Genomic DNA, 54357 nt, shown 5'->3' with positions numbered 1-54357 from the left:
ACGGCATGAGGCTGATTCAAGACAGGTTGTCCGCATCTTCGTAGTTTGTGCGTGCCCGGTATCCGGGGATGTCGAAGTACAGTGGCTCATCGAGGAGGGGCCAAATGAAGCTGCGGCTTGCGCGACACGCTCTCGGCGATGCCGTGGTGGTGGCCGTTGAGGGAGAGCTCGACCTGTTCACCGCACCGTTCCTGCGGGACGAGGTGCGTGACGCCATCAAGCAGGACGGCGCCAAGCTCGTGCTCGACCTGCAGCAGTTGTCGTTCATGGATTCCAGCGGCCTGTCGGTGCTGATCGAGGCCTGGCGGCTGGCGACCGGAGAGGGTGGGGGCGTGTCGCTGGCGGCGCCCCAGGCGCCCGTGGCGCGCATTCTGCGCACGACCGGGCTCGACCGGCGCATCAAGGTCTACTCCGACGTGGACAGTGCCGTGGGCGAGATTTGACCGCACCCCGAGTAGAACTTCATTCGGTCTGCGGCTAGGGTCCGGGATATGGACGTGAACGGATCTGCAGCAATCATCTCCGGCGGCGCCAGCGGCCTCGGCGAGGCCACAGCCCGCGAGCTGGCCCGCGTGGGCGCCACCGTGGTCGTCGCTGACCTCAACGAGGAGCGCGGCAAGACCGTCGCCGACGAGATCGGCGGGGTGTTCGTCAGGACCGACGTGTCGGACGACGACCAGGTGCAGGCGGCCGTGGACGCCGCCGTGGCCACCGGCAAGCCGCTGCGCGTGGTGGTCAACAGCGCCGGCATCGGCTGGGCCGAGCGTACGGTCAACCGCGACGGCAGCCCGCACAACCCGGCGACCTACCGCAAGGTCATCGAGGTCAACCTGATCGGCACGTTCAACCTCATGCGCATCGCCGCCGCCGCGATCGCCAAGACCGAGCCGGCCGACGCCGACGGGCAGCGGGGCGTGGTGATCAACACGGCGTCCGTGGCCGCGCTCGAGGGCCAGACGGGGCAGCTCGCGTACTCGGCGTCCAAGGGCGGCATCGTGGGCATGACGGTGCCCGCGGCGCGCGACCTGTCCGCGATCGGCGTTCGGGTGAACACGATCTGCCCGGGCATCATCGACACCCCGATCTACGGCTTCTCGCCCAACTCGGAGGAGTTCAAGGCGAAGCTGGTGGCGCCGGTGGTGTTCCCCAAGCGCATGGGGCGGGCCGACGAGTTCGCGCACCTGGTGCGGTCGCTGATCGAGAACGACTACATGAACGCCGAGGTCGTCCGCTTCGACGGCGGCATCCGCTTCCAGCCCAAGTGAGGTCTCGTTGTCTGACGAAGTGCTCGTCGAGGAGTCCGAGAACGTCGCCATCATCACGATAAATCGCCCCAAAGCGCGTAATGCTGTGAATGGGGCGGTGGCGCGGGGGATCGCCGAGGCGCTGGACACGCTGGACGCGCGTCCTGACATTTCCGCTTATGTCCTGACCGGTGCCGGTGGCACCTTCTCCGCGGGCATGGACCTCAAGGGCTTCCTGGCCGGCGATTTCCCGGTGGTCGAGGGGCGCGGCTTCGGCGGGCTGACCGAGTCGCCGCCGAAGAAGCCGCTGGTGGCCGCCGTGGAAGGGTACGCGCTCGCGGGCGGGTTCGAGCTGGCGCTGTCGTGCGACGTCATCGTGGCGTCGTCGGAGGCCACGTTCGGCCTGCCGGAGCCCAAGCGCGGGCTCGTGGCGGGCGCCGGCGGCATCATGCGGCTGCCGCGCCGGATCCCGTACCACGTGGCCATGGAGATCGCCCTGACCGGCGACCACTACCCGGCCTCCCGCCTGTACGAGCTGGGGCTGGTGAACCGGGTCACGCCGCCGGGAGAGGCGCTTGAGGGGGCGCTGGAGCTGGCCCGCAAGATCGCCGGCAACGCTCCCCTGGCCCTCGCCGCCACCAAGAAGGTGATCATCGACTCCGCGGACTGGTCGCTGGAGGAGATGTTCGCCAAGCAGAGCGCGATCGTCGGGCCGGTCTTCGGCTCCAAGGACGCCATGGAGGGGGCGGCCGCCTTCGCCGAGAAGCGCCCGCCCCGGTGGAAGGGCGAATGAACCGGGGAGGGCGCCCCGCCGGTGCCCTCCCACCTCACCATCGGAGCCCGCCGCGGCCCGAACGACGTGCGGCGCGACAGGAGCGCCTTTAGCGCGCGCATAAGCCTTCCTGGCTACGGTAAAGAAAGGGAAAGCCACGTACCAGGAGAGGCGCATGAGGGACTATTCGAGTTCCAGGTTCGAGTCGGCCAAGCGCGGCGCCGGTGCTCTCCTTTCCGGTGCGTTGAGCGCCCTCGCCGTCGTGATCGCCATGCTCGCCGTCATGTGGGTCGTCGAGGGCGTCGACTACTTCCTCAACGGCGCGCTCGACCGCGAGTTCGGCATCATCGGGTGGGAGCCGGACGGCCTGATCGGCATCCTGTTCGCCCCGTTCCTGCACGGCGGATTCGGCCACCTCATGGCCAACTCGCTGCCCCTGCTGATCCTGGGCTTCCTGGCCGGGCTGCGCGACCTGCGCAAGTTCCTGTGGGCCAGCGTGCTGATCATCCTCATCGGCGGCTTCGGCACCTGGCTGACCAGTCCCGGCGTCTACACGGTCGGCGCGAGCGGCCTGGTCTTCGGCTACTTCGGCTTCATCCTGGCCCGCGGCCTGTTCGACCGCAGGCTGCTCGACATCGTGATAGCCGTCGGCGTGGGGTTCGCGTACTGGGGGATCCTGGCGGGCCTGCTCCCCAACCAGCAGGGCATCTCCTGGCAGGGCCACCTGTTCGGCCTCATCGGCGGCGTGGTGGCCGGCTGGGTGCTGCGACGCAAGCGCGAGATCCCCGCGTACTAGTCGGGGGTGCCGGCCAGGGAACGCGCCCGCGTGTGCTCCGCGGGCGAGGAGGACAGCAGCCGGTCGATGTAGGCAAGGCCGATGGCCGAGGCCACGAACGCCAGGTGCATGAGCGTCTGCCACATGATCTTGTCGTTGGGCGTTGACTGGGCCCTGATGAACGTCTGCAGCAGGTGCACCGACGAGATGCCGATGATGGCCGTGGCCAGCTTGACCTTCAGCACGTTCGCGTTGACGTGGGAGAGCCACTCCGGCTCGTCGGGGTGGTCGTCTAGCTGGATGCGGGAGACGAAGGTCTCGTAGCCGCCGATGATCACCATGATCAGCAGGTTGGAGATCATCACCACGTCGATGAGCGCGAGGACGGTGAGCATCACCACGACCTCGGAGGAGGGCGCCGCCCCGGTGGCCGCCTCGGGGTGGAGGAGCACCGTCTCGATCAGGTGCCAGAGCTCCAGGGCGAACTGCCACACGTACACCGCCTGGGCCACGATGAGGCCCAGGTAGAGCGGGACCTGGAGCCATCGGCTGGCGAACATCAGATAGCCGAGGCTCTTCGGCCGGGTGAGGCCCTGGCCGGATCTGAGCATGTCGGGCAAGAAGGTTCCTAGCTATTCGAGCCGGGCATGGCGGAAGGCCGGCAGCGGCAGGATGCCGGTGCCGGCCAGGTCCGCGCAGAGCGTCGAGGAGGAGGCGCTCACCCTTGTGGAGGAGCGCCGGACGGGTCAGCCGAGGCGCTCGACCACGTAGTCGACGCAGCCCGTGAGCGCCTCGATGTCGGCCGGGTCGATGGCCGGGAACATCGCGATGCGCAGCTGGTTGCGGCCCAGCTTGCGGTAGGGCTCGGTGTCGACGATGCCGTTGGCGCGCAGCACCTTGGCCACGGCCGCGGCGTCGACGGAGTCGGAGAAGTCGATCGTGCCGACCACCTGGGAGCGGAACTCCGGAGCGGCGAACGGCGTGGCGTACGACGACTTCTCGGCCCACGTGTAGAGGCGCTGGCTGGACTCGGCCGTGCGGGCGGTGGTCCAGGCCAGGCCGCCCTGCGAGTTCATCCAGTCGAGCTGGTCGGCCAGCAGGAACAGCGTGGCCACGGCCGGCGTGTTGTAGGTCTGGTCCTTGGCGGAGTTGTCGATCGCGACCGGCAGGCTGAAGAACTCCGGCACGTAGCGGCCGGTCGCGGCGATCTCCTCGACCCTGGCCAGGGCGCGCGGGGACATGATCGCGATCCACAGGCCGCCGTCGGAGGCGAAGCTCTTCTGCGGGGCGAAGTAGTAGACGTCGGTCTCGGTGATGTCGACGGGCAGGCCGCCGGCGCCGGAGGTGGCGTCGACCAGGACGAGCGAGTCGTCAGAACCCCTCGCTTCGATGGGCCTCTTAATAGACATCGCGACACCGGTGGAGGTCTCGTTGTGGGTGAGCGCGTACGCGTCCACGCCCTCCTCGGCCACGGCCTCGGGGTGGGTGCCGACCTCGGACTTGATGACGCTGGGCTCGCCCAGCCACGGGGCCTTCTTGGTGACCGCGGCGAACTTCGAGGAGAACTCGCCGAACGACAGGTGCTGGGACCTGTCGCGGATCAGCCCGAAGGCGGCGATGTCCCAGAACGCGGTGGTGCCGCCGTTGCCCAGCACGACCTGGTAGCCCTCGGGGAGCGAGAACAGGTCGGCGAGCCCGGACCGTACGCGGCCGACCAGGTTCTTGACCGGCTTCTGGCGGTGGGAGGTGCCCATGAGGCTCGCGCCGGAGGCGGCGAGCGCGGCCAGTTGCTCGGTGCGCACCTTCGAGGGCCCGCAGCCGAAGCGGCCGTCGGCGGGCTTGATGTCAGCGGGAATCACGATGTCAGCCACGTGACCCAGGGTACTGAGCCCGCGCGGATGGTCAGGGACCGGGGCTGGCATCCGAGAACCCCCCAACAAAGATCCCCATGCCGCAGAATGGAAAGGGCCGGGGGATCTGCCATGTTCGTGATGTGAGAGCGGCGGTGGTCCATGCCCACTGAACGGGATTCGCGCGAGGTGGTGGAGGGCCTGCTGCTCCGGCCCTTCTGGCGGGACCTCCCCCTGCCCGTGCTGGTCATCACCGGGGCGCCGGCCGGCAGGGCCGGGGAGCTGGCCGGGCGGTTCAACGGGCACCTGCCGTACGCGATGCCGCTCGAAGACGCGCACTCGCTGGCCGGCCTCGTGAACCTCCTGGCCGGCCCCAAGGGCGCCCTTGGCAGTAACAGTGTCGCGAAGACCCTCCTGCCCGCGCCGCGCTTCCCGCTGACGGAGTTCGTGCTGTGGGCCTGGGCGCAGCGGGACGAGAAGCCGGATCCGTGGCCGGGGGAGAGGTGGCCGCCGGAGGACCTCAACTCCCGCCACGCGCAGGAGGTGCTCAAAGAGCGGTACAGCGCCAGGTTCGGGGTGCGTCCCAGCCTGAAGGCCGACAGCCGCAAGCGGTGGGCGGCCGGCGACTTCCTGGTGCGGGCCGCGGTCTTCTTCGTACCGGTCGCCACCGTGCTCGCCTGGTGGCTGGACGCCGGGATCACCGACCTGATCCCGCTGGCGCCCGGCCTGCTCGCCCTGCTGCTGGGCGCCGGTGCGATCGGGCTGCAGGCCATGCGCTACATCCGCGGCTCGGCCTTCTCCCGGTGGTTCCGCCGCCACCGGTACGAGAACTTACGGCGCAAGGTCGGCGACAGCCGGCAGAAGTACGCGCTGCAGCTGATGAACGCGTCGAAGCCGGAGATCGAGCGGCTGCTCGTCTACGCGATGCTGGAGGACCTGCGTCAGGCGTACCGCAAGTGGCCGCGCATCCCGTGGCCGAGCTGGGGGCGCGGGCTGTACGCGCTGCTGGTGCTCAACGCGGCCGACCGGTGGCACGCGCGCTTCCTGGAGGTCTACGAGGAGGTCCTGCACGACACCGGCATCGTGCCCCCGCTGCTGGTGATCGCGGAGGATCCCGGGCAGCCGACGCTGGTCGGGCAGCCAGGCCGGGCGCGGGCCGGTGGGCAGCCCCCGTCCGTCGCCGATGCCGTCGCGATCTGGCGCTCACGCGTGGCGCTGCGCGGCCCGGAGCCGCGGCTGCCGCTCGCCGCCGACAAGCTGAGGCTGAGCGAGCCCTACACGCCGCGACTGGGCAAGGTCAGGGTCCGCGCGGTCGGCTACTGGCTCGCGATGCTGGCGCTGCTGCTCGCCCCGCCGCTGGCCGTCTACGGCAGCAACTGGTTCGGCTGCGGCCCCGGCATGATGCGGGCCGAGCAGCAGTGCGTCGGCCTGAGCGACGATCTCGCCGAGATCGCCCCGCACCCGGTCCTGCTCCCCATCCTCGAACGCATCAAGCAGCAGAACGAGGAGATCGACACGAGGCAGCGGGTCATCACGATCTTCTATCTCGGCCCGCTCACCACGTCGCATCCGGGCGACGACCAGGTGGGCGGCTCGGCCGGCGAGCTGTCCGGCATCGCGGCCCGCCAGGGAGCCTACAACCGGCTCGGCAGCTGGCAGATCAAGGTGGAGCTGGCCAACACGGGGCAGTCCTTCCGGTATGCCAAGTTCGCCGCCGACATGATCAGGCAGCGCGCGGCGGGCGACCCGGACGTGGCCGGAGTGATCGGGCTCGCGTGGAGCAGGACCGAGACGCAGGACGCCATTCGGGTGCTCGGCGACGCGCACATCCCGATGCTCAGCACCACGAATTCGGCCGACAAGACGCCGCTGGTCTACAACGACCGTCCCTCGCCGTACTTCTTCCGCATGGCGGCTCCCAACTCCGCGCAGGCGCGGGCGTTCGAGAAGTGGCTCGCGCACGGGCTGCCCGGCAGGAAGCCGGTCGATCCGCGACGGGTCGCGGTCCTGGTCGAGAGCGACGCGGAAGACCACGAGCTCTACAGCGAGGACCTCGCGGAAGGGCTGGCCAAGGGCCCGTACGGGTCCGCCAGGTCGTACCGGTTCGCCAACCAGGACGAACTGGCCGACAGGGTCCAGCTGGCCTGCCAGGAGCACGCCGAGGTGCTGCTCTACACCGGCAGGGCCACCTTCCTGAACACCGTCGCCGACACCCGCGAGCACCAGTGCCCGGACAACGTGCAGATCCTCGCGGGCGACGACGTCACCGAGAAACTGGTGCAGCTGCTGGGCAGGGAGGACTTCACCAACAAGCCGGCGATCTCGTTCGTCGCGCTCAGCGACATGCGGCAGGGGCAGGGCGCCAACCGCACCCAGACGGAGATCGAGAGCTGGATCGAGAGCGCCAAGGCGAAGGGCGTCTCGCGCGTGCACGCCTGGCTGGGCTACGACGCGCTGCTGGCCGTCACCTCGGCGCTCAACAAGATCAAGGCATCGGACGTCGACGAGTCGGTCAACATCGCGGAGAGCGTCGCGTACAACCTGCGCGGGCTCGGTGTGGACGGCCTCATCCAGGGCGCGAGCGGGAAGTTCTACTTCTCGGAGGACGCGGAGTCGCACGCCGCGCTGCCTCGCGCGCTCTGGCTGTTCTCCACGGACCCCGCCGCGGGCCCGTCCGCGAACGGCGTGGTGCCGCAGGGCGGCTGCACGGTCGACGAAAAGGCCCCGGGCACCGCCGAACTCGAGGTGAAGTGCTCGTTCGGCTGACGCGCCGGGGCCGATCCCGTCAGAACTTCCCGGCGACCTCGGCGGCGCCGGGCACGTCGCTCAGGGGACGCGAGGCGGGGCCGACGTAGTTGGCGCTGGGGCGGACGAGCCTGCCCGTGCGCTTCTGCTCCAGGATGTGCGCGGCCCAACCGGCCGTGCGGGCGCAGGTGAACATCGAGGTGAACATGTGCGACGGCACCTCGGCGAAGTCGAGCACCACGGCCGCCCAGTACTCCACGTTGGTGGCCAGCACCCGGTCGGGCTTGCGCGCGTGCAGCTCCTCCAGCGCGGCCTGCTCCAGCGCCGCGGCGACCTCGTAGCGGGGCGCGTCGAGCTCCTTGGCGGTGCGGCGGAGCACGCGGGCGCGCGGGTCCTCGGCGCGGTAGACGCGGTGCCCGAAGCCCATGAGCCGGTTGCCCTTGTCGAGCTCGCTCTGGACGTACTTCTTGGCGTCGCCGAGCTGCTCGACGCCCTCGATCATGTGCAGGACGCGGGCCGGGGCGCCGCCGTGCAGCGGGCCCGACATGGCGCCGACGGCGCCGGAGAGCGCGGCGGCCACGTCGGCGCCGGTGGAGGCGATGACGCGGGCGGTGAACGTCGAGGCGTTCATGCCGTGCTCGGCCGCGGAGGTCCAGTAGGCGTCGATGGCCTTGACATGCCTCGGGTCGGGCTCACCGCGCCAGCGGATCATGAAGCGCTCGACGATGGTCTTGGCCTCGTCGACCCGGCTCTGCGGCACCATGGGCAGGCCGAGGCCGCGCGCGGACTGCGCGACGAACGAGAGAGCCATGACGGAGGCGCGGGCGAGCTGGTCGCGGGCCTCCTCGTCGCTGATGTCGAGCAGGGGCTTGAAGCCGTAGGCGGGAGCGAGCATGGCCAGCGCGCTCTGCACGTCTACGCGGATGTCACCGGAGTGGACAGGGATGGGGTACGGCTCCGCCGGGGGCAGGCCCGGCTGGAACGTGTTGTCGACCAGCAGGCCCCAGACAGCCCCGAACGGGACACGGCCGACCAGTTCCTCAATGTCGACGCCCCGGTATCGAAGGGCGCCCCCTTCTTTGTCCGGTTCCGCGATCTCGGTCTCGAAAGCTACGACGCCTTCGAGTCCGGGTTTGAAGTCGGACATACTCGGCCGCCTCCCTTTCCCTTGCCATGTTTCGGCAATGCGATGCCTTGATGTCGAGATACCGGCGGGTCAATTTAACCCCTTCCCAGGTGGTGCTCGGTCTCCGGACCCGGTGTAAGGCCAAACCCGCTGGTGAGGGGGGTGCATGGGATCTACCACACAAGCGCGCAAGAATACCGTCTCGTGGATGCCACCCCGCGCCCGCCCGTGCTGGCGGGGCTTCGCCGTACGTACGAGGGCGAGCCGCTGCTCGAATCCGACCTCGCGTCCGACCCGATAGAGCAATTCACCATGTGGTTCCAGGACGCGCTCGACGCCGGCCTGCCCGAACCCAACGCCATGGTCCTGGCCACCGCCTCCGCCGGCGGCCGGCCCAGCGCCAGGACGGTCCTGCTGAAGGGCTATGACGAACGCGGCTTCGTCTTCTACACCAACTACGAGTCGCGCAAGGGCCGCGATCTGGGGGAGAACGCCCGCGCGTCGCTGCTCTTCCCCTGGCACCCGATCCGCCGCCAGATACGCATCGAGGGAACTGTGACGCGGATCTCCCAGGAGGAGTCGGCCGCGTACTACAACTCCCGCCCGTACGGGTCGCGCATCGGGGCCTGGGCGTCGCGCCAGTCGGCGGTCGTGCGCTCCAGGGAGGAGCTGGACGCCCGCTATGCGGAGCTGGCGGCGCGCTGGCCGGAGAATCCGCCCGTGCCCGACTTCTGGGGCGGTTTCCGGGTCCATCCGATCGAGGTGGAGTTCTGGCAGGGACAGCTCGACCGGATGCACGACCGGCTCCGTTATCGGCGTACGAGACCCGGCTGGGCCCTGGAAAGGCTTGCGCCTTAATGTTCCTCGAGTGGCAATTGCGGAGCTGGTCAAGCGTCATCTGGTAGACACCCGGCCGCTGCGTGTGCCGGATTATCGGCGGCTCTGGCTTGGCCAGTCCGTTTCGCACGTGGGCGTCGCGGCGACCGTCGTCGCGGTCGGGCAGCAGGTCTGGCAGCTCACCCACTCGTCGTTCTACGTCGGGCTGCTGGGCATGGCCAACCTGATCCCGCTGATCGTCTTCGGCCTGTGGGGCGGGGCGGTCGCCGACGCGGTGGACCGGCGCAAGCTGCTCATCATCGGCTCGTTCATCGCCTGGGCGGCGACGCTGCTCATCTTCGCCCAGGCGCTGCTCGACCTGGAGAACCTCTACCTGATCTTCGCCGCGGTCGCCGTGAACGCCACCGGCTTCGCGATCACCAGCCCGACCAGGGGCGCCATCATCCCCAGGATCCTGGAGAAGGAGCTGGTGCCCGCGGCCAACGCGCTCAACTCGCTGGTCTTCAGCATGGGCGCGGTGGTGGGTCCGATGATCGGCGCGGTCGCGCTGACCACCGGCGGGTACGCGGCGGCGTACGCGCTGGACGCCCTGCTCTTCACCGGCAGCCTCTACGCGGCGCTCAGATTGCCCTCACTGCCCCCGCTGGGCGAGGTGACACGTCCGGGTGCCCGGGCGGTGCTCGAGGGCCTCAGCTTCATCGTCAGCAGCCCGGTGCTGCTGATGTCGTTCGTGGTGGACATCATCGCGATGGTCTTCGCCATGCCTCGCGCGCTCTACCCCGAGCTGACCGCCGAGCGGTTCGGCGGCTCCAGCCTGGCGCTCGGCCTGATGACCTCCGCCATGGCCATCGGCTCGGTCGTCGGGGCGCTGTTCTCCGGCTGGGTGGGCCGGGTCTCGCGGCAGGGCGTGGCGCTCGTCGTGGTCATCGCCGTCTGGGGCCTGGCCGTGGCCGCCGCGGGGCTCGCGCGCGAGCTCTGGCTGGTGGTGGCGTTCATGGCCGTGGGCGGCGTGGCGGACGTGATCTCGTCGGTGTGGCGGCAGTCGATCCTGCAGCTGTATGCGCCCGACGAGATGCGGGGGCGGCTGCAGGGGGCGTTCATGGTGGTCGTGGCGGGCGGGCCGCGCCTCGGCGACCTGCGGGCGGGGGCCACGGCGACCGCGCTGGGGCTGACCGGGGCCTGGGCGGGAGGCGGCATCGCCTGCGCCGTCGTGGTGCTGGCCGTCGGCCTCTCGGTGGCCGGCTTCCGCAACTACCGGGCCCGTTAGCGGTACGCGCCACCGGCTCGCCGGCGTCACGCGAGTGCGGCCGCCACCCTCGTCGGCGTCACGCGAGTGCGGCCGCCACCCTCGTCGGCGTCAGGCGAGTGCGGCCGCGACCCTCAGGTCGGTCAGGAAGCCCTTGTACGCCAGCTCCCTGTCGGGCGCGCGCAGCACGGCCGACGGGTGCACGGTGGCCACGGCGAGCGCGTCCCCGAGCGGCACCGGCTCGCCCCGCTGCTGGGTCACCCGGAACTCCCGCCCCAGCAGCGCCCTGGCCGCCGTCGCCCCGAGCACCACGATCACCTCGGGCCGCACCACGGACAGCTCGGCGTCGAGCCACGGGTGGCAGGCGGTGATCTCGGCGGCCGTCGGCTTCTGGTGGATGCGCCGCTTGCCGCGCAGCGTGAAGGAGAAATGCTTGACCGCGTTGGTGACGTACACGTCGTCGCGCTCGATGCCCGCCTCCTCCAGCCCCTTGTCCAGCAGGCGTCCCGCCGGGCCCACGAACGGGTGTCCCTGCCGGTCCTCCTGGTCCCCGGGCACCTCGCCCACCAGCATGAACCTGGCCTCCTTCGGGCCCTCGCCGAACACGGTCTGCGTGGCGTTCCGGTAAAGGCCGCAGCCCTCGCAGCCGGCCGCCGCGTGGCGCAGAGAGTCGAGATCGAGCCGGTCGGGAAGGAACTCGGCCGCCCCTTTGTTGCCGTCCTTATCCATCGTCGGTCGTTCTCCCAATAGGGTTCCTGTGACTCCTGTGCCCGCTGCGGACGGGCTCAGTCCCATGCCGACCGGCGTACCATTTACTTGGGAGGACTGCCTTGACCGCACACGGCCTGATCGACACCACGGAGATGTACCTCCGCACGATTTACGAGCTCGAAGAGGAGGGCATCGTCCCCCTGCGCGCCCGCATCGCGGAGCGCCTGCAGCAGAGCGGGCCCACCGTCAGCCAGACCGTCGCCCGCATGGAGCGCGACGGCCTCGTCCGCGTCGAGGGCGACCGGCACCTGTCGATGACCGACCTGGGCCGCACGCTGGCCACGCGCGTGATGCGCAAGCACCGGCTCGCCGAGTGCCTGTTGACCCAGGTGATCGGCCTTCCGTGGGAAGAAGTGCACATCGAGGCGTGCCGCTGGGAGCACGTCATGTCGGAGTCGGTCGAGTCGCGCCTGGTGACGCTGCTCGACAACCCCACGGTCTGCCCCCACGGCAACCCCATCCCGGGGCTGGCCGAGCTGGGCGCCAAGGAGGTCGCCGAGGGCGGCGCCAACGTGCTGACCTCGATGTCGGAGCTGGCAGGCCCGAGAGACACGCCCGTCGTCGTGCGGCGAATTAGCGAACAAGTGCAAAGCGATCCTGCTGTGATGCTTAAACTCAAGCAAGTTGGGATACAACCCGGACGCGAGGTGACGCTCGCGGCGAGCGACGACGGTGTGCGGGTGACAGGTGACGGTGACGCGAACGACACTCCCGCGGAGCTTCCGCGCGATGTCGCCGCGCACGTATTTGTCTCCAAGCGCTGACGCGCGCGCGGCTGCTTGGTTGAATCCCTCCTGGGAGGCCCTCCACTCTCCCCTGGCCAAGACTGTTGCAGGAGCGCCCGTGGTCCGCTTTGCGTGCATGCCACCCCGAGGAGTGGTCGCCGGATGAACCGTTGGGGGGATCTGTCACAGGAAACGGCTGACCACCTTGATGCCGGATCTGTGCTTGACCACACCGAGATGGCCGTGGTCGTCACCGACCGTTTCAGCAATCTCCTCTACTGGAACCCGTTCGCCGAGAAGCTCTTCGGCCGTAAGTCGCCCTCGCGTGACACCTCCCTGCTGTCCCTCGGGATTCTGGAGAAGGACCACCCGCTCGCCGTCGACCTGGCCAAGCACGTGCTCAAGGGCGGCGTGTGGGAGGGCACGTTCGACGTCCGGCGCGGCGACGGCACCATCGTCTACGTACGCGCCCAGGCCGTGCCGCTGCGCCACCCCTCGGGCTCGGTGACCGGCATCGTGATCATGGCCCGCGAGGCGCTGCGCAGCAACGAGCGGGAGAAAGACCGGTTCGGCCTGCTCGAGCGCATCGGCGAGCGGCTGGCGGGCTCCCTCTACGTCGAGGAGACGCTCAAGCGGGTCGCCGAGATGCTGGTCCCGCAGTTCGCCGACCACTGCTTCATCGAGCTGATGGAGGGCGACCGGCTCGTCCGCCGGGTCTCGCAGCACGTGCAGGGGTGGACGCCGCCGTCGGGCACATGGAAGCCGGTGGGTGCGGAGATCCGCTACCCCGCCGGCCACTACGCGGACACGGCGCTGCGCCGCCAGGAGACGATCCTGGTCGAGAGCTTCGCCTCCAACAGCTACCCCGCACCCAGCGAGGGCAGCGCGCGGCTGTGCGGCGAGATCGGCATGACCTCCGCCATCGTCGCCCCGCTGCTGGTGCGCGGCGAGACGCTCGGGCTGATGTACCTCGGCCTGTCCAACCTCACCGACCGGCGCAGCCCCCACTACGACGCCTTCGACCGTGACTTCGTGGGCGCCATCGCCACCAGGGTCGCGCTCGCCATCGACAACGCGCTGCTGTTCGAGGAGGAGCGCCACACGGCGGAGTCGTTCCAGAAATACCTGCTGCCCCGGGCGCTGCCTCAGCTCGACGGCCTGGACATCGCGGTGCGCTACTACCCGGCGGCCCCGCTCGCCTCCCACGGGCAGGGCATCCAGACCCAGGTCGGCGGCGACTGGTACGACGTGATCCCGCTCTCGGCCGGCCGGGTCGGCATCGTGATCGGCGACGTCGAGGGCAGGGGTGCCAAGGCGGCGGCCATCATGGGCCAGCTCAGGGCGGCGCTGCGGGCCTTCGCCCAGGACGACAAGTCGCCGGCCGACATCCTGGCCAGGCTCGACGAGTGGACCCGCATCATCGCCACCCCCGAGCACGACGACAACGGCGCCGAGGTCAGCATCCCGCCCATCGTGACCTGCCAATACCTGGTCTATGACGCCTGGTCGCGCCAGCTGTCGTTCGCCAACGCGGGCCACGCCCCGCCGCTGCTGCTGGTCGACGGCCAGTGCGTCGAGCTCGACATCGAGGAGGTCGGCCAGCCGCTCGGCGTCCGCGCCAAGGGCCTGCACGCCGACCTGGTCTACAAGGAGGAGACGCGCACCCTCCCGCCGGGGGCCGCGCTGCTGCTCTACACCGACGGGCTGGTCGACCGCCGCCCCGGCCGCGACGGCCGGCCCCCGAGCGAGGAGGAGACGCTCGGCGTGCTCTGCGAAGAGCTCGCCAAGATGTCCGGCGCCGAGGTCGAGCGCATCGCCGACGCCGCCACGGTGGCCGTGCCGGGCGAGATCGACGACGACATGGCGATCCTGGTCGTCCGCTCCAGCGACGTCGACCTCGCCGTCGAGGAGCGCACGTTCCCCGCCCAGCCGATCATGGTGGGCGAGGCGCGCCGCATGGCGTCGGAGGCGTTCTCGAGCTGGAACGTCCCCGAGGAACGGGCTGAGCTGGCCTGCCTGCTCGTCTCCGAGGTCGTGACCAACGTCGTGCTCCACGCCGCCACCGCCAGCATCCCGCGCAGGGAGCTGGTCGTGGAGGGGCCGCCGCTGCCGTTCGAGGAGTCCTGGGACGTGCCGGGCTTCGAGGACGAGGTGGTCGGCGACAAGGAGTTCACGCTGAGGCTGCGCAGGGGCGAGGAGTCGGTCTGGGTCGAGGTGTTCGACCAGGACCTGCGCCTGCCGCGCATCCGCAGCGCGGGGGAGAACGACGAGGGCGGGCGCGGCCTCTACCTCGTCGACCAGCTGGCCAGACGCTGGGGATCGCGTCCTACCAGGGAAGGCAAAGCCGTCTGGTTCGAGATTCCCACGCGCGGCAGGTGAATGATTAGCTGGCCCTATGGAGCTGGCGTTCGAGCGACGAGGCACCGGTGCGCCGCTGATCCTCATTCACGGGATCGGTCACCACTGGCAGGCCTGGCTGCCGGTGATGGACCGGCTCGCCGCCTCGCACACGGTGATCGCGATCGACCTGCCCGGTTTTGGCGTCTCGCCGGGGCTGCCTGAGGGCATCCCCTACACCGCGGAGTCGCTGGCCGACGCGGTCGAGTCGTTCTGCGAGCGGCTCGGCGTCCGCGAGCCGCACGTGGCGGGCAACTCGCTCGGCGGCTACATCGCGCTCGAGCTGGCCTCGCGTGGCGTCCTGCGTTCGGCGACGGCGCTGTCGCCCGCCGGCTTCTGGTCCCGCGCCGAGCTGCTCTACGCCCAGGCCGTGCTGCGCACCCTGAAGGCGGGGAGCAGGTTCGGCGCCACTCCGCTCCTGAGCGGCGCGTCCGCCGGGCTCCTCGTCGCCCACCCGTCCAGGCTGGCGCCGCAGGCGCTGTCGGCGGCCGCGCAGGCGCTGAGCGGGGCGAGCGGCTTCGACGAGACGCTCGAGTCGTTCGCCGGACTGATGCCGCCCGCGCCGCCCAAGTCGCCCATCACGATCGCGTGGGGCGAGCACGACCGGCTCCTGCTGCGCCGCCAGGCCGTACGCGCGGCCCGGTGGTCGGGGCAGCGGGTCAAGCTGCTGAAGGGCTGCGGTCACGTGCCGATGAGCGATGAGCCCGAGCTCGTGGCCCGGGTCATCCTGGAATCCAGCGCTATTTCGTGAGATTGGCGGACATGCGGCGGAGCACGTCGACGGTGGCCAGATACTCCTGCGAGCTCACGCCGACGAGCACCTGCTGCCTGAAATGCCCGACTTTCTCGGAAATTTGCTCATGTGCGGCTCGGCCCGCGTCGGTGAGCTTGCCGTCCGCCAGCCAGCCCTTGGCGGTGAGCCGCTCCACGGCTTCGTCAACGCCGCTGAACGGCATGGTGTAAGTGCTTTCCTGGGCCGCCCGGTTGAGCACCTGCCACTCCCGGCGGGTGGTGGTCTGGAGCGCCTGCTCCATGGCGTCTTCCAACAGGTTGTCGAGATGCTTCAGCCAGTGGCCGATCGGTTTGTCCATGAATGTAGGATAGCAACTATATGTATAAAGACAAGGAAATTGCCGCGATCGAGCGGGCGATGGTCGCGATCCGGCGGCGGCAGAGCAGGCGGGTGCTGGCGCGGCAGCAGGGCGCCACGGGGCCGGAGTTCGAGGTGCTCGACGTGATCGAGGGCGCCGACGAGGCCGTCACCGTCTCCACGGTCGCGCAGGCGCTCAACGTCGATCAGCCGAGGGCCAGCCGGCTCGTGGCGGCGGCCGTGACGGCGGGCCTGGTCAGGCGGGAGGCCGATCAGGCTGACGGGCGCAGGGCGTGGCTCGTGCTGACCGAGGCGGGCCGGGCGGCGATGGAGCAGGCCCACCGTGGCAGGCAGGCGGCGTTCGCGGCGGCCACGGAGGGATGGACGGCGGAGGAGCGGGCGGAGTTCGCCAGGCTGCTCACGCGCTTCGTCGAGGGCATGCCCGGCTAGATCTTGGTCTGGCCCCAGACGAGCAGCATGGCGATGACGAAAACGATCATCACGCCGGCATAGCCGACCGGCCCCAAACGGAACGCCCGGCGCACGCGGTTGAGGCCCCAGGCGAACAGCAACGCCAGGAAAACCAGGAGGATCAGGCCGCTGTCCATGGTGTCCAGTATGAGGTGCGGGCCGCCTTCCCGCGCGGTCAGAACCCGAACGACCGGCCGATGATCTCCTTCATGATCTCGGTGGTGCCGCCGTAGATCGTTTGGACCCGGCTGTCGAGCCACGCCTTGGCGACCGGGTACTCCATCATGTAGCCGTACCCGCCGTGGAGCTGGAGGCAGCGGTCGATGACCTTGTTCTGCAGCTCGGTGGTCCACCACTTGGCCTTGGCCGCGTCCACCGCGGTGAGCTCGCCGGCGTTGAGCGCCAGGACGCACTTGTCCACGTAGTGGCGGGCGATCTCGGTCTCGGTGGTCAGCTCCGCCAGCACGAACCGGGTGTTCTGGAACGAACCGATGCTCCGCCCGAACGCCTTGCGCGTCCTGCAGTACTCGATGGTCTCCTCCAGGACGGCCTCCGCCGCGGCCACCGCCCCCACGGCGATCGACAGGCGCTCCTGCGGCAGGTTGTTCATGAGCTGGAAGAAGCCCTCGCCGTCGCGCGGGCCGAGGCGGTTGGCGACGGGCACCCGTACGTTCTCGAAGAAGAGCTCGGCCGTGTCCTGCGCCTTCATCCCGATCTTCTCGAGGTTCCGCCCGCGCTCGAAGCCCTCCATGCCGCGCTCGACCACGACCAGGGTCGTCCCCCTGGCGCCCGCCTCGGGGTCGGTCTTGGCCACGACGACGACGAGGTCGGCGTTGACGCCGTTCGTGATGAACGTCTTCTGGCCGTTCACCAGATAGTGGTCGCCCTCGCGGACGGCCGTGGTCCTGATCCCCTGCAGGTCGCTCCCGGCCCCCGGCTCGCTCATGGCGATCGCCGTGATCAGCTCGCCGCTGACGAAGCCGGGCAGCCACCGCTGCTTCTGCTCGTCGTTCGTCAGATCCACCAGGTACGGCGCCATGACGTCGTTGTGCAGCGAGAACCCGAGCCCGGATGCGCCATGCCGGATGATCTCCTCGAGGATGACCGCGTTGTACCGGAAGTCCTTGACCCCCGCACCGCCGTACTCCTCCGGCACCGAGAACCCGAACATCCCCAGCTCCCCGGCCTTCTTCCAGACCTCGCGCGGGACGATGCCGTCCTTCTCCCACTCAGCGTGGTGCGGCACGACCTCGCGGGCCATGAACTCGCGCACGGTCTCGCGGAAGAGCAGGTGCTCCTCGTCGTAGAGGTCTCGCCGCATCGGTCGCCTCGCCTCCCGAATAGAGTTCTGTTACTGGGAGGTATACCCGTTTTCCCGGTACGGCGGGAGTCTGTGGACACGGGTTCATCACAAGTGCCGGTGGTTGCCGTGTTCGGTATGTGTTGCGGGTGTTTTCGACTCTAAGATCTACCCTCGGTCTATTTTGTGGCGTGATCGGAGTCTCCCGTGAGTCGCTGGCGCATGGCGTTGATCGCCGCATCGGTCGGATCGGTGGCGGCTTTAGGACTGGCGGTGGTTTCCGGCGTACCCGCGGCCGCGGCGCCCGCCGACCTTGTCGTGGATTACGACTGCAGGCCGTCGACTCCCAACAGCGTCGTCAGGAACGGTCCTGTACGGCTGACCACCAACCTCACCTTCGCCACCGACCTGGTGGTCGGCGACCCGTTGAACTTCACCTGGAAGCTGCACTACGCCGACGACTCCCGCCTGCAGTCGCCCGGCTACTTCCCCGCCGGCGGCCAGGTGCACGCCACCGGCAACGTGCAGCTCGTCAGCAGCTGGCAGGGCATCCTGCAGCCCAAGGGCAGCGCCGACCCGGAGGGCCCGCTCCGGCCGGACGACTACCTCAAGCTTCCCGAGACCATGAACGACCCCGGCTTGACCAACAAGCCCGGCACCATCACCGTCACGCCCAAGGACATCGAGCTGGACTTCACCCCGCCGGACGGCAGCGTCATCGTCAACGACGGGAACGACGCCGACAACCCCAGTGACATGGGCATCGTCTACGGGCCGGGCTGGGCGTCGGTGGACGACCGTCCCACCTCCGAGCACCACGTGCACGAAGACCTGCACGAGACGACCCAGAGCGGCGCCTACGCCGAGCTGAAGTTCATCGGGACCGGCGTGGAGTACATCGGGCCGTACGACAAGGACGCGGGCCCCGTCGACATCTACATCGACGACACCAAGCGGGCCACGGTGAACCCTTCACGGGCCGGCAACGACGTGCCCCGCAACGACGACCTCAACGGCGGCCAAACCTTGTGGACATCGGCGCCGCTGAAGTACGGCGAGCACACCGTCAGGATCGTGAACGCCTCCTCCAACTCGGCCTGGCTGGACGCCTTCCGGGTGACGACCAGCACGGCCAAGACCCCTACCGGCTACCACCACGCGGTCTGCAAGCTGGTCGGTTCTCCGGCGTCGGTCGTGGTGACCGTACGAGACAAGACGAGCCCCACCAACACGGGATCGCCGAGTCCGACGGTCAGCCCCACGGCCACCCCCACCACCGACAACACCCCGACGAACACCCCGACCAGCACCCCGACATCGACGCCCACCGCGACCAACACCACACCGAACGGCCGCTCCGACGGCGGCCTCGGGCACGTGATCGTGATGCCCAGCGCCACCGGCACCAACTCCGCCTCGGCCACGCCCAAGACCACCGGGCCGACCGCGACCAAGTACTACAAGGCGCAGGTGGCCAAGACCCCCAAGGGCGGCGTGGACAGCGGCGAGGCGCCGGATCCTGAGACCCGGCCGTACGGGCTGATGGCGGCACTCGTGATGGGAGGCGCGGGCGGCGGGCTGCTGCTGCGCCGGCGCAGGGCCGCGCACGCGGGAGGAGTTCACTGATGACCGAACAGCAGAAGACACCGATGCAGCGGGCGCAGCCCGGGCTGCTGATCGCGGGGTCGCTGGGCGGCGTCGGCATGGTCATGGTGACCCTGCTCTCGCTGGTGCCCAGCATGGACGACGGCTCGGGCGCGCTGCCCGCAGCGGCGCAGGACACGCCGACGCCGGTGCAGGAGATGGCGAACGCGGGCGCGTTCGTGCTCCCGCCCACCGTGGGCCCCGGCGGCAAGAACGTCCCCCTCACCCCGGCCCGTCCGGACGCCCCGCCACCCCTCGCGGCCGTCCCGGTCGTGGCCCCGATCCCCACGGCCAAGGCCAAGACCGCCCGCGCCAGGCCGACCCGCATCAAGATCCCCAAAATCAAGGTCAACGCACCCATCGGCGCCGTCACCCTGGACAAGGCCGGCAAGCTCGGCACCCCGCCCTTGACCAAGCCCAACCAGACCGGCTGGTACCGCGACTCGCCGGTGCCCGGCGAGGTCGGCCCCGCGATCATCAACGGCCACGTGAGCACCCGCAGGGGCCCCGCCGTCTTCGACCGCCTACGCGAACTGGCCAAGGGCGACCAGATCTACGTGTATCGGTCGGACGGCAAGGTCACCCGGTTCACGGTCAGCGGGATCGAGCAGGCGAGCAAGACGGCGTTCCCGACATCCCGCGTGTACGGGAACACCAAGGACTCTCAGCTGAGGCTGATCACATGTGGTGGGGTCTTCAACCAGGCGGCGCACAGTTACACGGACAACATTGTTGTGTACGCGACGTTGTCGAAGAAGAAGGTGTGAGGGTTTCGGTTGCGACGGATTTGACGGTTTACGTGAACTTGACAGGATCAGTTCGTAGGATCTCAACCTAACCGTGACCAACGGCTGGAATTCTGGCACGACTGTTGATACTGGCTTGAAACGGAGTTGGACCCGTGCTTATGTCCCAGGCGTGGCGCCGCCTCGCCCGTAAGACGTCCGCGTTGGGATTGATGGGTACGCTCGTCGTCTTCGTCGGCTCGATCTTCTTAGTCTCGACCCCAACGGCTGCTTCGGCCGCTGTGACCAAGCAGTTCAGTTACACCTGTCAAGGAACGCTGCTCAGCGCCACCTCGCAAACGATCAGCGTCGGGCTGAGCGCTCCAGACACGGTGACGGCCGGGGCCAGCTTCGACCTGACGGTGAATATCCCGGCGTTGACCCTCGCGGCCGCTCCCACTGCGGCAACGACATTGCAGGTGAGCGCCACCCTTACGCCCTCGACGGGCACGGTGGACACCGGCCAGAAGACCGGTGCCAGCGTCACCACCAGTACCTCTGTGCCGGCGAAAGAGGTGACCTACAAGGTCACTGTGCCTACTGGCACGACCAGCAACGTCACCGTGAAGCCCGGACAGCTGATGCTCAGCCTTGCTTCGAGTGTGAACACGTCGGCGACTTGCACCACGACCTCCACCGAGAGCCTGTCAGTCCCGATCGGCACAGGGGGCGGCAATGGGAGCGGCGAAGAGATCGTCAAGTATGACTGCGGTGTCGATTCCTTCACCGGGCAGGACGTCGAGATCAAGGTGGAGTTGACGATGCCGACCTCCGCCAAGGTGGGCGAGCAGTTCATTATCAAGTGGAAGGGCACCTACACCCAGGGCAAGGAGCTGAAGGCTCCCACCACGGGCCAGACGATCAGCCCGAAGATCTTCCCCTACGCGTCGCTGACGGGCATTAGCGGCCTGACTTCCGCCACAGGTGAGGGCAGCACCGGCACGATCACCGCCGGCGGGATCATCACGCTGCCTACGACGCAGATCGACCTCAAAACGACTGCCAACACCGCCGGCACCGCGACGGTGAAGCCCGGGAAGATCAACTTCGGCTCGAACGCCTCTACCGGCAACCAGCCGGCCATCGAGTGCACCGTGGAGAACGAGAGCGCGCTCAAGACCTACACGCTCACGGTGAGCAGCTCCACTGCCAGCCCGACCCCCACCCCCACCCCCACCCCCACCACCACCTCGCCCAAGCCCACCAAGACCAGCACCCACACGGTGACCATCACCCCTTCCAGCAAGAAGACCACCAAGTCCAAGACCCCCAAGGCCGGTGCCGACACGGGTGGTGGCGGGGAGATGGGGCCTGATGGGCGGTTGTTCATCCTGACCGGCACCGCGCTGATCGCGGCCGCCGCCGTAGGTGGGCTCATCATGCGTCGTCGTTCTATCCGGAGTTGACGGATATGTCGGGGCACTATCCCTATGGCGGCGGCCCGCCGCCTCATGACAAGGGGAGCACGGCGCTCAGGACCGTGCTGATCGTGGCCGCCATCGCCGGTGTCGTCACCGTCGTGGCCGGGCTGCTCATCGTGCTCAAGTCCCCCGACGAATACGGCCTGGCCGCCAACCGTGACGCCCTCAACCTGCAGACGCAGCCGAGCGGGAAGGCCAGTGGGCAGCCGGAGCAGGCGCTCTTTCAGGCCGCTCCCGACGTGCCGCCGCCGCTGCCGCAGATCAATCCGGCGCCCCCCATGATGCCCTCCACGCCCGTGCGGATCGTGATCAAGCGGCTGGGGATCAATGCGCCGGTCAAGTCGGTCGGGCTGGCCAAGGACGGGACGATCGAGGTGCCCCCGGCGAACGATCCCAACCTGGTCGGCTGGTACCGGAACATGTCCACGCCGGGCGAGGCGGGCCCGGCGGTGATGCTGGGGCACAAGGACACCAGGACGCGCAGCGCCGTGTTCAGCCGGTTGTACGAGATCAAGAACGGCGACACCATCGAGGTCAAGCGCCAGGACAAGACCACCGCGGTGTTCACCGTCGGTGGGGTCGAGCAGGCGAGCAAGAAGACGTTCCCGACCCAGCGCGTCTACGGGCCGCAGGAGAACGCCCAACTGCACCTGATCACCTGCGGTGGCACCTACGATCGGTCCATCGGGCACTATGTGGACAACATCATCGTCTACGCGACGATGACGAGCTCCTATCGAAGCTGAGATAGCTGAGATAGCTGAGAAAGCTGAAGCGCGGAGGCGGGCTATGGGCTGGATGGCGAAGCGGAGACTGCGTACTGGCCCGACGGCGGCCCTGCCGGCGAAACCGGACCTGGCCGAGCTGCTGCGCGTCGTGCGACTCGCGGACCCGGGCGCGCGGCAGGACGGTGACGACATCGTGGCCACCGACGTGCGGGTGTGCGCGCCCGTGGAGGCCGACACCGAGCTGACCGGCGGCGAGCTGGAGACGGTGTGGGCGGTCCGGGTGGCCGCCGAGGGCCCGCTGCCGCTGGACTACTTCGACCGCTTCCTCGCCGAGGGCCTGGCCTTCCGGCTCAAGGGGCTCGCGGTGTGCCGGGGCGAGGTGACCGATCCGGCCGACGGGCAGGAGAGCGGTCCCGCCGTCATCCTCCCGGTACGTCCCACCGCCGAGGAGCTGGCACCCCTGCTGGAGCCGGACGAGGACGGCGAGTTCACCTTCACGGCGGGCGACATCCGGGCCGTGCTCGTACCGCAGAAGGGGCAGCCGCCGGCCGTGCAGGAGCTGCTGCCGTTCGCCACCGAGCTGACCGCGATCGAGCTGCGCGGCGACGAGCCCGCCAAGCTCGGCGCGCTGGCCCTCGAGCTGGCCGAGGCGCTGAACGGGCTCGTCGTGGACCGGTGGCGGTTCCGGGTGGACGCCGCGGAGGACCTGGTTCCGCCCGCCTGAGGCCCTCGCCCTGAGGCCCTCGCCCTGAGGCCCTCGCCCTTTGGCCCTCGCCCTGAGGCCCGTCCGCCTGAGCCCCCGCCCAGATGAGTAGAACGTCGTTCTGTTGTAGTCTGCCCTTAGTAACCGAATAATGCTCGGTTTCAGGAGGCACTGTGGCAGAGGCGTACATCGTCGGGGCGGTCCGTACCCCGGTCGGCAAGAAGAAGGGCGGCCTGTCCACCGTCCACCCCACTGACCTGGCAGCTCACACCCTGAAGGCGCTGATCGACCGTACCGGCGTCGACCCCGCGGCGGTGGAGGACGTCATCCTGGGGTGCGTGATGCAGTTCGGCCCCCAGAGCATGGACATCGCGCGAAATGCCTGGCTGTCGGCCGGGCTGCCCGAGACCACCGCCGGTGTCACGATCGACCGGCAGTGCGGCTCCTCGCAGCAGGCGATCCACTTCGCCGCCCAGGGCGTCATGTCCGGCACCCAGGACCTGGTGGTGGCGGGCGGCGTCGAGTCGATGAGCATCGTCCCCATGGGCTCCTCGATCACGGCCGCGCTGGAGAAGGGCATGCCGTTCCCGTTCGGGGAGAAGTGGGTCGAGCGGTACGGCAAGCAGGAGATCTCCCAGTTCCGCGGCGCGGAGCTGATGTGCGAGAAGTGGGGCTACACCAGGGAGGTGCTGGAGCAGTACGCGCTCGAGTCCCACCAGCGGGCCGCCAAGGCCATCGCGAACGGCCACTTCAAGGAGCAGATCGCGCCCGTCAACGGCGTCGAGGACGACGAGGGCCCGAGGGCCGACACCACGCTGGAGAAGATGGCCTCGCTGAAGACGCTGAAGGAGGGCGGCCGGATCACCGCCGCCACCTCATCGCAGATCTCCGACGGCTCCGGCGCGCTGCTGATCGCCTCCGAGCAGGCGGTCAGGGAGCACGGCCTGACGCCGCGAGCGCGCATCCACCAGCTCGCCCTCAAGGGCGACGACCCGGTCTACATGCTGACCGCGCCGATCCCCGCCACGAGGCGGGCGCTGGAGAAGGCCGGTATGTCGATCGACGACATCGACGTCGTGGAGATCAACGAGGCGTTCGCCCCGGTCCCGCTGGCCTGGACGCAGGAGCTCGGCGCCGACCCCGCCAAGGTCAACCCGAACGGCGGAGCCATCGCGCTCGGACACCCGCTCGGCGGCACGGGCGCCATCCTCATGACCAAGCTGCTGCACGAGCTGGAGCGCACGGGCGGCCGGTACGGGCTGCAGACGATGTGCGAGGGCGGCGGCCAGGCCAACGTCACCATCATCGAGCGCCTCTGAGCCGACGGCCATGGCGCCCCGGCCGCCGGGGCGCCACGGCGGTCAGAACTGGCCGTAGGCGGTCGGCTGCGGCGGCTCTTCGTCCTGCACGTAGTCGTAGTAGACCGTCACGTACGGCCAGGGATTGCCCTCGTCGTCGGTGTCGTCGTGCAGGACCAGATCGCGGATCTCGATCCTGCCCATCTCCTCCAGCGTGCTGGCGAGCCTGCGCAGCAGGTTGGGCACGTCGTCCTGGCCCTCGCCCTGGGGGTTGTTCAGCGAGAAGTGCCGGGTCTGGAATCCAAGCTGGTCGGACATCTACTTCCTCTTGTTGTTCGCCCGCTTCTGGGCGTTCCTGATCCCGGAGAACTTCTCCGCCTTCTTCTGTTTGGACTCGGCGGCGTTGGCGGCCTTCCGGTCGTAAGGCTGCCCGTTCTTCTTGGCCTCCAGCGCCGCCTGCTCCGCCTGGTTGAGGTTGGCGTCGCCCTCGGTGCTCCCGCCGCGGCCGCCGCCGCGCCCGCCTCTGCCGCCGCGCTGCAGGATCCCGGGGGACCGGTCGAAGGCGTTCTTGCCGGTGGAGAGGGGCATCCGCCCAGGACCATGGCCGACGCCCGCGAGAGCCGTGCCGCCGGGGCCGCCGGGCGGCCGGAGCCGCTCCATGATCTCGTGCAGGCGGCGCGTGGCCAGTGTCCGCAACCCGGTGGCCAGCGTACGGCCGCTGCCCTCGGACGCCTGCCGGAAGACCTTCGTGCCGGCGCGCCGGACGGCCAGCAGGACGAGACTCTGCGCGAGCCCCGCCGTCGGTCCGGCCGCCAGGGCGCTGTAGGCCAGGCGGACGGTGCCGACGGCCGCGATCGTGCCCACCGCGACCTTGGTGGCCGTCACCACGGTGCCCAGGCCGTCCAGCGCCACGGGGGCGACCTTCATCGCGGCCGAGGCCTGCGCCAGGTGGCCGGAGTCGTTGTCGTTGGACTGCCAGGCGCGCTGCATCTCGGTGGCGGATTCGCCCCGGTACACGGCAGAGGTGCCGCGGACCGTGGCGTCGGCCTCGGCGCCCGCCAGCGTGGTGCCGGCCTGCACGACGCGCGCGGCTTGGGCGTCGGCGTGGATCTCGTCCTCGTTGATGTTGGGGAACCAGAGGCCGGCCAGCTCCAGCGTCGTGTCCAGCATCGGCGGCAGCATTATTGCCATGCGGCGCTCTCCGGCAGCGTGCTGGCGGCGTCGGCCGCGTCGATGTTCGCGGGTGCGGCGTGCATGCCGTGGCCCATGCCGCCGATCATGCCGCCCAGGCTCGGAACGGCGGCGAGCACGGTCTGGCGGCACTCGATCCAGGCCATCTCGATCTCCGCGAAGAGGCCGTCATCGCCCCACCGCCCGTTCCGCTCCCGCAGCCGCTGCGCAGCCGCCTCGTAGTCGTCCCCGTGACCCCGCATGCGAGACGCCTCGAGCCTCAGCGTCTCCTTCGCGATCTCGAACCCCGAATTCATACGGAGACCTTAGCGCCCTGATGAGGAGATGATCTCAGCCGAGGAGGCGGTCCACGTGCTGCTGGAGCGCGACGGGGTCGATGCCGGCATCCGGGACGGCCTGCTGGAACTGCTCCCGCAGCAGGGCCTCCACCTGACGCCGGGCGTCGTCCTGGGCCCGGCTCACGGCCGCGAGAATCTGCTCCGAGAGCTCCTTGCTGCCCTGGCGTACCGCCTGCTGTCCGATGAGGACCCGCAGGATCCGGCCCTCGGCGGTCGCGCTCGCCTTGACGTGGCCGCCGTCGGCCTCGCCCGCCCCGCTGATCTCCGCCAGCAGTTCGTCCACGTCCCCCAGCACGGCCTCGGCCTGCTGCACCTGCCGCGTGGTCCGGTCGATGTCCTGCGAGCGGATGTTCCTCGGGTCGATCCCGTAGCCGGACATCACAGTCCTGCCGAGTACAGGTCGCGGGCCGCGGCCTCGACGCGATGCTGCACGAACGTCTCGTCCAGCGGTTCGGGCAGCAGTCCGACCTGGCCCGCGACACCGTCCACGATCTCCTTGGCCTGCCGGGCGGACGCCTCCTGCGCGGCCTGGATCGCCCGGGTCACCTCACGGCTGAGGGTGGCCGTGTCGAGGCGGAGCGCGCGGGGGTTGATGTCGATGCGCCGCATGGAGCCGCCCGCGTCGGCTGTCGCGAGGATCATCCCGTCCGCGGCCTCGCCCCTGCCTTCGATCTCGCCGATCAGGCGCTTGGCCTCGCGGAGGTGGCGCATCGCGTTCGTCGTCTGCTGGAGAACCTGCTCGAGATATTCTTGATCTTGGTCGGGGGCCGGCCAGGACACGTGCGATCTCCTTGTCGGTGGTCTTCGGAGATCCCATGGATACCAGAGCGGGCGTGATCGTTCAGCCGGAGTTCACCCCGGCGCCGTGCGGCCGGTCATCCTGCGGCACCGGCGAGCCGGCGCTCGAAGCCGGTCACCATGGCGGCCAGTCCCGCGTCGAACCACTGGTCGTAGAAGGCCGCGGCCGTCTCGTCGGCGGGCGCGGGCGTGCCGCCGGGCGGCGTGCCCACCTGGGCCAGCGCGTGGCCCAGCACGTACACGGCGACCGACTGCACGGCCGTGATCGCGTGTTCCTGGGGGATCCCGCCGGCCTCGAAGCGGGCCAGCAGCCCGGTGAGCAGCCGCTTCCCGAGATCGACGTCCACGGGGTGGGTGGCGAGCAGCGGCACGGCGTGCGGGTGCGCGAGCAGGACCCGCCGGTACGCCACCGCGAACCCCGCCAGCGCCTCGGGCCAGGCCGCCGCGGGCGCGTAGCCGGCCACGGCCTCCGCGAACAGCCGGTTGACGATCTCCGCGAGCAGCGCATCACGGTTGGGAACGTGGCGGTAGAGCGACATGGCGGCGACCCCGAGCCGCGCGCCGAGGCGGCGCATGGTCAGCGCGTCCAGGCCCTCGGCGTCCAGGACCTCGACGGCCGCGGTCACGACGCGGCCGGTGGTGAGCACCGCGGGCCGTCCCGCGCGTCTCCTGCCTTCGTTCACCCGGCCAGCGTAACGACGAGCGTGGTCGCCATCATGATCAGGGACAGGAGGCCCACCACCATGTGCTGGACGTCGATCACGACGTCGTGGCCCTCGGTGGGCAGGAGCTTCAGCGTGCGGGCGTAGTCCCGCCGGTAGGTCGCTCGCTGCTCGGCGGTGCTGACGCCGAAGTACGGCAGCCACCAGCTGGTGACGTGCCCGATCAGGATCAGCGCGCAGAGCGCGGTGGCGGTGACGAGCGACCAGGTCCGGCCCAGCGCGATGCCGGCCGCGATCAGCAGCGGGAACGGATAGTTGATCGCGGCCGCCAGGACCCGGTGGCGGACGTTGTCGCCGGTGAGGTCGTTGAGCGGGAACATCGGCACCCATTCGGTGACGACGAGCCAGGCCAGCCATAAGAAGGGGACGACGAGCGCGATCGTGTGCACGGCTGCTCCTCTAGTTTGTGTACTTCGTAAGCTTACACAGTACGCAAATGCGGGCCACCGCCGCAACCAGCCCAGCGAGCGCCGCCACGAGCAGCATGATCGACAGAGGCGCGGCGAAGTAGGTGAGCTGGGCCCACGTCACCGCCCGCCCGTTCATGAGGAACGAGACCAGATCCGGGTAGGTCGCCAGCACCGCCGCGGGCAGCAGCAGCGGCACCAGCCGCAGCCACGGCAGGCGCGGTCGCCGCGCCGCCCAGCGCCGGGCGCGCAGCACGCCCATGGTGCCCAGCCCCGCCGCGACCACCGCGATCGCGGCCAGCACCAGCTCGTAGAGCTGCCGGTCGCCGCCGGGCGTCTCGGGGGTCCGGCCCTCGCTCAGCGCGGCCAGACCCTCCATGATCGCGTACGTGTCGTCGGTCAGGGCGGCGCCGTTGGCCATGACGGCGAAGCCGTACCCGGTCTTGGGGGAGATGGCCTCGACGGCGTTGTACGTGAACAGGTTCCCCGAATGCGTGAGCAGCCCGGTCTCCCGCTCCACGCCCCAGCCCATGCCGTAGTCCCTGTTCTTGATGGGCGTGTGCATGGCGTCGAGGCTCTGCCGCTTGACCAGCGGGCGGCCGTCGCCCGTCTGGGCGATCAGCCACTTGCCCATGTCGGCGGCGGTGGTGATGACCCCGCCTGAGCCGCTGCCGTTGAGGAACTGGTCCAGTTCGGGGCGGGGCAGCCAGGCGCCGAAGATCGAGTTGTAGCCGTCGGCCGGCTTGACGACCTGGTCGCTGACGGCGCTGGTCTTCATGCCCAGCGGGCCGAACACCCGGTCCCGCAGGTAGTCGCCGAACCGCTGCCCGGAGGCCACCTCCACCAGCCTGGCGGCGAGGTCGTAGTTGACGTTGCAGTACTCCCAGCGGGTGCCCGGGTCGGCACGGAGCTGGGAGCCGGACAGCCGGGAGGTGTAGTCGGCGAGCGAGGTGGCCTCCTCCACCGCGGCGATGTCGACCGTGGTGTCCGAAAGGCCGGAGGTCTGGTTCAGCAGCTGCCGTACGGTGATCTTCGCCGCGCGCGGGTCCGCCATCCGGAAACCGGGCAGCTGCGCGGCCACCGGCCCGTCAAGGTCGATCTTGCCGCGCTCCACGAGCGTCATCACGGCCATCGCGGTGAACGACTTGCTCACCGAGGCCACCCGCATCGGGGTGTTCGGGGTGACCGCGTGGCCCTCGGAGTCGTGGCCGTACCCGGCGGCGTGCACCACCTTGCCGTTGTGGGTGACGACCACGGACACGCCGGGCAATCCAGTGGATTCGACGGCGCCGCGCACGTAGGCGTCGATGGTGGCAGGGGTCATGGAGGGCGTCGGGGCGCTGAGGGTCGCCGCCGCGAAAAGGCTGATCAGGAAGGTGTTCACGGGAGAAACCTAGAAAGAGGCCACCCCCTGGCGGATCCGCCGACCGTCCAGTACCGACCCTGACGAAAGTCAGGTCAGCCGCTCCGGGACGGTGTTGTGCACCTGCTGGAAGATCACCGACGTGCGGAAGCCGACGATCTCCTTGCGCTTGCTCAGCCGGTCGAGCAGGAACGCGTGCAGGTGGTCCAGGTCCTGCACCGCCACGTGCAGCAGGAAGTCGTCACCGCCCGCCAGCACGAACACGCTGAGCACCTCCGGCATCGCCGCGGCCGACGACTTGAAGGCGTTGATCACCGCCCGGCTCAGCGGCCGTACCTGGACCATGATCATGGCCTGGACGCTCCGGTTGAGCGCGGCCGGGTCGATGTCGGCGTGGTAGCCGCGGATGACGCCGCGCCGGGTGAGCGCCCTGACCCGCTCCAGACAGGTCGAGGGCGCGATGCCGAGCTGACGCGCGAGCTCCCTGTTGGACTGCCGCGCATCCGTTTGGAGGAGCCGTACGATCTCCGAATCAAGTTCGTCCATGGGTGGATCCTCGCATGATCCTCCGGCCATGCGTTCGGCTGACACCTATGAAGACCGAATGGATGGGCTAATTTCGCCCTTATGACGGAACATCGCATTGGAGCGGGGCAGGGCACGGCGCTGCTGGTGGGGGCGGTGCTGGGGCCGGGGATGCTGGTGCTGCCGCACCTCGCCGCCTCCGCCGCGGGGCCGGCGTCCGTGCTGGCCTGGGCGGGGCTGCTGGCGCTCAGCGTGCCCGTCGCGCTCACCTTCGCCACGCTCGGCGCCAGGTACCCCGACGGCGGCGGAGTGGCGAGCTTCGCCGGGCTGGCGTTCGGCCGGCACGCCGCCGCCGTGGTCGGCTGGTGGTTCTACGGGGCCGTCCCCATCGGCACCGTCGCGGGCGCGCTGATCGGCGGCCGGTACGTCGAGGCCACCCTGGGCCTGAACGCCACCCTGGTCGCCTGCCTGGTCCTGGCCGCGGCCTTCGCCGCCAACGCCGCCGGGCTGCGGACCTCGGGGCGGCTGCAGATCGGCTTCGTCGCCCTGCTCGTCGCGCTGCTGGCGACGGCCGTGATCACCGCCGCGCCGCACGCCGACCCGGCCGCCTTCACCCCTTTCGCCCCGTACGGCGCCGCGGGCGTGGTCAGTGCGGTCGGCGTGCTCATGTTCGCCTTCGTCGGCTGGGAGGCGGCCAGCGCATCTGTCCGCGGAGTTCGCCGGAGGCAAGAACGGCCTGGTCAGGGCCACCGTGGTGACCCTCGTCGTGATCGCCCTGCTGTACATGGGCGTCTCCGTCGTCTCCGTGGGCGTGCTCGGCGCCCGCATGCCCGGCGTGCCGCTCACCGCCATGCTGGAGATCGGCATCGGCCCGGCGGCGCGGCCGGTCACCGGGGTGGTGGCGGTGCTGCTGACCTTCGGGGCCGTCAACACCTACATCGCCGGGGCCGCTCGGCTGGGCGCCGCCCTGGCCAGGGACGGGGCGCTGCCGGGCTGGTTCGCCAGGGGCGGGTCGCCGGGCATGACGCCGTACCGGAGCCTGGGGCTGCTCGCCGTGCTGAGCGTGCCCGTGCTGGTGTGGGCGGTGGATCTCGACCTGCTCATGCGGGCCACCTCGGCGTGCCTGGCCGCCGTCACGCTCGCGGGCGTGGCGGCGGCCGTGCGGATGCTGCCCGCCGGGCGGCACAGGAGCACCGCCGTCGTGGGCGCCGGGCTGTCGCTCGTGGCGCTCGCGTTCTGCGGGGTCTATCTCGTGCTGCCCGCCGCGCTGGCCGTGGTGGCGCTCGGGGCGCTGAAAGCGAATGCTCGCCGTTCGTACAAATTCCGGCTATGAACAGCGCAGGACGCTGTCAGGCGGGGCAGTACTCATAGCACAGACGGCGCATCGTCGGGAGGTGCCATGACCGAGCACGCCAAGTACGCGGAGTCCAGAGAGGTCGGCGAGCAGGCCCGCGAGAAGGAGTGGACGCGGCCCAGCTTCGCCAAGCAGCTCTTCCTCGGCGACTTCCGGCTGGACCTGGTGTACCCCGTGCCGTCCCTGTCCGACGAGGCGGCCAAGCGAGGCGAGGAGTTCGTCAGGGCGGTACGGCGCTACCTCGACGCGGACGTCGATCCGGCGCTCATCGAGCGGACCGCCCAGGTGTCCGACGAGGTGGTGAAGGGCCTGGCAGCGCTCGGCGCGTTCGGGATCACGATCGGCGAGGAGTACGGCGGGCTCGGCCTTCCCTACCTGTACTACTGCCGCGCGCTCATGCTGGTCGGCTCGTACTGCCCGGCGCTCGCCACGCTGCTGTCGGCGCACCAGTCGATCGGGGTGCCGCAGCCGCTCAAGCTGTTCGGCACCGAGGAGCAGAAGCGGGAGTTCCTGCCGAGGTGCGCGCGGGGCGAGATCTCCGCCTTCCTGCTGACCGAGCCCGACGTCGGCTCCGACCCGGCCCGCCTGTCCACCACCGCGGTCCGCGACGGCGACGACTACGTGATCGACGGCGTCAAGCTGTGGACGACGAACGGCGTCGTCGCCGAGCTGCTCGTGGTCATGGCCAGGACCGGCACGAGGATCAGTGCGTTCGTGGTCGAGGCCGACTCTCCCGGCATCACGGTCAAGCGGCGCAACGCCTTCATGGGGTTGCGCGGGATCGAGAACGGGGTCACCGAGTTCAACCAGGTCAGGGTGCCCGCCAAGAACCTGATCGGGCGCGAGGGCCAGGGGCTGAAGATCGCCCTCACCACGCTCAACACCGGCCGCCTGTCGCTCCCGGCCACCTGCGCGGGCAACGCCAAGTGGGCCGTCAAGATCGCCCGTGAGTGGGGCAACGAGCGCGTGCAGTGGGGGCGCAAGGTCGGCCGGCACGAGGCCGTGGCCACGAAGATCTCCTTCATCGCGGCCACCGCCTACGCGCTCGAAGCCGTCAGCGAGCTCACCAGCCGCCTGGCCGACGACCAGCGCAATGACATCAGGATCGAGGCGGCGCTGGCCAAGCTCTATGCGTCGGAGATGTCGTACCGGGCGCTCGACGAGGTGGTCCAGATGAGGGGCGGGCGCGGCTACGAGACCGCCGAGTCGCTCGTGGCGCGCGGCGAGCGCGGCGTGCCCGCCGAGCAGATGCTGCGCGACTCCCGCATCAACCGCATCTTCGAGGGCTCCTCGGAGATCATGCGCCTGATGATCACGCGCGAGGCGGTGGACGCGCACCTCTCGGCCGCGGGGGAGCTGGTCAACCCGGAGGCGTCGCGCCAGGAGCGCGCCCAGGCCCTGCGCAGGGCCAGCCGCTTCTACGCCAGGTGGCTGCCCACGCTGGTGGCCGGCACCGGCAACCTGCCCACGTCGTACGGCGACTTCGGCCCGCTGGCCCAGCACCTGCGCTTCGTGGAGCGGACCAGCAGGAAGCTGGCCAGGTCCACCTTCTACGGCATGTCCCGCTGGCAGGGCAGGCTGGAGCACAAGCAGTCGTTCCTCGGCCGGATCGTGGACATCGGGGCCGAGCTGTTCGCCATGACGGCCGCCTGCGTCAAGGCGGAGGAGGACTCCGCGGACCTGGGCCGCCGGCCGTACGAGCTGGCCGACACCTTCTGCCACCAGGCAAGACAGCGCGTGGAGTCGCTGTTCGACCGGCTCTGGGACAACACCGACGCGGGCGACGTGCGGCTGGCCGAGTACGTGCTCGAAGGCCGTTACAGCTTCCTCGAGGAGGGCATCCTGGACCCGTCCATCGAGGGCCCGTGGATCGGCACGCCGGAGGGCGGGGAGAGCGTGCGGAGAAAGATCCTCTGACGCCCGGTCTAGACCGGTTGTGAGGTTTCTGGGTCCCTGATGTTTTCAAACCGATACGAGCCGGTATAGACCGGCTCCGCGAGCCAGGCTTACGCTGGCGCAAACGCGTCGGGCCGCGTGCTCGCGCGCCAAATCCCCAGGGCGGGGTCGCCGGCTGGTACGGACCAGCGACCCGCCCGACGAGAAGGCGGTATCTCCAGTGAACATGAAGCTTGTGGGCGGCGCCGCTCTCGGCCTTGCCACGACGCTGGTCCTGGCCGGCTGCGGATCGGGCGGCTCCGGCGGCTCGGGCGGTTCCGGTGTCGACGACAAGGCGTCGGGCGGCGGGCAGGTCACGCTGAAGATGGTCGCCGCCGACTACGGCGACGGCCCCGGCAAGCCGAACTCCGGCGAGACGTTCTGGAAGGGCGTCACCGACGAGTTCACCAAGGCCAACCCGAACATCAAGGTCGACGTCCAGGTCATCAACTGGAACGACATCGACAAGCAGGTCGCCACCATGGTCCAGAACGGCCAGGTGCCCGACATCCTGCAGACCGGCGACTACTCCGGCTTCGTCAAGGACGGGCTGCTCTACAAGGTGGACGAGGTGCTGTCGCCGAACGTCTCCGGCGACATGCTGCAGAAGTTCGCCGAGTTCGGCAAGGTCGACGGCACCGCGTACGGCATCCCGTTCGTCTCCTCCGCCCGCGCCCTGTTCTACAACAAGGACCTGTTCGCCAAGGCCGGCATCGCCGAGCCGCCGAAGACGTGGGACGAGCTCAAGGCCGACGCCGAGAAGCTGAAGAAGGCCGGCGTCACGCAGCCGTTCGGCCTGCCGCTGGGCCAGGAGGAGGCCCAGGGCGAGTCGTTCCTGTGGATGCTCGGCAACGGCGGCGGCTACAAGGACGCCTCCGGCAAGTGGGCGATCAACTCGCCGCAGAACGTCGAGACGTTCACGTACATGAAGGGCCTGGTCGACGCCGGCCTGACCACCCCCAACCCGGGCACCAAGGACCGTAAGACGGTCTGGGAGGACTTCGGCGCGGGCAAGGTCGGCATGGTGAACGGCGGCCCCATGTCCATCCCGATCTTCGACGCGGCCGGGCTGAAGAACTACGGCGTCGCGCCCATCCCCGGCAAGGCGGGCCCGCTCGACACCACGCTCGGCGTCATGGACTGGATCATGGCGTTCAACAAGAACGGCCACGCCGCCGAGATCAAGAAGTTCTTCGACTTCTTCTACACCGGCGATGCCGCGACGAAGATCTCCGACACCTACAAGCTGCTGCCCGTCACCAACGGCGGCATCAAGAAGCTGGAGAGCGACGAGAAGCTCAAGCCGTTCCTCGACGCGCTGCCGAACGCCAGCTTCTACCCCTTCCAGGACCCCAAGTGGGCCGAGGTGAACCCGGCGATCAAGCAGACCATCGGCGGGGCCGTCAAGGACGACCCGGCCAAGGTCCTCGGTGAGCTCCAGAAGACCGCCGAATCGGCCGGCTGATCGATCGGGGGCCTGTGCGGCCGGCGCCCCTCCCGGTGCCGGCCGCACCGTCTTGGAAGGTTGCTCATGAGAAGGTTGCGCGTCCTCGAGCCACTCGCGTGGGTCGGGCCCGCCGTGGTGCTGATCGCGCTGGTCGTGCTCTGGCCTGTGATCGAGATGATCCGGTCGTCATTCCTCAAGATCAGCCGGTTCGGGGTGGTCCAGGGAAGCAACGGGCTCGCCAACTACGACAAGCTCTTCGGCGAGAAGGACTTCGCCGACATCATGGTCCGCAGCGTGATCTGGGTGGTCGCGGTCGTCGCGCTCACCGTGCTGGTCTCGCTGGCCCTCGCCCAGCTGTTCAACCAGCGCTTCCCGCTGCGCAAGGTGGCCCGGTGGGCGCTGATCGCGCCGTGGGCCGCGTCCGTGCTGATGACGGCGATCATCTTCAAGTGGATGCTCGACCCCGAGGTCGGCGTGATCAACCAGATCCGGCTGAAGCTGGGGCTGATCGACGCGATGGGCGGGGCCTCGGCCGACCAGCTCGGCGACGCCTCCACCGCGATGCCGTGGCTGGTGTTCGTGGCGGTCTTCGTGTCGGTGCCGTTCACCACGTACGCGCTGCTGGCCGGGCTGGCGACGATCCCCGCCGACGTCTATGAGGCGGCCAAGATGGACGGAGCCGGACGGTTCCGTACGTACTGGTCGATCACGCTGCCGCTGCTGCGCCCCGCGCTCACCGTGGCGGCCCTCATCAACGTCATGAACGTCTTCAACAGCTTCCCGATCATCTGGGCCATGACCCACGGCCAGCCGGGCTACTCCACCGCCACCTCGACGATCCTCATGTTCATCCTCAAGGGGTCGAACATCGGCGAGTCGGCGGCCATGTCCGTGGTCAACTTCGGCATGGTGATCATCCTGACCGCGATCTTCCTCAAGGTCTCACGCTGGAACAAGGAGGTGGCGTGATGGCCGTGGACACCGCGCACCCGGCAGCCACCACATCGCACCAGCACGTCAGGCCGGTCGCGCCGCGCAGGATGCCGCGTCTCAAAACGGTGTTCGTCGCGGCGACCGCGTACGTCATCGCACTGATCTTCCTGTTCCCGTACGTGGTGATGCTGCTCACCTCGCTGCGCGCCCAGGACTCCCTGCGTGAGGTGACGTTCTGGCCCAAGGAGTGGGTCTGGTCCAACCTCGCCAACTTCTGGACCAGCGGCCTGGCGGGGAACCTGTGGGTGACGCTCAAGGTCGCGGGCGGCTCCACGCTGCTGGTGCTGCTGGTGGCGCTGCCCGCCGCGTACTACTCGGCCAGGCATCACTTCAGAGGGCGTACGGCGTTCCTGATCCTGGTGCTGATCACCCAGATGTTCCAGCCCACGGCCATGCTGGTCGGCATCTACCGCGAGTTTTACCAGTTCGGGCTGGTGGACTCGGTCTGGTCGCTGATCCTGGTCAACGCCGGGTTCAACCTGGCCTTCGCGGTGTGGATCCTGAACGCGTACTTCGCCTCGATCCCGCGCGAGCTGGAGGAGGCCGCCTTCATCGACGGGAACGGGCGGTTCGGCGCGCTCTTCCGGATCACGCTGCCGCTGGCCATGCCCGGCGTCATCACCGCGCTGATCTTCACGTTCATCGCCGCGTGGAACGAGTTCGTGGTCGCGCTGACGCTGACCACGACGCCGGAGAACCAGCCGCTCACGGTGGCTCTCAACTCGTTCATCGGCCAGTATCAGGTCGACTGGCAGAACCTCTTCGCCGGCTCGGTGATCGCCACCGTCCCCGTGATCATCCTCTTCGCGCTGATCGAGCGGAAGGTGGTCGGCGGCCTGACGGCCGGCTCCATCAAGTGAGCGGCTTGGGGACCCGCGCCACGCAGAAGACGGTCTGGCCGAACGGTGGCCTGATGAACCGCTCGATGAAGCGGGTCGTCGGGACCACCGTGCGGTCGTAGATCTTGACCAGGCGCGGGTCGGGGTAGCCGACGCCGCCCCGGCGCACGGCCGCCCACCAGGCGATGCCGCCCAGGAAGTTGATCGGCTTGAGCACCTCGATGTCGAGGCCCGCCCTGGCGACCGTGGCACCCAGGGTCTTGGGCGTGTAGCGCTGGACGTGGCCGACCTTGCGGTCGAAGTCTCCGTAGAGCTGCATGTAGCCGGGCACCCAGATGATGATCCGCCCGCCCGGCAGCGTGACGCGGGCCAGGGAGCGCAGCGCCTCCGCGTCGTCCTCGATGTGCTCCAGGACGTTCATCATGACGACGGTGTCGACCTTGTCCTCGAGCGGGATCTCGGTGGGCAGGCCGAACTGCAGGACGCTGATGTCGTCGCGGTCCGCGAAGCGCTTCTCCAGCTGCTCGACGCAGTAGGGGTCGAAGTCGCTCACGACGAGCCTGTCGAGGCGTGGCAGGAACTGCTCCGCGAAGTGGCCGAGGCCCGAGCCGATCTCCAGCATCGAACGGCCGACATGCGGGGCGACCATGTCGAACTCGTACTGCCGATAGTTCTTGGCCTCGTCGCCACCCAGGTGGTTCTCCAAGGCCTCGTCACCGGCGGCCGGTTGCACTACACGGTCATACCCAGAAGACATTGTCCAGTTCCTTCGAGGGAGCTCATGGATTGCCCGAGTCTAATGCCCCGATCACCGGTGAGGTTCACCTGATGCGCGAAAGACCCTTCCGCAAGGGGCCCCGGATGGGGTGGAATCTGACTCGCCATGGACGACGACGAGGCGATCGAGCGCTCGCTCGCCGGTGACCTAGCCGCCTATGAGGCGCTGGTCGCCCGCTACAGCGCGCTCGCCCACCGTACCGCTTCCATGCTCGGGGCGGGGGACGAAGCCGAGGACGTCGTGCAGGAGGCGTTCGTCAAGGCGTTCCGGCACCTGGCGAGTTTCCGCAGGGACGCGCCCTTCCGCCCGTGGCTGCTGCGGATCGTGGCCAACGAGACCCACAACCTGACCCGGTCGCGGGGCCGCCGCTCCGAGCTGACGCTGCGGCTGGGCGCCACGGCGTCCGTGGCCGCGCCCGACGACCCGGAGGGCGCGGCGGTGGCCACCGACCGGCGCTCCCGCCTGCTGGAGGCGGTACGGCGACTGCCCGATCGGGAACGCCAGGCCGTCGTGTGCCGGTACTTCTTACAGCTGAGCGAGGCGGAGACGGCGCAGGTGCTCGACTGGCCCGTCGGCACCGTCAAGTCCAGTACGCATCGGGGGCTGGCCCGGCTCAGGGAGGAGGTGGGCAATGAACTCGCGTGAGCCTTTCGACGACCTGGAGGCCGAGCTCCTGGCGCTCGGGGACCTCCTGGACGTCCCCAGCCCACCGCCTGCCGACGTGGCCGCCTCCGTCCGCGCCCGCCTCGAGGCGGAGGCCCACGACGCCTCCGACTCCCCACCCACGGGGGCCACTGCCCCCACAGACGCCACCCTGCCGACGGGCCGCGCTCCGTCGACGGGTGCTGCTCCGCCAGACGCCGCGCCCACGGACGCCGCCGCGCCTTCACCCGCTGACGGCACGTCCACCGTTGATGGCGCGCTGCGCAGCGGCGCCGTGCCTTCGACCGGCGCCCCGCCTCCGACTGGCGCCGTGCCTCCTGTCGGCGGCGGGCGCGCCGGCGGCGATGCCGGTGAGGGCGGCGAGCCTGGTGAAGGTCCCGATCCCGCGCATGACGCCCTCCGGCCGCACCCCCCGGCGCCGGGTCGGCGGGACGACGGGCGGCGGCCTCCGGCACGACGTGGCCGGCGGGCGAGGTGGAAGATCATCACGGCCGTCGTCCTCGTCGTCGTCGCCATCACGGCGGCCACCCCCCAGGGCAGGGCGGCCGTGGTGCGGATCCTGCGTTTCGCCGGGATCGAGCTCCGGATCGGCGAGACCATCCCGCCGCCGGTCACCACCACGGCGCCCATGCCGGGCGAGCACACCGTGCCGCCGGACCAGGCCAGGGGCCAGGTGAAGTTCCAGGTCAAGACGGTGAAGGCGCTCGGCGACCCCAAGAGCGTCACGGTCGCCGACAACGGCAGGGTCGTGTCGATGTTCTGGCCGAACGGCGTCCGGCTCGACCAGTTCGACGGCAGCCTGGACCCGGTGTTCTTCAAGAAGCTCGGCCCACCGTGGCCCGACTACGCCAAGGTGGGCCCGTACGAAGCCTGGTGGGTCCCGGGAAAGCACCCCCTCGGCTACATCCTGCGCCAGGACGGCACCGAGGTCCCCCTGCGCCAGGCCGGGCCCACCCTCATCTGGCAGCAGCACGCGGTGAACTACCGCCTGGAGGGCCTCAAAACCAAGGAAGAGGCCATCCGCATCGCCACGTCACTCCGGTGAGCCCGTCAGCCAGTCGTCCACGCCCTTGAGCAGCTCCTTGCGTACCGGATCGGGGGCCGCGGACGACCGGATGGACTGGCGGGCCAGCTCGGCCAGCTCCGCGTCGCTGAAGCCGTAGACCTCCCGAGCCAGCTCGTACTGCCGCAACAGCCGCGCGCCGAAGAGCAGCGGGTCGTCGGACCCCAGAGCGAGCGGCACCCCCGCGTCGAACAGCCGCCGCACCGGCACGTCGGCGGGTTCCTCGGCCACCCCAAGGCCGACGTTGGAGGTGGGGCAGACCTCGCAGCAGATCTGCCGGTCGGCCAGCCGCTCCATCAGCCACTCGTCCTCCGCCGCCCGCACGCCGTGCCCGACGCGGTCGGCTCCCAGGTCGTCCACGCACTGCGCCACGCTCCGCGGCCCCAGCAGCTCGCCGCCGTGCGGCAGGGCCAGCAGCCCGCCGCGCTTGGCGATCCGGAACGCCCGCTCGAAGTCCCTGGCCGCGCCCCGCCGCTCGTCGTTGGAGAGCCCGAACCCCACCACGCCCTTGCCGACGTACTGGGTGGCGAGCCTGGCCAGGGTGTTGGCGTCGAGCGGATGGCGGGTCCTGTTGGCCGCCACGATCACCGCGATCCCGATCCCCGCGTGCTCGGCCGCCTGGCGCGCCGCGTCCAGCGTCAGCTCGAGCGTGGCCGTCAGCCCGCCGAAGCGCTGCGCGTACCCCGACGGGTCCACCTGGATCTCCAGCCACCGCGACCCGGCCGCCGCCTCGTCCTCGGCCGTCTCGCGCAGCAGCCGGTAGACATGCTCGGGCCGGGTCAGCACGGACCTGGCGATGTCGTACAGCCGCTGGAACCTGAACCACCCGCGCTCGTCGGTGGCCCGCAACTTGGGCGGCCAGTCCACCTCCAGCGCGTCGGGCAGGTGCAGCCCCTGGTCCCTGGCCAGCTCGATCAGCGTGGAATGCCGCATCGATCCGGTGAAGTGCAGGTGAAGGTGGGCCTTGGGTAGCGCGATCAGGGGCCTTGCCATTTGCATATCTTGCCACTCAACCCGGGGCGGGGCTCGCGCGTTGGGGAGGGCGAAAGGGGACCCTCACTCATGACAGATGACGAGGAAGCGGCGTTCGACGAGTTTCTCGCCGCTCGGAGCACGTCGCTGCTGCGTACCGCGATCCTGGTGTGCGGAGCGACGAGGCATGACGCCGAGGACCTGGTCCAGCACGCGCTGGAGAAGGTCTACCGGCACTGGCCGCGGATCAGGGGCGACAACCCCGAGGCGTACGCCAGGAAGGTCGTCATCAACGCGGCGATCAGCCGGGCGCGGCGGCGCAGGATCGTCCAGGAGATCACCTTCGCCCGGCCGCCGGAGACCGCCGCCGACTCTCCCGACCTCGACCTGCGCGACACGCTCATGCAAGAGCTGCGCAGGCTGCCGCCACGGATGAGGGCCGTCCTCGTCCTGCGCTACTGGGAGGACCAGAGCGAGGAGAGCACCGCGGCCCTGCTCGGCTGCTCGGTCGGAACCGTGAAGAGCCAGGCTGCACGGGGGCTCGCCAGGATCCGCGAAAACCTGAATCTCGCCAAGGAAGTGATCGGATGATGATCGAAGAAGACCTCGCGGAGGCCATGGAGGCGCACGTCGCCGACGTGCAGGCCCCGCCGGATCTGGGCAGGTCCGTACGGCGCCGGCACCGCTCCCGCGTGGCCCGGTTCCGCGTGGCGGGCGCCGCGCTCGCCACGGCGGCGCTCGCGGTGACCGTGCCGGTGACGCTGAACTCCTCGGAGCCCGCCGTCACCGCGAACCCCGCGAGCGGCTCGGACCGGGTCGTGGTGCAGGCGAGCGTGACCGTGCCCGACGTGACGGGCAAGACCGCGGCGGAGGCGGAGCGGACATTGCGCGATGCCGGCCTGGACATCGACTATTCCCCGCTGAAGAGACGCGAGGGATTCGACGGCTACCTGGTTCGGAAGCAGGAGCCGGCCGCGGGCCGGGAAGTGGCCCCGGGCACACGTGCCACCCTCTTCGTCGAGTCGCCCGCCACGTCGCCGCAGGACCTGGGCGACCTGGGCGACGGGCGGGAGTTCGGCGGCATCCGCCTGAGCTATCTGCCGGACGGGTTCCGATGGGGCAAGTTGTCGAGCAAGGACCAGTTCGGCGTGCACAGCTACTCGACGAGCTTCGAGAAGCCGTCGGATGACCAGCGGATGCACTACTCGGTCGAGGTGATCGTGTACGAGGGCGAGGCCGTCAAGAAGATCTACGCCGATTTCCCCAGGAAGGGGGCCGAGATCGTGGACGTCAACGGCAATGAGGCGCGACTGGCCAATCTCAGCGAAGCGGGTGAGGTCGTACCGTTCTTCACGGACAAGAGCACGCTCACGATGGCCTGGAAGCTCCGCGACGACCTGGCCGTCAAGCTGCGCGTCAGCCCCGCGTACGAGATGTCGATCGGCAACCGTGTCCATGGCGAGTTGAAGAAGATCGCGAGGGGCATCCGGGCGATCAGCTGAACCCGGTGGTACGGACGGGGCCGAACGGGGGATCAACGATGCATGATCCCTGTGGCTCCCGGCGGCATCGGGGAGGGGCGGCGTGCGGTGCTCGCGGCGCTGGCGTTCGGGGTGGCGGCCGGCATCATCTACCTGCTCTTCTCCTCGGGCTTCGGGCGCCCGCGGCCCGCCGCCGTGGCCGCCGCCGTCCCCGTGCGGACCCCGCCGGAGGCCGGTCTCGCCGTGGTGTCCCACGATTTCTGGCTCACCTACCTGCCCGCCGGGCTGACGCGCAGCGGCGGGGGAGCGATCGGGGCGGCGGGGGCGTGGGCCAGGTTCGGCTCGGGCGACCGGTTCGTGGAGGCCAGGATCGAGCCCGTACCCGACTGGGCGAGTTACCGCGGCCAGGTCGCGGACGCCCGCGCCACCATCGTGCGCGGCAGGCCCGCCGTGGCGGGCAGGCATCCGGGAGGTGGCCTGGCGATCGTCTGGCTGGAACGCGCGGGCACCGGCGCGTGGGTCCGGGTCAGCGAGTCGCTCGGCCGCGAACTGGTCGCGATTGCCGCTTCCGCCAGAGGTCCTGTAGGAGACTAGGAGCCTTTCCGTGCGTTTCTTGGGGGGTCCGATGCGGCGTCTGGCAGCGGTGCTCCTCGTGTTCGCGCTGGCGGGGTGCGGCAGCGGCGACCCGCCCGTCTCCGAGCCCGGGTCCCACGCCAAACCGCCGCCCACGCCTGTGACGCACGAGGGCCACACGCTGGCCTGCGGGCCGACCGACGTGCGGCTGCCCGCCATGCGGGAGGGGCTGACCAGGAGGGGATCGTTCGCCCGCCTGGAGTCGCTCACCCGGCGGCTGGACGTCGACGGCCTGATCTGGCGGGAGAACGACGAGGAGCTGTACGTCGGCGTCGTCTGCGGGGTGCGGACGGCCGAGCAGTTCGCCACGCTGGTCGCCAGGTCGACCCTGACGGTCTACAAGGGCAGGCCGGCGCTGCGCTGGACCACGCGTACCGGCCTGCGTAACTTCATGTGGCTGGAGCGGCCGGGCACCGCGGTCTACATCGGCGCGACGCCCGGCCTGACAGGCGAGATCAGGCGGATCGCCGCCAGGGTCGCCCTCAGCCCCGCGCCCTGACGCCCTCAGCCCCGCCCCCTGACGCCCTCAGCCCCGCCCCCTGACGCCCTCAGCCCCGCCCCCTGACGGCCGCGGGCCTCAGCGGGCCTCCGACAGGAGCTTGCCCATGCGGCTGACGCCCTCCACCAGGTCGTCGTCGCCCAGCGCGTACGACAGCCGGAAGTAACCAGGCGTGCCGAACGCCTCGCCCGGCACCACCGCCACCTCGGCCTCCTCGAGGATCAGCTCGGCCAGCTCGCCCGACGACCCCGGCCGCCTGCCACGCAGCTCCTTGCCGATCAGCTCCTTGACCGAGGGATACGCGTAGAACGCCCCCTTCGGCTCCGGGCAGAACACGCCCGGGATCTCGTTGAGCATCCTGACGATCGTCTGGCGGCGCCGGTCGAACGCCGTACGCATCTCCGCCACCGCCGACAGGTCGCCGGACACGGCGGCCAGCGCGGCCATCTGGGAGACGTTCGAGACGTTGGAGGTGGCGTGGGACTGCAGGTTGGTGGCGGCCTTGACCACGTCGGACGGGCCGATCAGCCAGCCCACGCGCCAGCCGGTCATCGCGTACGTCTTGGCCACGCCGTTGAGGATCACGACCCGGTCGGCCAGTTCGGGGACGGCCGTGGCGATGCTGGTGAACTCGGCGCCGCCGTACACGAGGTGCTCGTAGATCTCGTCGGTGACCACCCAGAGGCCGTGCTCGGCGGCCCAGCGGCCGATGGCCTCCGTCTCCTCGCGGGAGTAGACGGCGCCCGTCGGGTTGGAGGGCGAGACGAACAGCAGGACCTTGGTGCGCTCGGTGCGCGCGGCCTCGAGCTGCTCGACGCTCGCCAGGTAGCCGGTGGACTCGTCGGCCACGACGTCGACCTGCACCCCGCCGGCCAGCTTGATCGCCTCGGGGTAGGTGGTCCAGTACGGGGCCACGACCAGGACCTCGTCGCCCGGGTCGAGCAACGTCGCGAACACCTCGTAGACCGCCTGCTTGCCGCCGTTGGTGACCAGCACCTGCGACGCCTCGACCGCGTACCCGGAGTCGCGCCGCGTCTTGTCGGCGATGGCCTGCTTGAGCTCGGGCAGGCCGCCCGCCGGGGTGTACTTGTGGAAGCGGGGCTCGCGCGCCGCCTGGATCGCCGCCTCGACGATGTAGCCGGGCGTCGGGAAGTCGGGCTCGCCCGCGCCGAAGCCGATGACGGGACGGCCCGCCGCCTTCATCGCCTTGGCCTTGGCGTCCACGGCGAGCGTGGCGGACTCGGAAATCGCGGAGATTCTTGCGGAAATACGAGGTCGGGTGGACATGTGTCCATGCTCCCACGCGACCGTTGCGCGGTCGTGACCTGGGCGATCGGTATTCGGTTCGACGTGCCGCGCAATCACCCGTATGCTTTCGGCTGGTCCTTCCGCACAGCATGTCGGCGAGCGGTTCGGTCCGGGCAGTGGGTCGATCAGGGTAGTCTGGTCTAACGACATAGGGCACTGGCGCAATTGGTAGCGCACCGGTCTCCAAAACCGGCGGTTGGGGGTTCGAGTCCCTCGTGCCCTGCGAGTGCGGTCCGCGCAATAATGGGCGTGTAAGCGCGCCGCAAAACTGCGTTGGATACGACAGATTTCGGGTGAGGACTGTGGCGATCGACACGCGCGGCGAGACCGCAGGCAAGCCGAGTGGCGAGAAGAAGACACGCACTTCACCTGCCCTTTTCTACCGGCAGGTCGTCAACGAGCTTCGCAAGGTCATCTGGCCGACACGCAAGGACCTCATCACCTATACCACGGTCGTCCTGGTATTCGTTCTGATCATGGTCGGGATCGTGTACGGGTTTGACACCGCTCTGGGATGGGTGATCCTCAAGGTCTTCGGCGGCGGCTGATCCAGCCGTCAGCCATTGTCGCTTGACGGGATCGCCATTCGATACGAGCCGAATCGCGAAGAGACGAAAGAGGAAGAGTCACCGTGTCCGATCCTTCAGTTCCGGCGGACGAGTCCCGCGAGGAGTGGGGCGACGAGCTGGAAGAGGCCACTGAGGAGGCCGCCGAGTCGGCGCTCCAGGAGGCCGAGGTCGCGGAGAGCGACGAGGCAGCCGACGCCGAGGCTTCCGCCGTCGAAGACGGTGAGGTTCTTCCCGACGTCGACCCCGTCGAGGAGTTCAAGAGCTCGCTGCGCGGCCTTCCCGGCGAGTGGTACGTCATTCACTCCTACGCCGGTTACGAGAACCGCGTGAAGTCCAACATCGAGAGCCGCAACGTCTCGCTCAACATGGAGGACTACATCTACCAGGTCGAGGTGCCGACGCACACCGTCCAGGAGTTCAAGAGCGGCAAGAAGGTGCCGGTCAAGGAGCGCGTGCTGCCCGGCTACGTGCTGGTGCGCATGGAGCTCACCGACGAGTCCTGGGCCGCCGTGCGTAACACGCCCGGCGTGACCGGCTTCGTCGGCCTGTCCAACAAGCCGAGCCCGCTCAGCCTCGACGAGGTCGCCAAGCTGCTGGCGCCCGAGCCGACCGAGGAGACCAAGAAGGCCGCGGCCAAGACCGCCACGGGCCCGGCGGTCGAGTTCGAGATCGGCGAGTCCGTCACGGTCATGGACGGCCCGTTCGCGACGCTGCCCGCCTCGGTGAGTGAGATCAGCCCCGAGTCGCAGAAGCTCAAGGTGCTCGTCTCGATCTTCGGTCGCGAGACTCCGGTCGAGCTCTCGTTCAACCAGGTCTCGAAGATCTAAGACGATCACATACACTTAGACGTTCGGTCGGCCGCCTGTCGCTTCTTGGCTGGGCGGCCTCCGACATGTCAGGGCCGCAATCCGCGGCCCATGACAGGCATCGCAATCAGGACCCGGAGAAGGACAAATGCCTCCGAAGAAGAAGATCGCCGCGTTGGTGAAGGTCCAGCTCCCCGCTGGCCAGGCCACCCCGGCGCCGCCGGTGGGTACCGCGCTCGGTCCCCACGGCGTCAACATCATGGACTTCGTCAAGCAGTACAACGCTGCGACGGAGGCCCAGCGGGGCAACATCATCCCCGTTGAGATCACCATTTTCGAGGACCGCAGCTTCACCTTCATCACGAAGACGCCGCCGGCGCCGGAGCTGATCAAGAAGGCCCTCGGTCTCGACAAGGGCAGCGCGGTCCCGCACCGCGACAAGGTGGGCAAGCTCAGCCGCGAGCAGCTGCGCAGCATCGCCGAGACGAAGATGCCCGACCTCAACGCCAACGACATCGAGGCGGCCGAGAAGATCATCGCCGGCACCGCCCGGTCGATGGGCATCACCGTCGCCGACTAAGTTCTTCGCATCCGTGGGAGGGCCCGTTCGCGCGGGCTCGCCGTACCACTCAGGAGTCAAAAGCAATGAAGCGCAGCAAGGCGCACAAGGACGCGGCCGCCAAGGTCGACCGCGACAAGCTCTACTCGCCCGTCGAGGCCGCGAAGCTGGCCAAGGAGACGTCGACCACCAAGTTCGACGCCACCGTGGAGGTCGCGCTGCGGCTGGGCGTCGACCCTCGCAAGGCCGACCAGATCGTGCGCGGCACGGTCAACCTCCCGCACGGCACCGGCAAGACCGCCCGGGTCCTGGTCTTCGCGACCGGTGAGCGTGCCGAGGCAGCCCGCGAGGCGGGCGCCGACATCGTCGGCGCCGACGAGCTGATCGACGACATCTCCAAGGGCAACCGGCTCAACGAGTTCGACGCCGTGGTGGCCACGCCCGACCTGATGGGCAAGGTGGGTCGCCTGGGCCGCGTGCTCGGTCCGCGCGGTCTCATGCCCAACCCCAAGACAGGCACGGTGACGCCCGACGTCGCCAAGGCCGTGACGGAGATCAAGGGCGGCAAGATCGAGTTCCGCACCGACCGCCAGGCCAACCTGCACTTCATCATCGGCAAGACGTCGTTCGACGATCGCCAGCTCATCGAGAACTACGCCGCCGCCCTTGACGAGGTGCTGCGTCTCAAGCCGTCCGCGGCCAAGGGGCGTTACCTGAAGAAGGTCACGTTCTCCACGACGATGGGCCCGGGTGTCCCGGTCGACCCCAACGTCACCCGCGGCCTCACCGCTGAGCTCGAGGCCTGACCTCTCTCGGCGCATCTGCGAGAAGCCCCGCCCGGTTCCCGGGCGGGGCTTTTTTCTGTGCCGTCGTGTCCTGGGCTTCCGCGGCGTCGAGCCGGGTTGTTAAGGGAATGTGTGAAGTGTGTGGGGGATAACCCTGGGTTTTCCCCTAATTGTGCGGGGAAGTCGCTACAGCGGCGAAACCTAAAAGTAGGGTCAAGACATGCTGAAGCGCACGCTAAGTCTCACCGCGGCCGGAGCCGCGCTCGTCGTGGCGGCGGTTGCCGGTTGTGGAACGAACGCACAGCCCATCCAGGTCAACCTGGCCGCCTCAGAGGTGCTCGCGCAGGCGGCGCAGAAGACCGCAGAGGTCTCCAGCTACACCGTCGACGCCGTCGTCAACCTCACGCAGCCTCAGGAGGGCACCGGCAAGGTGCAGGGGCGCATGCTCTACCAGAGCAAGCCCCAGCTCGCCGTGGACCTCACCCTGGACACCGTGGACATGGGCGGGAAGAGCCTGCCGGGCGGCGTACGCGCCGTGCTGCAGGGCGACACCGTCTACGTCAAGGTCGAGGCGCTCAAGGACCTCCTCGGCGCCACCAAGCCGTGGATCAAGGTGCCGCTCAGCGAGATGGGCGACTCCGGCCAGGTGAACCAGTACCTGAGCCAGATCCAGCAGTTCGACCTCGGCAACGTGACCAAGCTGGTCACGGCCTCCAAGGACGTCAAGTCGGCCGGCAACGAGAGCGTCAACGGCGAGGACACCACGCACTACAGCGGCACGTTCCCGGTCGACGCGGCCGTGCAGCTGCTGCCCGCCGACAAGCAGGAGCAGGCTCGTACGAACCTGGCCGAGCTCAAGGACGTCAAGTTCGACATCTGGGTGGCCGCCGACGGCCTGCCGCGCAAGCTCGTCCTGAACGGCTCCAAGGAAGGCGCCACGCTCGACGCCACCCTGCTCTTCAAGGGCTTCAACGAGCCGGTCACGATCCAGGCCCCGCCCGCCGACCAGGTGGGAGAGCTGCCCAAGGGCACGACCAACTGAGAGCGATTTGGAAACTCGGCGGCCAGCACGTACTCTGGTCGTTGCCGAAGACCGCCGGTCGTCGTCAGGTGCCTCAAATGCCTGGCGACCGAAGGATCCACGCCATGTGGACGGCCTGCGCAGGTGTGATGCGAGTTTCCCATATGGTCTGATCCATGTGTGAGCCCCGTGCGCCCTGCGCCGGGGCTGTTCTCATTTCTGGGCCTTCGCCGGTGGCACATCTGGAAGGAGGCCCATGGCGAGGGCGGATAAGGCGACAGCGGTTGCCGAGCTCAAGAGCGAGTTCGAAGGCAGCAGCGCCGCCGTTCTGACCGAGTACCGCGGTCTCACCGTTGCGCAGCTCAAGGAGCTGCGCACCTCTCTCGGTGAGAATGCGAAGTTCGCCGTGGCGAAGAACACCCTGACCAAGATCGCCGCCAACCAGGCAGGCGTGACGGGTCTGGACGACCTGCTGCTCGGCCCGACCGCCGTCGCCTTCGTCAAGGGCGACGTCGTCGAGGCGGCCAAGGGTCTGCGTGACTTCGCCAAGGCCAATCCCCTTCTGGTGATCAAGGGCGGTGTCCTCGAGGGCAAGACGCTCGACGCCACCGAGATCACCAAGCTCGCCGACCTCGAGTCCCGCGAGGTCCTCCTCGCGAAGCTTGCTGGCGCGCTCAAGGCGAAGCAGAGCGCAGCTGCCGCTATGTTCGCCGCGCTGCCCACGCAGATGGCTCAGCTGGCCGACGCCCTCCGCGCGAAGCGCGAAGAGGCGGGCGAGTAACACGGGGGTTGCCGCAGCACACCGCGGTCCCGTTCCTAGTTTTCTGCAAGTCCTAAACGTAAGGAAAAGATCATGGCGAAGCTCAGCACCGAAGAGCTGCTCGACACGTTCAAGGAGATGACCCTCCTCGAGCTGTCCGAGTTCGTGAAGCAGTTCGAAGAGGTCTTCGACGTCAAGGCCGCCGCCCCCGTCGCGGTTGCCGCCGCCCCCGCCGCCGCTGGTGGTGGCGAGGCCGCCGCCGTTGAGGAGCAGGACGAGTTCGACGTCATCCTCGAGGCCGCCGGCGACAAGAAGATCCAGGTCATCAAGGAGATCCGCGCCCTCACGTCCCTGGGCCTCAAGGAGGCCAAGGACCTGGTGGACGGCGCTCCCAAGCCCGTCTTCGACGGCAAGGTCAACAAGGAGCAGGCGGAGAAGGCCAAGGCTGCCCTCGAGGGCGCCGGCGCCACCGTGACCGTGAAGTAACTTTCCCCTTCACGCGTAGCTCTTCGGGAAGAGGCGGATACACCCTGGTGCCGGGTGTGCCGCCTCTTTTCGCGTTTCCGGGGCCTGCGCGCGGGCTCAGGAGGTTCTCATGTTCGTCTCATCGCCTTGCCAACCAGCCTGCCTAGCGTGCGAGGTGTGGTTAGCGAAGCCAAGTCTCGATGGGCGCCGGCCGCCCTCCTCATAGGCACCGCGGTGCTCTACGTCTGGGGCCTGGGCGCCTCCGGATGGGCCAACTCCTTCTACGCGGCGGCCGTACAGGCGGGCAGCCAGAGCTGGAAGGCGTTCTTCTTCGGATCCTCCGACGCCGCCAACGCCATCACCGTCGACAAGACCCCGGCCTCCTTGTGGCCGATGGTGCTCAGCGTGCGGCTGTTCGGGCTCAACTCCTGGGCCATGCTCATTCCCCAGGCGCTCATGGGCGTCGGTGCGGTGGCGCTGGTGTACGCGTCGGTGCGCAGGTTGTTCACCGTCTGGGCCGGGGTGCTGGCCGGGGCCGTGATGGCGCTCACTCCGGTGGCCGTGTTGATGTTCAGGTTCAACAACCCCGACGCGCTGCTCGTCCTGCTGCTGACGGCCGCCGGGTACTGCGTGGTGCGGGCGCAGGAACGCGGGGCCACCCGGTGGCTGGTGCTGGCGGGGAGCGCGATCGGGTTCGCGTTCCTGGCGAAGATGCTGCAGGCGTTCCTGGTCCTGCCTGGTTTCGCGCTGGTCTACCTGATCACCGCGCCGGTGGCGCTCCGGCGGCGGGCGTGGCAGTTGCTGCTGGCCGGTGCCGCCATGGTGGTCTCGGCCGGGTGGTGGCTCCTGGCGGTGGCGCTGGTGCCCGCGTCGGAGCGGCCGTACATCGGGGGCTCGCAGACCAACAGCGTGCTGGAGCTGGCGCTCGGCTACAACGGGATCGGGCGGCTCAACGGCGCCGACTACGGCGGGCTGGGCAATCTCAACCAGCAGGCCGGATGGCTGCGGCTGTTCGACACCGAGGCGGGCGGGCAGATCTCGTGGCTGCTCCCGGCGGCGCTGGCGCTCCTGGCCGCGGCCACCTGGCTCACCCGGCGGGCGCCGCGGGTCGATCCGGTCCGTGCGGCCTTCTGGGTGTGGGGGAGCTGGCTGGTCGTGACCGGGCTGGTCTTCAGCCTGATGCAGGGGATCTTCCACGCGTACTACACCGTGGCGCTGGCGCCGGCCATCGCGGTGCTGGTGGGCATGGGAGCGGCCCTGCTCTGGGAGCGGCGGTCGCTCCGGCTCGCGGCCATGGTGACGGCGGGGACGGCGGTGTGGTCGTACGTGCTGCTGTCGCGCAGCGCGGACTGGAACCCCTGGCTGGGCGTGGTCGTGCTGGTGGCGGGGCTGGGGGCGGCGCTGGCGATGCCGTTCACGCGCCGGACCCTGGCCGTGGTGGCCGTCGCCTCGGTGGCGTGCCTGGCGGCTCTGGCGGGTCCGGCGGCCTATGCCGTCGACACGGCCGCATCCCCGCACGCCGGGGCGATCCCGACCGCCGGGCCCTCCACCGGCGGCTTCGGCGGCGGGTTCCCGCAGCCCGGCGGGGGAGGCGGCCAGCGGTTCCGCCGGCTGCCTGGAGGCGGCCAGGCGCTGCGGCAACCGCCGGGCGGCGCGCAGGGGCAGGGCGGTGCCCAGGGGCAGGACGGCGGCGGGTTCGGCGGCGGTGGCATGGGGCGCGGCGGAGCGGGCATGGGCGGGCTGCTCAACGCGGGGACCCCGGCCGCCGAGCTGACCGCGCTGCTGAAGACCGGGGCCTCCGCCTACACGTGGGCGGCGGCGACGGTGGGCTCCAACAACGCGGCCGGATACCAGCTGGCCAGTGGTCAGCCGGTGATGGCGGTGGGCGGGTTCAACGGCACCGATCCCGCGCCCACGCTCGATCAGTTCAAGCGGTACGTCGCCGAGAAGAAGATCCACTACTTCATCGGCACCGGTATGGACGGGGGCCGTCGCAGCACGGGTGGCAGCGACGACGCGGCCCGGATCGCGGCCTGGGTCCAGGAGACGTTCACCGGCACCACCGTCGGCGGTACGACCATCTTCGACCTCAGCCAACCCTGACCATCCCCTCTCCGCCTGCCGCCCGGACGCATGGCCTCAGTCACGGCGGAGGCCATGACCCGGCCGCAGCCGGCGCCGGGCAAGGTGGCGCGGCGGAGATCAGGAAGCGGCGGCGGCTCGGACCTGGGCGACGGCGCTGCTGTCCATGTAGTCCCTGGCGTGGACGATCCGGCCGTCCCTGATCCGCAGCACCAGCAGGCCGGGGACGGTGATCCGCTGGTCGCCGACCACGACAAATGTGTTCTGCTCCACCACCACGACCTCCGGATCCGTCGTCCGGTGGAGCGCCAGGCGACGCACCTCCTGGACCTCGGCCGCGGTCGCGCCCCACGACGCGCGGTAGCCCGCGCGGATCTCCTCCCTCCCCTTGTACGGCGCCAGCCCCCCGAACGGGAACTCGTGCAGCCCGTCCTCCGCGTAGAGGTCGGCCAGCTCGTCGGCGGACTTGTGCAGCATGGCCGCGTGATAGGCGGTGACGATCTCTTCGATGGACATGGGAGTATCCCCTTTCGCTCAACGAGTGTTGACTCAACGAGCGTAGAGCGAAAGTCGAGCTTCGGTCAACGCGTGTAGAGTCGGCGGCGTGGGCGAGAGAGTGCTTCCGCGGGCCGAGAGGCGGCGCCGTACCGAAGGAAAGATCCTGGACGCCGCCCGTGCGCTCTTCGCCGAGCTGGGCTTCGAGCGGACCACCATCAGGGCCGTCGCCAAGGCGGCCGAGGTCGACCCCGCCCTCGTGATGCAGTACTTCGGCAGCAAGCAGCAGCTCTTCCAGCAGGCCGTACGGGTGACGCCGGCCGGGGACGGCGAGCTGACCGCCGAGGAGCTCGTCGAAGAGCTGCTCGGCACCCTCAACGTGAAGATGGGCGCGCTGCCGCAGAGCTCGCTGGCGATGATGCGGTCCATGCTCACCCACCCCGAGGCGGCCGCGTCGGCGCGGCAGGTGCTGGGGAGCCAGATCGACCGGCTGGCGGAGGCCATTCCCGCGGACGATGCGCGGCTGCGCGCGGCGCTGATGACGACGATCATGCTCGGCATCGCCGTCGGCCACCAGCTGCTGGAGCTCGAAGAGCTGCGCGAAGTGTCGCAGGACGAGATCGCGCGGCTCCTGCGCCCCAGCCTGCGGGCGCTGACCGGCGGCCCGGAGGGCTGACCGCGGGCGAGCGGTTTCATAACCGCGCAGTAACAAGTTATTGGAACGGGTTCCAATGCCGCCGAACCCCATTACGGTGAGGACGTCACGTTATCCGGCGGATACTCACTGCGATCGGAAGGTGTCCAGTGGGAGTCGAAGTCGTGGTCGACGGGTTGACCAAGTCGTTCGGCCGGCAGGTCATCTGGGAGGACGTCTCCCTCACGCTGCCCGCGGGCGAGATCTCCGTCCTGCTCGGCCCTTCCGGCACCGGGAAGTCGGTCTTTCTCAAGACGCTGGTCGGCCTGCTGCGGCCTGATCGCGGTCACATCTGGATCGACGGCTACGACCTGGCCAACTGCAACGAGAACAAGCTGTACGAGCTGCGCCGGCTGTTCGGCGTGCTCTTCCAGGACGGCGCGCTCTTCGGCTCGCTCAACCTCTACGACAACATCGCCTTCCCCCTGCGGGAGCACACCAAGAAGTCCGAGTCGCAGATCCGTCAGATCGTGATGGAGAAGGTCGAGCTGGTCGGCCTGCTCGGCTCCGAGTCCAAGCTGCCCGGGGAGATCTCCGGTGGCATGCGCAAGCGTGCGGGGCTGGCCAGGGCGCTCGTGCTGGATCCGGAGATCATCCTGTTCGACGAGCCCGACTCCGGCCTCGACCCGGTGCGCACCGCGCTGCTCAACCAGACCATCGTCGACCTCAACGCGGAGATCGAGGCGACATTCCTGATCGTGACGCACGACATCAACACCGCCCGTACGGTCCCCGACAGCATCGGGATGCTGTTCAGGCGCGAGCTGGTCATGTTCGGCCCGCGCGAGATGCTGCTGTCGAGCGAGGAGCCCGTGGTGCGGCAGTTCCTCAACGCCAGGAGGCACGGCCCGATCGGGATGTCGGAGGAGAAGGACCTCTCCGAGCTGGAGGCCGAGGCTCAGCTGGGGCTCGACCCCGGCGTGCTGCCGCCGATCCCGCCGCAGCTCATGCCGACCGGCAACCGGATCCGCCGCTCCCAGCAGCCACCGGGCACGTGGCTGGCGGCGAACGGGGTGATCCCGCCGCCGGGGTCGTTCGTGGACGAACGCGGTCGTAACTGGCTGGAGGAGTACCCCCGGCTCGTCAACGCGTACCTCCACGGCACCCGCTGAGCCTTTTGAGTGCCCTGTCCGGCCTTTCGCCCCTCCGAGGCCGCGCCGGACGCTCAGCGGGCCTCTGAGGGCCGTCTGAAGGCATTTGCCGATATCTGGGCGCCTTGACCGATTCACCCAGAGTTCTCTACCGCCTCGGTTGATTCGGGGACTCCAGGGCCGGACAGCGCGTTATGATCCGGCGGACCGGCCGAGGGAGGGGTGAGCAGACGTGGCAGGACTTGCCGCCCGCCCCGCCCGCATCCTGATCGCCGCGCTCAGCGGAGTGCTCGCGGTGCTGGTCGGCTCGGGCGTGTGGATCGCCGCGCAGGCGCGCGAGGAGCAGGGCAGGGCAGGCGACAGGCAGGCAGCGCTCCTGGCCGCGGGGACCCACGCGAAGAACCTGGTCTCGCTCGACTACAAGACCGTCGACGCCGACGTGAAGCGCATCCTCGACACCTCGACCGGGACGGCCAGGGCGGAGTACGAGGCCAACGAGTCCAGGCTCAAGTCCACCACGGTCCAGAACAAGGTGGTCCAGCACGGCGTGCTCCGCGCGACGGGGCTGGTCTCCATGGCGGGCGCCACGGCGAAGGTGCTGGTGGTGGCCGATGTGGAGATCCGCTGGGACGGCTCCAAGAGCCCGCCGCAGGAGCGGTACTACCGGTGGTCGATGGAGGTGACCAAGGTCGGCGGCGTCTGGCTGGTGTCGAAGGCGGTGCAGGTGAAGTGAGGATGTTCGCGATCGTGCTGCTGGGCGTCCTCGTGGTCGCGGCGGGCGTGCTGGTGCCGACGATGTGGTTCAACCTGCGCGACCTGCGCGCGGCCGACGCGGCCGGGGCGGAGGCGATGGCGGCGGCCAAGGAGGTGGCGCCCGATCTGCTCTCGTACGACTACCGGACGGTGGAGGCGGACCTGGCGCGGGCCGGCACGCACACGACCGGCGAGCTGACCAAGCACTACAAGGAGCTCACCACGTCCCTGGTGTCCAGGGCCAAGGCGCAGAAGATCGTGCAGACCGTGACCGTGGCGGGTGCCGGGGTCGAGCGGGCCGAGCCCGACCGGGTAGAGGTTCTGCTCTTCGTGAACACGGGTACGGTCAAGGAGGACGCGGGCAAGACCGGGCTTGAGCAACAGTTCACCCAGAACCGCGCCAGGTTCGTCATGGTCCGGCAAGATTCGCGCTGGCTGGTGGCCGACATGTCGACCCTCCTCGGTACCGCTTGACCCCTCAGCGCGCCGCTTCCTTCAATTGTTACCAAAAAAAGGGTTTAGCGAAGCCTTGGGAACGGGTACCTCAGTCACTGCTACACCGGTTGTCGGCATCGGTTCGACCCCCGGTGTGACGGAGCGTTAACCGCCCCCGTTCGCGGGTATCGTCTTGGGCCTGGCGGTAGGCGACCTGTCACACAGGGGAGAAAACCCAGCGTCCGGCCCCCTAGTCGGCTAAAAGTCGGGGTTGTGGGCTTGACGTTTCCGCCTGAACGGGCGATGCTGCGACCAACGTGGAGCATGCAGCGAGAGCGAAGTGGACAGGCGTGTGCCGTTCGGCTACACTGCCCCTTTGCGCTGCCCTTTGACGACCCGCTCCGCTTGCTCACGTTGCGAGGTTGTCTGGCGTGCGTGTAGTCAGTCCGCCGCGAGCCCTCGGAAGGACATCTGTTGGCAGCCTCGCGCAACGCCTCCGCCGTACCCGCTGGTCCCCGTCGCGTCTCTTTCGCGCGCATCCAGGAGCCCCTCGAAGTTCCTGACCTTCTGGCCCTGCAGACCGAGTCTTTCGACTGGCTGCTCGG

61 protein-coding genes, 1 tRNA gene and 1 pseudogene (1 of these 63 only partly in view) are annotated in these 54357 nt (G+C 69.4%); 43 read left to right on the top strand and 20 right to left on the bottom strand.

The genetic code is table 11. The features are described from left to right. From AB0H84_RS00315 to AB0H84_RS00295, 5 genes are all read left to right on the top strand, one after another. Positions 1-9, top strand: partial view of an ABC transporter ATP-binding protein gene (locus AB0H84_RS00315; RefSeq protein WP_357595800.1) — the final stretch only. The gene continues 741 nt to the left of window position 1, outside the view; the window shows 9 of its 750 coding nt (coding positions 742-750); its start codon lies beyond the left edge, outside the window; the stop codon is at positions 7-9. Positions 10-104: 95 nt separating this feature from the next. Then, positions 105-443, top strand: coding sequence for an STAS domain-containing protein (locus tag AB0H84_RS00310; RefSeq protein WP_051112646.1), 339 nt, complete (start codon positions 105-107; stop codon positions 441-443). Between the two features lie 48 nt (positions 444-491). Then, entirely contained in the window at positions 492-1265 is a 774-nt protein-coding gene (locus AB0H84_RS00305) for an SDR family NAD(P)-dependent oxidoreductase (protein ID WP_357595797.1), read from the top strand. 7 nt (positions 1266-1272) lie between these two features. After that, complete coding sequence (locus AB0H84_RS00300) at positions 1273-2037, top strand: crotonase/enoyl-CoA hydratase family protein (RefSeq protein WP_357595794.1); 765 nt, start codon at positions 1273-1275, stop codon at positions 2035-2037. A 154-nt stretch (positions 2038-2191) separates the two neighbouring features. Next, positions 2192-2812, top strand: coding sequence for a rhomboid family intramembrane serine protease (locus AB0H84_RS00295; RefSeq protein ID WP_357595791.1), 621 nt, complete (start codon positions 2192-2194; stop codon positions 2810-2812). On the opposite strand, the gene AB0H84_RS00290 is transcribed toward AB0H84_RS00295, so the two are convergent. After that, positions 2809-3402 (bottom strand): TIGR00645 family protein, encoded by a 594-nt coding sequence (locus AB0H84_RS00290; protein WP_357597873.1) that lies wholly within the window; start codon positions 3400-3402, stop codon positions 2809-2811. The two genes, AB0H84_RS00295 and AB0H84_RS00290, sit on opposite strands and share 4 nt — an antisense overlap. Positions 3403-3537: 135 nt before the next feature. Beyond that, a complete protein-coding gene (gene serC / locus AB0H84_RS00285; protein WP_357595788.1) occupies positions 3538-4662 on the bottom strand; it encodes a phosphoserine transaminase in 1125 nt (374 codons plus the stop codon). 141 nt (positions 4663-4803) lie between these two features. On the opposite strand from serC, the gene AB0H84_RS00280 reads away from it, so the two are divergent. Further along, positions 4804-7407: an ABC transporter substrate-binding protein gene (locus AB0H84_RS00280; RefSeq protein WP_357595785.1), complete on the top strand. Its 2604-nt coding sequence runs from the start codon at positions 4804-4806 to the stop codon at positions 7405-7407. 19 nt (positions 7408-7426) lie between these two features. Here AB0H84_RS00280 and AB0H84_RS00275 read toward each other — a convergent pair whose 3' ends face one another. Next, positions 7427-8533: a citrate synthase 2 gene (locus AB0H84_RS00275; RefSeq protein ID WP_357595782.1), complete on the bottom strand. Its 1107-nt coding sequence runs from the start codon at positions 8531-8533 to the stop codon at positions 7427-7429. 183 nt (positions 8534-8716) lie between these two features. Here AB0H84_RS00275 and pdxH point away from each other — a divergent pair, with 183 nt between their 5' ends. Together pdxH and AB0H84_RS00265 are read left to right on the top strand one after the other, a co-directional pair. After that, a complete protein-coding gene (gene pdxH / locus AB0H84_RS00270; protein ID WP_357595779.1) occupies positions 8717-9370 on the top strand; it encodes a pyridoxamine 5'-phosphate oxidase in 654 nt (217 codons plus the stop codon). Positions 9371-9380: 10 nt separating this feature from the next. Further along, positions 9381-10616, top strand: a complete 1236-nt coding sequence (locus tag AB0H84_RS00265; protein ID WP_357595776.1) for an MFS transporter — start codon at positions 9381-9383, stop codon at positions 10614-10616. Between the two features lie 90 nt (positions 10617-10706). On the opposite strand, the gene AB0H84_RS00260 is transcribed toward AB0H84_RS00265, so the two are convergent. Beyond that, positions 10707-11324: a UdgX family uracil-DNA binding protein gene (locus tag AB0H84_RS00260; RefSeq protein ID WP_357595773.1), complete on the bottom strand. Its 618-nt coding sequence runs from the start codon at positions 11322-11324 to the stop codon at positions 10707-10709. A gap of 101 nt (positions 11325-11425) precedes the next feature. On the opposite strand from AB0H84_RS00260, the gene AB0H84_RS00255 reads away from it, so the two are divergent. The 3 genes from AB0H84_RS00255 to AB0H84_RS00245 all read left to right on the top strand — a co-directional run bounded on the left by AB0H84_RS00255 (position 11426) and on the right by AB0H84_RS00245 (position 15239). Further along, on the top strand, positions 11426-12130 hold the full coding sequence (locus AB0H84_RS00255; RefSeq protein WP_357595770.1) for a metal-dependent transcriptional regulator: 705 nt from the start codon (positions 11426-11428) through the stop codon (positions 12128-12130). A 123-nt stretch (positions 12131-12253) separates the two neighbouring features. After that, on the top strand, positions 12254-14470 hold the full coding sequence (locus tag AB0H84_RS00250) for a SpoIIE family protein phosphatase (RefSeq protein WP_357595767.1): 2217 nt from the start codon (positions 12254-12256) through the stop codon (positions 14468-14470). Between the two features lie 16 nt (positions 14471-14486). After that, on the top strand, positions 14487-15239 hold the full coding sequence (locus AB0H84_RS00245) for an alpha/beta fold hydrolase (RefSeq protein ID WP_357595764.1): 753 nt from the start codon (positions 14487-14489) through the stop codon (positions 15237-15239). Here AB0H84_RS00245 and AB0H84_RS00240 read toward each other — a convergent pair. Next, positions 15229-15579 carry a MarR family transcriptional regulator gene (locus tag AB0H84_RS00240; protein WP_357595761.1) on the bottom strand — a complete coding sequence of 117 codons (351 nt, stop codon included), beginning with the start codon at positions 15577-15579 and terminating at the stop codon, positions 15229-15231. The genes AB0H84_RS00245 and AB0H84_RS00240 overlap by 11 nt on opposite strands. 20 nt (positions 15580-15599) lie before the next feature. On the opposite strand from AB0H84_RS00240, the gene AB0H84_RS00235 reads away from it, so the two are divergent. Further along, on the top strand, positions 15600-16028 hold the full coding sequence (locus tag AB0H84_RS00235) for a MarR family transcriptional regulator (protein ID WP_357595758.1): 429 nt from the start codon (positions 15600-15602) through the stop codon (positions 16026-16028). Here the strand turns inward: AB0H84_RS00235 and AB0H84_RS00230 are convergent. Then, complete coding sequence (locus AB0H84_RS00230) at positions 16025-16186, bottom strand: hypothetical protein (RefSeq protein WP_357595755.1); 162 nt, start codon at positions 16184-16186, stop codon at positions 16025-16027. The two genes, AB0H84_RS00235 and AB0H84_RS00230, sit on opposite strands and share 4 nt — an antisense overlap. Positions 16187-16224: 38 nt before the next feature. Next, positions 16225-17370: an acyl-CoA dehydrogenase family protein gene (locus tag AB0H84_RS00225; RefSeq protein ID WP_357595752.1), complete on the bottom strand. Its 1146-nt coding sequence runs from the start codon at positions 17368-17370 to the stop codon at positions 16225-16227. 186 nt (positions 17371-17556) lie between these two features. Between AB0H84_RS00225 and AB0H84_RS00220 the strand changes: the two genes are divergently transcribed. From AB0H84_RS00220 to AB0H84_RS00195, 6 genes are all read left to right on the top strand, one after another. Continuing rightward, positions 17557-18975 (top strand): hypothetical protein, encoded by a 1419-nt coding sequence (locus AB0H84_RS00220; protein ID WP_357595749.1) that lies wholly within the window; start codon positions 17557-17559, stop codon positions 18973-18975. Further along, complete coding sequence (locus tag AB0H84_RS00215; RefSeq protein ID WP_357595746.1) at positions 18975-19760, top strand: class F sortase; 786 nt, start codon at positions 18975-18977, stop codon at positions 19758-19760. Before AB0H84_RS00220 ends, AB0H84_RS00215 begins: the two co-directional genes overlap by 1 nt. Before the next feature lie 191 nt (positions 19761-19951). Beyond that, on the top strand, positions 19952-21184 hold the full coding sequence (locus AB0H84_RS00210; protein ID WP_357595743.1) for a hypothetical protein: 1233 nt from the start codon (positions 19952-19954) through the stop codon (positions 21182-21184). Between the two features lie 5 nt (positions 21185-21189). Beyond that, entirely contained in the window at positions 21190-21945 is a 756-nt protein-coding gene (locus AB0H84_RS00205) for a class F sortase (protein ID WP_357595740.1), read from the top strand. Between the two features lie 52 nt (positions 21946-21997). Next, positions 21998-22651 (top strand): hypothetical protein, encoded by a 654-nt coding sequence (locus AB0H84_RS00200; RefSeq protein WP_357595737.1) that lies wholly within the window; start codon positions 21998-22000, stop codon positions 22649-22651. Between the two features lie 152 nt (positions 22652-22803). After that, positions 22804-23949 (top strand): acetyl-CoA C-acetyltransferase, encoded by a 1146-nt coding sequence (locus tag AB0H84_RS00195; protein ID WP_357595734.1) that lies wholly within the window; start codon positions 22804-22806, stop codon positions 23947-23949. A 42-nt stretch (positions 23950-23991) separates the two neighbouring features. Here AB0H84_RS00195 and AB0H84_RS00190 read toward each other — a convergent pair whose 3' ends face one another. The 9 genes from AB0H84_RS00190 to AB0H84_RS00150 all read right to left on the bottom strand — a co-directional run bounded on the left by AB0H84_RS00190 (position 23992) and on the right by AB0H84_RS00150 (position 29293). Continuing rightward, positions 23992-24246, bottom strand: coding sequence for a hypothetical protein (locus AB0H84_RS00190; protein WP_357595731.1), 255 nt, complete (start codon positions 24244-24246; stop codon positions 23992-23994). After that, positions 24247-25119 (bottom strand): hypothetical protein, encoded by an 873-nt coding sequence (locus AB0H84_RS00185; RefSeq protein WP_357595728.1) that lies wholly within the window; start codon positions 25117-25119, stop codon positions 24247-24249. Next, positions 25110-25415, bottom strand: coding sequence for a hypothetical protein (locus tag AB0H84_RS00180; protein WP_357595725.1), 306 nt, complete (start codon positions 25413-25415; stop codon positions 25110-25112). Before AB0H84_RS00180 ends, AB0H84_RS00185 begins: the two co-directional genes overlap by 10 nt. Positions 25416-25449: 34 nt before the next feature. Beyond that, the gene (locus AB0H84_RS00175; RefSeq protein ID WP_357595723.1) at positions 25450-25836 is read right to left on the bottom strand and encodes a YbaB/EbfC family nucleoid-associated protein; all 387 of its coding nucleotides are present in this window, start codon (positions 25834-25836) and stop codon (positions 25450-25452) included. Continuing rightward, a complete protein-coding gene (locus AB0H84_RS00170) occupies positions 25836-26237 on the bottom strand; it encodes a YbaB/EbfC family nucleoid-associated protein (protein WP_357595720.1) in 402 nt (133 codons plus the stop codon). Before AB0H84_RS00170 ends, AB0H84_RS00175 begins: the two co-directional genes overlap by 1 nt. Before the next feature lie 95 nt (positions 26238-26332). Further along, complete coding sequence (locus AB0H84_RS00165) at positions 26333-26938, bottom strand: TetR/AcrR family transcriptional regulator C-terminal domain-containing protein (protein ID WP_357595718.1); 606 nt, start codon at positions 26936-26938, stop codon at positions 26333-26335. Continuing rightward, complete coding sequence (locus AB0H84_RS00160) at positions 26935-27366, bottom strand: hypothetical protein (protein ID WP_357595715.1); 432 nt, start codon at positions 27364-27366, stop codon at positions 26935-26937. The genes AB0H84_RS00165 and AB0H84_RS00160 overlap by 4 nt, the downstream gene beginning before the upstream one ends. Positions 27367-27376: 10 nt before the next feature. Then, positions 27377-28768, bottom strand: coding sequence for a serine hydrolase domain-containing protein (locus tag AB0H84_RS00155; protein ID WP_357595712.1), 1392 nt, complete (start codon positions 28766-28768; stop codon positions 27377-27379). A gap of 69 nt (positions 28769-28837) precedes the next feature. Further along, positions 28838-29293: an Lrp/AsnC family transcriptional regulator gene (locus tag AB0H84_RS00150; protein WP_357595709.1), complete on the bottom strand. Its 456-nt coding sequence runs from the start codon at positions 29291-29293 to the stop codon at positions 28838-28840. A gap of 81 nt (positions 29294-29374) precedes the next feature. Here AB0H84_RS00150 and AB0H84_RS00145 point away from each other — a divergent pair. From AB0H84_RS00145 to AB0H84_RS00120, 6 genes and pseudogenes are all read left to right on the top strand, one after another. Continuing rightward, positions 29375-29935: pseudogene (locus AB0H84_RS00145) on the top strand (amino acid permease); the annotation flags it as partial. Beyond that, on the top strand, positions 29922-30605 hold the full coding sequence (locus AB0H84_RS00140) for an amino acid permease (RefSeq protein ID WP_357595706.1): 684 nt from the start codon (positions 29922-29924) through the stop codon (positions 30603-30605). The pseudogene AB0H84_RS00145 and the gene AB0H84_RS00140, both read left to right, overlap by 14 nt. A gap of 66 nt (positions 30606-30671) precedes the next feature. Continuing rightward, positions 30672-32543, top strand: a complete 1872-nt coding sequence (locus tag AB0H84_RS00135; RefSeq protein ID WP_357595703.1) for an acyl-CoA dehydrogenase family protein — start codon at positions 30672-30674, stop codon at positions 32541-32543. A 205-nt stretch (positions 32544-32748) separates the two neighbouring features. After that, a complete protein-coding gene (locus AB0H84_RS00130) occupies positions 32749-34026 on the top strand; it encodes an extracellular solute-binding protein (RefSeq protein WP_357597870.1) in 1278 nt (425 codons plus the stop codon). A gap of 66 nt (positions 34027-34092) precedes the next feature. After that, entirely contained in the window at positions 34093-34977 is an 885-nt protein-coding gene (locus tag AB0H84_RS00125) for a sugar ABC transporter permease (protein ID WP_357595700.1), read from the top strand. Beyond that, complete coding sequence (locus tag AB0H84_RS00120) at positions 34977-35861, top strand: carbohydrate ABC transporter permease (protein WP_357597867.1); 885 nt, start codon at positions 34977-34979, stop codon at positions 35859-35861. Before AB0H84_RS00125 ends, AB0H84_RS00120 begins: the two co-directional genes overlap by 1 nt. On the opposite strand, the gene AB0H84_RS00115 is transcribed toward AB0H84_RS00120, so the two are convergent. Continuing rightward, positions 35854-36573 (bottom strand): methyltransferase domain-containing protein, encoded by a 720-nt coding sequence (locus AB0H84_RS00115; RefSeq protein ID WP_357595697.1) that lies wholly within the window; start codon positions 36571-36573, stop codon positions 35854-35856. The genes AB0H84_RS00120 and AB0H84_RS00115 overlap by 8 nt on opposite strands. 150 nt (positions 36574-36723) lie before the next feature. On the opposite strand from AB0H84_RS00115, the gene AB0H84_RS00110 reads away from it, so the two are divergent. Both AB0H84_RS00110 and AB0H84_RS00105 read left to right on the top strand, forming a co-directional pair. Further along, positions 36724-37263, top strand: a complete 540-nt coding sequence (locus AB0H84_RS00110) for an RNA polymerase sigma factor (protein WP_357595694.1) — start codon at positions 36724-36726, stop codon at positions 37261-37263. Continuing rightward, complete coding sequence (locus AB0H84_RS00105) at positions 37250-38326, top strand: hypothetical protein (RefSeq protein ID WP_357595691.1); 1077 nt, start codon at positions 37250-37252, stop codon at positions 38324-38326. The genes AB0H84_RS00110 and AB0H84_RS00105 overlap by 14 nt, the downstream gene beginning before the upstream one ends. Here AB0H84_RS00105 and AB0H84_RS00100 read toward each other — a convergent pair. Further along, positions 38315-39337 (bottom strand): adenosine deaminase, encoded by a 1023-nt coding sequence (locus AB0H84_RS00100; protein ID WP_357595688.1) that lies wholly within the window; start codon positions 39335-39337, stop codon positions 38315-38317. The two genes, AB0H84_RS00105 and AB0H84_RS00100, sit on opposite strands and share 12 nt — an antisense overlap. A 69-nt stretch (positions 39338-39406) precedes the next feature. Between AB0H84_RS00100 and AB0H84_RS00095 the strand changes: the two genes are divergently transcribed. Genes AB0H84_RS00095 through AB0H84_RS00080 form a run of 4 tightly spaced genes read left to right on the top strand, consistent with a single transcriptional unit; the run spans position 39407 to position 41929 of the window. Beyond that, positions 39407-39907, top strand: a complete 501-nt coding sequence (locus AB0H84_RS00095) for a SigE family RNA polymerase sigma factor (RefSeq protein ID WP_357595685.1) — start codon at positions 39407-39409, stop codon at positions 39905-39907. Further along, positions 39904-40818, top strand: a complete 915-nt coding sequence (locus tag AB0H84_RS00090; protein WP_357595682.1) for a PASTA domain-containing protein — start codon at positions 39904-39906, stop codon at positions 40816-40818. The genes AB0H84_RS00095 and AB0H84_RS00090 overlap by 4 nt, the downstream gene beginning before the upstream one ends. Before the next feature lie 42 nt (positions 40819-40860). Then, positions 40861-41391 carry a hypothetical protein gene (locus tag AB0H84_RS00085; protein ID WP_357595679.1) on the top strand — a complete coding sequence of 177 codons (531 nt, stop codon included), beginning with the start codon at positions 40861-40863 and terminating at the stop codon, positions 41389-41391. A gap of 31 nt (positions 41392-41422) precedes the next feature. Next, the gene (locus tag AB0H84_RS00080) at positions 41423-41929 is read left to right on the top strand and encodes a hypothetical protein (protein ID WP_357595676.1); all 507 of its coding nucleotides are present in this window, start codon (positions 41423-41425) and stop codon (positions 41927-41929) included. A 78-nt stretch (positions 41930-42007) separates the two neighbouring features. On the opposite strand, the gene AB0H84_RS00075 is transcribed toward AB0H84_RS00080, so the two are convergent. Beyond that, positions 42008-43216 (bottom strand): pyridoxal phosphate-dependent aminotransferase, encoded by a 1209-nt coding sequence (locus tag AB0H84_RS00075; RefSeq protein ID WP_357595673.1) that lies wholly within the window; start codon positions 43214-43216, stop codon positions 42008-42010. Between the two features lie 171 nt (positions 43217-43387). Between AB0H84_RS00075 and AB0H84_RS00070 the strand changes: the two genes are divergently transcribed. The 9 genes from AB0H84_RS00070 to AB0H84_RS00030 all read left to right on the top strand — a co-directional run bounded on the left by AB0H84_RS00070 (position 43388) and on the right by AB0H84_RS00030 (position 50305). Then, a tRNA-Trp gene (locus AB0H84_RS00070) sits at positions 43388-43460 on the top strand. A 79-nt stretch (positions 43461-43539) separates the two neighbouring features. Continuing rightward, positions 43540-43785, top strand: a complete 246-nt coding sequence (gene secE / locus AB0H84_RS00065; RefSeq protein WP_344997633.1) for a preprotein translocase subunit SecE — start codon at positions 43540-43542, stop codon at positions 43783-43785. A gap of 83 nt (positions 43786-43868) precedes the next feature. After that, on the top strand, positions 43869-44633 hold the full coding sequence (gene nusG, locus AB0H84_RS00060) for a transcription termination/antitermination protein NusG (protein ID WP_357595670.1): 765 nt from the start codon (positions 43869-43871) through the stop codon (positions 44631-44633). Positions 44634-44760: 127 nt separating this feature from the next. Beyond that, a complete protein-coding gene (gene rplK / locus AB0H84_RS00055) occupies positions 44761-45192 on the top strand; it encodes a 50S ribosomal protein L11 (RefSeq protein ID WP_106244322.1) in 432 nt (143 codons plus the stop codon). A gap of 65 nt (positions 45193-45257) precedes the next feature. Then, positions 45258-45977: a 50S ribosomal protein L1 gene (rplA, locus tag AB0H84_RS00050; RefSeq protein WP_357595668.1), complete on the top strand. Its 720-nt coding sequence runs from the start codon at positions 45258-45260 to the stop codon at positions 45975-45977. A gap of 199 nt (positions 45978-46176) precedes the next feature. Next, complete coding sequence (locus tag AB0H84_RS00045; RefSeq protein WP_357595665.1) at positions 46177-46998, top strand: LppX_LprAFG lipoprotein; 822 nt, start codon at positions 46177-46179, stop codon at positions 46996-46998. 235 nt (positions 46999-47233) lie between these two features. Next, a complete protein-coding gene (rplJ, locus tag AB0H84_RS00040; RefSeq protein ID WP_357595662.1) occupies positions 47234-47758 on the top strand; it encodes a 50S ribosomal protein L10 in 525 nt (174 codons plus the stop codon). Positions 47759-47830: 72 nt separating this feature from the next. Beyond that, positions 47831-48223 (top strand): 50S ribosomal protein L7/L12, encoded by a 393-nt coding sequence (rplL, locus tag AB0H84_RS00035; protein WP_357595659.1) that lies wholly within the window; start codon positions 47831-47833, stop codon positions 48221-48223. Positions 48224-48379: 156 nt separating this feature from the next. Then, the gene (locus tag AB0H84_RS00030) at positions 48380-50305 is read left to right on the top strand and encodes a glycosyltransferase family 39 protein (protein WP_357595656.1); all 1926 of its coding nucleotides are present in this window, start codon (positions 48380-48382) and stop codon (positions 50303-50305) included. A gap of 99 nt (positions 50306-50404) precedes the next feature. On the opposite strand, the gene AB0H84_RS00025 is transcribed toward AB0H84_RS00030, so the two are convergent. Continuing rightward, positions 50405-50800, bottom strand: coding sequence for a nuclear transport factor 2 family protein (locus AB0H84_RS00025; protein ID WP_357595653.1), 396 nt, complete (start codon positions 50798-50800; stop codon positions 50405-50407). An 88-nt stretch (positions 50801-50888) separates the two neighbouring features. Here AB0H84_RS00025 and AB0H84_RS00020 point away from each other — a divergent pair, with 88 nt between their 5' ends. From AB0H84_RS00020 to AB0H84_RS00005, 4 genes are all read left to right on the top strand, one after another. Continuing rightward, positions 50889-51455: a TetR family transcriptional regulator gene (locus AB0H84_RS00020; RefSeq protein ID WP_357595650.1), complete on the top strand. Its 567-nt coding sequence runs from the start codon at positions 50889-50891 to the stop codon at positions 51453-51455. Positions 51456-51583: 128 nt separating this feature from the next. Next, entirely contained in the window at positions 51584-52585 is a 1002-nt protein-coding gene (locus AB0H84_RS00015) for an ABC transporter ATP-binding protein (RefSeq protein ID WP_357595647.1), read from the top strand. 211 nt (positions 52586-52796) lie between these two features. Further along, the gene (locus tag AB0H84_RS00010; protein WP_357595644.1) at positions 52797-53297 is read left to right on the top strand and encodes a hypothetical protein; all 501 of its coding nucleotides are present in this window, start codon (positions 52797-52799) and stop codon (positions 53295-53297) included. A gap of 2 nt (positions 53298-53299) precedes the next feature. After that, on the top strand, positions 53300-53791 hold the full coding sequence (locus AB0H84_RS00005; protein WP_357595642.1) for a hypothetical protein: 492 nt from the start codon (positions 53300-53302) through the stop codon (positions 53789-53791). The last annotated feature ends 566 nt before the right edge of the window (positions 53792-54357 follow it).

This window comes from Nonomuraea sp. NPDC050786 (assembly GCF_040654115.1).
Lineage (GTDB): Bacteria > Actinomycetota > Actinomycetes > Streptosporangiales > Streptosporangiaceae > Nonomuraea.
Note: the sequence above shows the minus strand (reverse complement) of the source record. Positions and strands in the feature narration are given on the sequence as shown.

Excerpts from the sequence above, each read along its gene's own strand:
- AB0H84_RS00310 (WP_051112646.1), top strand. The coding sequence starts at position 105 with ATGAAGCTGCGGCTTGCGCGACACGCTCTCGGCGATGCCGTGGTGGTG.
- AB0H84_RS00305 (WP_357595797.1), top strand. The coding sequence starts at position 492 with ATGGACGTGAACGGATCTGCAGCAATCATCTCCGGCGGCGCCAGCGGC.
- AB0H84_RS00295 (WP_357595791.1), top strand. The coding sequence starts at position 2,192 with ATGAGGGACTATTCGAGTTCCAGGTTCGAGTCGGCCAAGCGCGGCGCC.
- AB0H84_RS00290 (WP_357597873.1), bottom strand. The coding sequence starts at position 3,402 with ATGCTCAGATCCGGCCAGGGCCTCACCCGGCCGAAGAGCCTCGGCTAT.
- AB0H84_RS00280 (WP_357595785.1), top strand. The coding sequence starts at position 4,804 with ATGCCCACTGAACGGGATTCGCGCGAGGTGGTGGAGGGCCTGCTGCTC.
- AB0H84_RS00275 (WP_357595782.1), bottom strand. The coding sequence starts at position 8,533 with ATGTCCGACTTCAAACCCGGACTCGAAGGCGTCGTAGCTTTCGAGACC.
- AB0H84_RS00260 (WP_357595773.1), bottom strand. The coding sequence starts at position 11,324 with ATGGATAAGGACGGCAACAAAGGGGCGGCCGAGTTCCTTCCCGACCGG.
- AB0H84_RS00250 (WP_357595767.1), top strand. The coding sequence starts at position 12,254 with ATGAACCGTTGGGGGGATCTGTCACAGGAAACGGCTGACCACCTTGAT.
- AB0H84_RS00245 (WP_357595764.1), top strand. The coding sequence starts at position 14,487 with ATGGAGCTGGCGTTCGAGCGACGAGGCACCGGTGCGCCGCTGATCCTC.
- AB0H84_RS00240 (WP_357595761.1), bottom strand. The coding sequence starts at position 15,579 with ATGGACAAACCGATCGGCCACTGGCTGAAGCATCTCGACAACCTGTTG.
- AB0H84_RS00235 (WP_357595758.1), top strand. The coding sequence starts at position 15,600 with ATGTATAAAGACAAGGAAATTGCCGCGATCGAGCGGGCGATGGTCGCG.
- AB0H84_RS00230 (WP_357595755.1), bottom strand. The coding sequence starts at position 16,186 with ATGGACAGCGGCCTGATCCTCCTGGTTTTCCTGGCGTTGCTGTTCGCC.
- AB0H84_RS00225 (WP_357595752.1), bottom strand. The coding sequence starts at position 17,370 with ATGCGGCGAGACCTCTACGACGAGGAGCACCTGCTCTTCCGCGAGACC.
- AB0H84_RS00215 (WP_357595746.1), top strand. The coding sequence starts at position 18,975 with ATGACCGAACAGCAGAAGACACCGATGCAGCGGGCGCAGCCCGGGCTG.
- AB0H84_RS00210 (WP_357595743.1), top strand. The coding sequence starts at position 19,952 with ATGGGTACGCTCGTCGTCTTCGTCGGCTCGATCTTCTTAGTCTCGACC.
- AB0H84_RS00205 (WP_357595740.1), top strand. The coding sequence starts at position 21,190 with ATGTCGGGGCACTATCCCTATGGCGGCGGCCCGCCGCCTCATGACAAG.
- AB0H84_RS00200 (WP_357595737.1), top strand. The coding sequence starts at position 21,998 with ATGGCGAAGCGGAGACTGCGTACTGGCCCGACGGCGGCCCTGCCGGCG.
- AB0H84_RS00190 (WP_357595731.1), bottom strand. The coding sequence starts at position 24,246 with ATGTCCGACCAGCTTGGATTCCAGACCCGGCACTTCTCGCTGAACAAC.
- AB0H84_RS00185 (WP_357595728.1), bottom strand. The coding sequence starts at position 25,119 with ATGGCAATAATGCTGCCGCCGATGCTGGACACGACGCTGGAGCTGGCC.
- AB0H84_RS00180 (WP_357595725.1), bottom strand. The coding sequence starts at position 25,415 with ATGAATTCGGGGTTCGAGATCGCGAAGGAGACGCTGAGGCTCGAGGCG.
- AB0H84_RS00175 (WP_357595723.1), bottom strand. The coding sequence starts at position 25,836 with ATGTCCGGCTACGGGATCGACCCGAGGAACATCCGCTCGCAGGACATC.
- AB0H84_RS00150 (WP_357595709.1), bottom strand. The coding sequence starts at position 29,293 with ATGGACGAACTTGATTCGGAGATCGTACGGCTCCTCCAAACGGATGCG.
- AB0H84_RS00135 (WP_357595703.1), top strand. The coding sequence starts at position 30,672 with ATGACCGAGCACGCCAAGTACGCGGAGTCCAGAGAGGTCGGCGAGCAG.
- AB0H84_RS00130 (WP_357597870.1), top strand. The coding sequence starts at position 32,749 with ATGAAGCTTGTGGGCGGCGCCGCTCTCGGCCTTGCCACGACGCTGGTC.
- AB0H84_RS00125 (WP_357595700.1), top strand. The coding sequence starts at position 34,093 with ATGAGAAGGTTGCGCGTCCTCGAGCCACTCGCGTGGGTCGGGCCCGCC.
- AB0H84_RS00120 (WP_357597867.1), top strand. The coding sequence starts at position 34,977 with ATGGCCGTGGACACCGCGCACCCGGCAGCCACCACATCGCACCAGCAC.
- AB0H84_RS00110 (WP_357595694.1), top strand. The coding sequence starts at position 36,724 with ATGGACGACGACGAGGCGATCGAGCGCTCGCTCGCCGGTGACCTAGCC.
- AB0H84_RS00105 (WP_357595691.1), top strand. The coding sequence starts at position 37,250 with ATGAACTCGCGTGAGCCTTTCGACGACCTGGAGGCCGAGCTCCTGGCG.
- AB0H84_RS00100 (WP_357595688.1), bottom strand. The coding sequence starts at position 39,337 with ATGGCAAGGCCCCTGATCGCGCTACCCAAGGCCCACCTTCACCTGCAC.
- AB0H84_RS00095 (WP_357595685.1), top strand. The coding sequence starts at position 39,407 with ATGACAGATGACGAGGAAGCGGCGTTCGACGAGTTTCTCGCCGCTCGG.
- AB0H84_RS00090 (WP_357595682.1), top strand. The coding sequence starts at position 39,904 with ATGATGATCGAAGAAGACCTCGCGGAGGCCATGGAGGCGCACGTCGCC.
- AB0H84_RS00085 (WP_357595679.1), top strand. The coding sequence starts at position 40,861 with ATGATCCCTGTGGCTCCCGGCGGCATCGGGGAGGGGCGGCGTGCGGTG.
- AB0H84_RS00080 (WP_357595676.1), top strand. The coding sequence starts at position 41,423 with ATGCGGCGTCTGGCAGCGGTGCTCCTCGTGTTCGCGCTGGCGGGGTGC.
- AB0H84_RS00075 (WP_357595673.1), bottom strand. The coding sequence starts at position 43,216 with ATGTCCACCCGACCTCGTATTTCCGCAAGAATCTCCGCGATTTCCGAG.
- rplK (WP_106244322.1), top strand. The coding sequence starts at position 44,761 with ATGCCTCCGAAGAAGAAGATCGCCGCGTTGGTGAAGGTCCAGCTCCCC.
- rplA (WP_357595668.1), top strand. The coding sequence starts at position 45,258 with ATGAAGCGCAGCAAGGCGCACAAGGACGCGGCCGCCAAGGTCGACCGC.
- AB0H84_RS00045 (WP_357595665.1), top strand. The coding sequence starts at position 46,177 with ATGCTGAAGCGCACGCTAAGTCTCACCGCGGCCGGAGCCGCGCTCGTC.
- rplJ (WP_357595662.1), top strand. The coding sequence starts at position 47,234 with ATGGCGAGGGCGGATAAGGCGACAGCGGTTGCCGAGCTCAAGAGCGAG.
- rplL (WP_357595659.1), top strand. The coding sequence starts at position 47,831 with ATGGCGAAGCTCAGCACCGAAGAGCTGCTCGACACGTTCAAGGAGATG.
- AB0H84_RS00025 (WP_357595653.1), bottom strand. The coding sequence starts at position 50,800 with ATGTCCATCGAAGAGATCGTCACCGCCTATCACGCGGCCATGCTGCAC.
- AB0H84_RS00005 (WP_357595642.1), top strand. The coding sequence starts at position 53,300 with ATGTTCGCGATCGTGCTGCTGGGCGTCCTCGTGGTCGCGGCGGGCGTG.